The 49,257-nt window shown below is 68.4% G+C and carries 49 protein-coding genes (1 of these 49 only partly in view); 18 read left to right on the top strand and 31 right to left on the bottom strand.

What is annotated here, in order from left to right; translation table 11 throughout:
• Positions 1–130 precede the first annotated feature (130 nt).
• Entirely contained in the window at positions 131–925 is a 795-nt protein-coding gene (locus KLK06_RS36565; RefSeq protein ID WP_214640181.1) for a serine hydrolase, read from the top strand.
• Between the two features lie 9 nt (positions 926–934).
• Here KLK06_RS36565 and KLK06_RS36560 read toward each other — a convergent pair whose 3' ends face one another.
• The 5 genes from KLK06_RS36560 to pstS are packed head-to-tail and all read right to left on the bottom strand — an operon-like array spanning position 935 to position 5,418.
• Entirely contained in the window at positions 935–1,657 is a 723-nt protein-coding gene (locus tag KLK06_RS36560; RefSeq protein ID WP_214640180.1) for a response regulator transcription factor, read from the bottom strand.
• Positions 1,657–2,433 carry a phosphate ABC transporter ATP-binding protein PstB gene (pstB, locus tag KLK06_RS36555; RefSeq protein WP_214640179.1) on the bottom strand — a complete coding sequence of 259 codons (777 nt, stop codon included), beginning with the start codon at positions 2,431–2,433 and terminating at the stop codon, positions 1,657–1,659. Before pstB ends, KLK06_RS36560 begins: the two co-directional genes overlap by 1 nt.
• A 13-nt stretch (positions 2,434–2,446) precedes the next feature.
• Positions 2,447–3,322 carry a phosphate ABC transporter permease PstA gene (gene pstA, locus KLK06_RS36550; RefSeq protein ID WP_214640178.1) on the bottom strand — a complete coding sequence of 292 codons (876 nt, stop codon included), beginning with the start codon at positions 3,320–3,322 and terminating at the stop codon, positions 2,447–2,449.
• The gene (gene pstC, locus KLK06_RS36545; RefSeq protein WP_214640177.1) at positions 3,319–4,299 is read right to left on the bottom strand and encodes a phosphate ABC transporter permease subunit PstC; all 981 of its coding nucleotides are present in this window, start codon (positions 4,297–4,299) and stop codon (positions 3,319–3,321) included. The genes pstA and pstC overlap by 4 nt, the downstream gene beginning before the upstream one ends.
• Positions 4,300–4,305: 6 nt before the next feature.
• On the bottom strand, positions 4,306–5,418 hold the full coding sequence (pstS, locus tag KLK06_RS36540; protein ID WP_214640176.1) for a phosphate ABC transporter substrate-binding protein PstS: 1,113 nt from the start codon (positions 5,416–5,418) through the stop codon (positions 4,306–4,308).
• A 120-nt stretch (positions 5,419–5,538) separates the two neighbouring features.
• Here pstS and KLK06_RS36535 point away from each other — a divergent pair, with 120 nt between their 5' ends.
• Together KLK06_RS36535 and KLK06_RS36530 are read left to right on the top strand one after the other, a co-directional pair.
• Complete coding sequence (locus KLK06_RS36535) at positions 5,539–6,012, top strand: low molecular weight protein-tyrosine-phosphatase (RefSeq protein WP_250906548.1); 474 nt, start codon at positions 5,539–5,541, stop codon at positions 6,010–6,012.
• Positions 5,999–6,784 (top strand): fructosamine kinase family protein, encoded by a 786-nt coding sequence (locus tag KLK06_RS36530; protein ID WP_214640175.1) that lies wholly within the window; start codon positions 5,999–6,001, stop codon positions 6,782–6,784. The genes KLK06_RS36535 and KLK06_RS36530 overlap by 14 nt, the downstream gene beginning before the upstream one ends.
• Before the next feature lie 26 nt (positions 6,785–6,810).
• On the opposite strand, the gene hisN is transcribed toward KLK06_RS36530, so the two are convergent.
• From hisN to aroA, 3 genes are all read right to left on the bottom strand, one after another.
• Positions 6,811–7,596, bottom strand: a complete 786-nt coding sequence (gene hisN / locus KLK06_RS36525; RefSeq protein ID WP_214640174.1) for a histidinol-phosphatase — start codon at positions 7,594–7,596, stop codon at positions 6,811–6,813.
• Between the two features lie 263 nt (positions 7,597–7,859).
• Complete coding sequence (gene rsgA, locus KLK06_RS36520; RefSeq protein WP_214640211.1) at positions 7,860–8,900, bottom strand: ribosome small subunit-dependent GTPase A; 1,041 nt, start codon at positions 8,898–8,900, stop codon at positions 7,860–7,862.
• Between the two features lie 187 nt (positions 8,901–9,087).
• On the bottom strand, positions 9,088–10,389 hold the full coding sequence (gene aroA / locus KLK06_RS36515; RefSeq protein ID WP_214640173.1) for a 3-phosphoshikimate 1-carboxyvinyltransferase: 1,302 nt from the start codon (positions 10,387–10,389) through the stop codon (positions 9,088–9,090).
• Between the two features lie 93 nt (positions 10,390–10,482).
• Here aroA and KLK06_RS36510 point away from each other — a divergent pair, with 93 nt between their 5' ends.
• Together KLK06_RS36510 and KLK06_RS36505 are read left to right on the top strand one after the other, a co-directional pair.
• The gene (locus tag KLK06_RS36510; protein WP_214640172.1) at positions 10,483–11,229 is read left to right on the top strand and encodes an SOS response-associated peptidase; all 747 of its coding nucleotides are present in this window, start codon (positions 10,483–10,485) and stop codon (positions 11,227–11,229) included.
• Between the two features lie 154 nt (positions 11,230–11,383).
• Positions 11,384–11,716, top strand: a complete 333-nt coding sequence (locus KLK06_RS36505) for a TraR/DksA C4-type zinc finger protein (RefSeq protein WP_214640171.1) — start codon at positions 11,384–11,386, stop codon at positions 11,714–11,716.
• Between the two features lie 11 nt (positions 11,717–11,727).
• Here KLK06_RS36505 and KLK06_RS36500 read toward each other — a convergent pair whose 3' ends face one another.
• Positions 11,728–12,504 (bottom strand): class I SAM-dependent methyltransferase, encoded by a 777-nt coding sequence (locus KLK06_RS36500; protein WP_214640170.1) that lies wholly within the window; start codon positions 12,502–12,504, stop codon positions 11,728–11,730.
• 233 nt (positions 12,505–12,737) lie between these two features.
• Between KLK06_RS36500 and KLK06_RS36495 the strand changes: the two genes are divergently transcribed.
• The 7 genes from KLK06_RS36495 to KLK06_RS36465 all read left to right on the top strand — a co-directional run bounded on the left by KLK06_RS36495 (position 12,738) and on the right by KLK06_RS36465 (position 19,311).
• The gene (locus KLK06_RS36495; protein ID WP_214640210.1) at positions 12,738–13,343 is read left to right on the top strand and encodes a sigma-70 family RNA polymerase sigma factor; all 606 of its coding nucleotides are present in this window, start codon (positions 12,738–12,740) and stop codon (positions 13,341–13,343) included.
• Positions 13,340–13,606 (top strand): mycothiol system anti-sigma-R factor, encoded by a 267-nt coding sequence (gene rsrA, locus KLK06_RS36490; RefSeq protein ID WP_214640169.1) that lies wholly within the window; start codon positions 13,340–13,342, stop codon positions 13,604–13,606. The genes KLK06_RS36495 and rsrA overlap by 4 nt, the downstream gene beginning before the upstream one ends.
• Before the next feature lie 9 nt (positions 13,607–13,615).
• Positions 13,616–14,554 carry an NAD-dependent epimerase/dehydratase family protein gene (locus KLK06_RS36485; protein ID WP_214640168.1) on the top strand — a complete coding sequence of 313 codons (939 nt, stop codon included), beginning with the start codon at positions 13,616–13,618 and terminating at the stop codon, positions 14,552–14,554.
• A gap of 243 nt (positions 14,555–14,797) precedes the next feature.
• Entirely contained in the window at positions 14,798–16,153 is a 1,356-nt protein-coding gene (locus KLK06_RS36480) for an HD-GYP domain-containing protein (protein WP_214640167.1), read from the top strand.
• Positions 16,150–17,412 carry an HD-GYP domain-containing protein gene (locus KLK06_RS36475; protein ID WP_214640166.1) on the top strand — a complete coding sequence of 421 codons (1,263 nt, stop codon included), beginning with the start codon at positions 16,150–16,152 and terminating at the stop codon, positions 17,410–17,412. Before KLK06_RS36480 ends, KLK06_RS36475 begins: the two co-directional genes overlap by 4 nt.
• 286 nt (positions 17,413–17,698) lie before the next feature.
• Positions 17,699–19,057, top strand: a complete 1,359-nt coding sequence (locus KLK06_RS36470) for an acetyl/propionyl/methylcrotonyl-CoA carboxylase subunit alpha (protein WP_214640165.1) — start codon at positions 17,699–17,701, stop codon at positions 19,055–19,057.
• A 41-nt stretch (positions 19,058–19,098) separates the two neighbouring features.
• A complete protein-coding gene (locus KLK06_RS36465; RefSeq protein ID WP_214640164.1) occupies positions 19,099–19,311 on the top strand; it encodes a biotin/lipoyl-binding carrier protein in 213 nt (70 codons plus the stop codon).
• 18 nt (positions 19,312–19,329) lie between these two features.
• Here KLK06_RS36465 and KLK06_RS36460 read toward each other — a convergent pair whose 3' ends face one another.
• A complete protein-coding gene (locus KLK06_RS36460; RefSeq protein WP_250906547.1) occupies positions 19,330–19,710 on the bottom strand; it encodes a thioesterase family protein in 381 nt (126 codons plus the stop codon).
• A 254-nt stretch (positions 19,711–19,964) separates the two neighbouring features.
• Between KLK06_RS36460 and KLK06_RS36455 the strand changes: the two genes are divergently transcribed.
• Positions 19,965–21,647, top strand: a complete 1,683-nt coding sequence (locus KLK06_RS36455) for a serine/threonine protein kinase (protein ID WP_214640163.1) — start codon at positions 19,965–19,967, stop codon at positions 21,645–21,647.
• Here KLK06_RS36455 and KLK06_RS36450 read toward each other — a convergent pair whose 3' ends face one another.
• The 9 genes from KLK06_RS36450 to KLK06_RS36410 all read right to left on the bottom strand — a co-directional run bounded on the left by KLK06_RS36450 (position 21,648) and on the right by KLK06_RS36410 (position 32,846).
• On the bottom strand, positions 21,648–23,294 hold the full coding sequence (locus KLK06_RS36450) for an acetolactate synthase (protein ID WP_214640162.1): 1,647 nt from the start codon (positions 23,292–23,294) through the stop codon (positions 21,648–21,650).
• A 74-nt stretch (positions 23,295–23,368) separates the two neighbouring features.
• A complete protein-coding gene (locus KLK06_RS36445; RefSeq protein ID WP_214640161.1) occupies positions 23,369–24,142 on the bottom strand; it encodes a DUF4097 family beta strand repeat-containing protein in 774 nt (257 codons plus the stop codon).
• Positions 24,139–24,792, bottom strand: coding sequence for a response regulator transcription factor (locus KLK06_RS36440; protein WP_214640160.1), 654 nt, complete (start codon positions 24,790–24,792; stop codon positions 24,139–24,141). Before KLK06_RS36440 ends, KLK06_RS36445 begins: the two co-directional genes overlap by 4 nt.
• Positions 24,783–25,943, bottom strand: coding sequence for a sensor histidine kinase (locus tag KLK06_RS36435; protein WP_214640159.1), 1,161 nt, complete (start codon positions 25,941–25,943; stop codon positions 24,783–24,785). Before KLK06_RS36435 ends, KLK06_RS36440 begins: the two co-directional genes overlap by 10 nt.
• An 80-nt stretch (positions 25,944–26,023) precedes the next feature.
• Positions 26,024–26,992, bottom strand: a complete 969-nt coding sequence (locus KLK06_RS36430) for a hypothetical protein (protein WP_214640158.1) — start codon at positions 26,990–26,992, stop codon at positions 26,024–26,026.
• 145 nt (positions 26,993–27,137) lie between these two features.
• Positions 27,138–28,283 carry an MFS transporter gene (locus KLK06_RS36425; protein ID WP_214640157.1) on the bottom strand — a complete coding sequence of 382 codons (1,146 nt, stop codon included), beginning with the start codon at positions 28,281–28,283 and terminating at the stop codon, positions 27,138–27,140.
• A gap of 381 nt (positions 28,284–28,664) precedes the next feature.
• Positions 28,665–31,472, bottom strand: coding sequence for a BTAD domain-containing putative transcriptional regulator (locus tag KLK06_RS36420; protein ID WP_214640156.1), 2,808 nt, complete (start codon positions 31,470–31,472; stop codon positions 28,665–28,667).
• Between the two features lie 190 nt (positions 31,473–31,662).
• Positions 31,663–32,382, bottom strand: a complete 720-nt coding sequence (locus KLK06_RS36415; RefSeq protein ID WP_214640155.1) for a GntR family transcriptional regulator — start codon at positions 32,380–32,382, stop codon at positions 31,663–31,665.
• The gene (locus KLK06_RS36410; protein ID WP_214640154.1) at positions 32,379–32,846 is read right to left on the bottom strand and encodes a hypothetical protein; all 468 of its coding nucleotides are present in this window, start codon (positions 32,844–32,846) and stop codon (positions 32,379–32,381) included. Before KLK06_RS36410 ends, KLK06_RS36415 begins: the two co-directional genes overlap by 4 nt.
• Positions 32,847–32,855: 9 nt before the next feature.
• Here KLK06_RS36410 and KLK06_RS36405 point away from each other — a divergent pair, with 9 nt between their 5' ends.
• Positions 32,856–34,328 (top strand): PAS domain-containing sensor histidine kinase, encoded by a 1,473-nt coding sequence (locus KLK06_RS36405; RefSeq protein ID WP_214640153.1) that lies wholly within the window; start codon positions 32,856–32,858, stop codon positions 34,326–34,328.
• A gap of 145 nt (positions 34,329–34,473) precedes the next feature.
• Here the strand turns inward: KLK06_RS36405 and KLK06_RS36400 are convergent, their stop codons facing one another.
• Both KLK06_RS36400 and KLK06_RS36395 read right to left on the bottom strand, forming a co-directional pair.
• Entirely contained in the window at positions 34,474–34,728 is a 255-nt protein-coding gene (locus tag KLK06_RS36400) for a WhiB family transcriptional regulator (protein WP_214640152.1), read from the bottom strand.
• 277 nt (positions 34,729–35,005) lie between these two features.
• Positions 35,006–35,971: a diacylglycerol kinase family protein gene (locus KLK06_RS36395; RefSeq protein ID WP_214640151.1), complete on the bottom strand. Its 966-nt coding sequence runs from the start codon at positions 35,969–35,971 to the stop codon at positions 35,006–35,008.
• 90 nt (positions 35,972–36,061) lie between these two features.
• Here KLK06_RS36395 and KLK06_RS36390 point away from each other — a divergent pair, with 90 nt between their 5' ends.
• Positions 36,062–36,454, top strand: coding sequence for a hypothetical protein (locus KLK06_RS36390; protein WP_214640150.1), 393 nt, complete (start codon positions 36,062–36,064; stop codon positions 36,452–36,454).
• Positions 36,455–36,465: 11 nt separating this feature from the next.
• Here KLK06_RS36390 and KLK06_RS36385 read toward each other — a convergent pair whose 3' ends face one another.
• The 3 genes from KLK06_RS36385 to sodN form a co-directional block, all read right to left on the bottom strand.
• Positions 36,466–37,245 carry an RNA polymerase sigma factor SigF gene (locus KLK06_RS36385; protein WP_214640149.1) on the bottom strand — a complete coding sequence of 260 codons (780 nt, stop codon included), beginning with the start codon at positions 37,243–37,245 and terminating at the stop codon, positions 36,466–36,468.
• Positions 37,246–37,262: 17 nt separating this feature from the next.
• Complete coding sequence (locus KLK06_RS36380; protein WP_214640148.1) at positions 37,263–37,688, bottom strand: anti-sigma factor; 426 nt, start codon at positions 37,686–37,688, stop codon at positions 37,263–37,265.
• A gap of 126 nt (positions 37,689–37,814) precedes the next feature.
• Positions 37,815–38,216, bottom strand: coding sequence for a superoxide dismutase, Ni (gene sodN, locus KLK06_RS36375; protein WP_214640147.1), 402 nt, complete (start codon positions 38,214–38,216; stop codon positions 37,815–37,817).
• A 90-nt stretch (positions 38,217–38,306) separates the two neighbouring features.
• Between sodN and KLK06_RS36370 the strand changes: the two genes are divergently transcribed.
• Positions 38,307–38,603 (top strand): S24 family peptidase, encoded by a 297-nt coding sequence (locus tag KLK06_RS36370; RefSeq protein ID WP_214640146.1) that lies wholly within the window; start codon positions 38,307–38,309, stop codon positions 38,601–38,603.
• Here KLK06_RS36370 and KLK06_RS36365 read toward each other — a convergent pair.
• The 4 genes from KLK06_RS36365 to KLK06_RS36350 form a co-directional block, all read right to left on the bottom strand.
• Positions 38,573–39,016 (bottom strand): CGNR zinc finger domain-containing protein, encoded by a 444-nt coding sequence (locus KLK06_RS36365; RefSeq protein WP_214640145.1) that lies wholly within the window; start codon positions 39,014–39,016, stop codon positions 38,573–38,575. The two genes, KLK06_RS36370 and KLK06_RS36365, sit on opposite strands and share 31 nt — an antisense overlap.
• Positions 39,017–39,125: 109 nt before the next feature.
• Positions 39,126–39,869 carry an amino acid ABC transporter ATP-binding protein gene (locus KLK06_RS36360; protein WP_214640144.1) on the bottom strand — a complete coding sequence of 248 codons (744 nt, stop codon included), beginning with the start codon at positions 39,867–39,869 and terminating at the stop codon, positions 39,126–39,128.
• The gene (locus tag KLK06_RS36355) at positions 39,866–40,744 is read right to left on the bottom strand and encodes an amino acid ABC transporter permease (RefSeq protein WP_308168604.1); all 879 of its coding nucleotides are present in this window, start codon (positions 40,742–40,744) and stop codon (positions 39,866–39,868) included. The genes KLK06_RS36360 and KLK06_RS36355 overlap by 4 nt, the downstream gene beginning before the upstream one ends.
• Positions 40,699–41,568, bottom strand: coding sequence for an ABC transporter substrate-binding protein (locus tag KLK06_RS36350; protein WP_214640143.1), 870 nt, complete (start codon positions 41,566–41,568; stop codon positions 40,699–40,701). Before KLK06_RS36350 ends, KLK06_RS36355 begins: the two co-directional genes overlap by 46 nt.
• Before the next feature lie 262 nt (positions 41,569–41,830).
• On the opposite strand from KLK06_RS36350, the gene KLK06_RS36345 reads away from it, so the two are divergent.
• On the top strand, positions 41,831–43,033 hold the full coding sequence (locus tag KLK06_RS36345; protein ID WP_214640142.1) for an NADP-dependent malic enzyme: 1,203 nt from the start codon (positions 41,831–41,833) through the stop codon (positions 43,031–43,033).
• Positions 43,034–43,135: 102 nt separating this feature from the next.
• Positions 43,136–44,482 carry a hypothetical protein gene (locus tag KLK06_RS36340; RefSeq protein WP_214640141.1) on the top strand — a complete coding sequence of 449 codons (1,347 nt, stop codon included), beginning with the start codon at positions 43,136–43,138 and terminating at the stop codon, positions 44,480–44,482.
• Positions 44,483–44,548: 66 nt separating this feature from the next.
• Here KLK06_RS36340 and KLK06_RS36335 read toward each other — a convergent pair whose 3' ends face one another.
• From KLK06_RS36335 to KLK06_RS36325, 3 genes are all read right to left on the bottom strand, one after another.
• Positions 44,549–46,033: a hypothetical protein gene (locus KLK06_RS36335; RefSeq protein ID WP_214640140.1), complete on the bottom strand. Its 1,485-nt coding sequence runs from the start codon at positions 46,031–46,033 to the stop codon at positions 44,549–44,551.
• Between the two features lie 207 nt (positions 46,034–46,240).
• On the bottom strand, positions 46,241–47,806 hold the full coding sequence (locus tag KLK06_RS36330) for a serine protease (protein WP_214640139.1): 1,566 nt from the start codon (positions 47,804–47,806) through the stop codon (positions 46,241–46,243).
• A gap of 448 nt (positions 47,807–48,254) precedes the next feature.
• Positions 48,255–49,257, bottom strand: partial view of a serine protease gene (locus KLK06_RS36325; RefSeq protein ID WP_214640138.1) — the 3' portion only. 500 nt of this gene lie beyond the right edge of the window; only the last 1,003 of its 1,503 coding nucleotides appear in the window; its start codon lies beyond the right edge, outside the window; the stop codon is at positions 48,255–48,257.

The raw sequence follows: 49,257 nt of genomic DNA, 5'->3' as shown, positions 1-49,257 counted from the left end.
CGTCATCAAGACCACCGCCCGCGACGCCTACGGCTTCCGCAACCCAGGAAACCAGCGACTACGCACCCGATGCGCCACCACCCGAAAAGGCCGCGGACACCTCAACCCCGCTTAACTTCGAAGAGCCGTCATGGTCGAAGTCCCGGCGCCGGTGAAGTCGCCCAAGAAGTCCAAGCCGGATCCGCCGATCGAGGCCAAGAAGATCACCAAGCGTCTCGATCGCTACCTGGCCGGTCGTCCGGGTCCCGTCACGGCCATGGTCAAAGATCTCACCACCGGCCGCCTCTACCGCTATCACCGCAACGAACGCCTGATCACCGCGAGCACCGCCAAAGTGCAGATCCTCATGGCGCTCCTCCTCAAGACCCCCTGGCACAAGCTCTCGAAGGCCACCAGGCGCGACGCCGACCTCATGATCCGCTACAGCGACAACCACGCCGCCGACCGGCTCTGGCTGCGCATCGGCGGGGCCGCCGGGTTCACGAAGGCGGGCAAGAAGTACGGCCTACGGCACACTCAGGGCGTTCCGGGCAACTGCGTCGACCTGTACTGCTGGGGCATCACCAGGACTTCGGCCGAAGACCAGGTGCGCCTGATGAAGGCGCTCGTGTCGGCCAAGAGCCCGCTCCGGGCCAAGGACCGTGCTCAGGTGCTCAAGCTGATGGGCAAGGTGGTCGACGGCCAGGACTGGGGCGTGAGCGCCGCCAGGTGCAAGGGTGACCGGGTCGCGCTGAAGAACGGCTGGCTGAAGCGCGTATCCACCAAGCGCTGGGCCATCGTCAGCGTCGGCCTCATCCGTGGCCACGGCCACGACTACGCGTTGGCCGTACTGACCGAGAACAACGCCGACACCGGCCAGGGCATCGCGACCGTCGAGGGCGTGACCGAGCGGATCATGAAATCGTTCCGGTCGTGCCGTACCTGACCGAACAGGTCACACGGGGCCGGAGGTGCCGGGTGTGACCAGTCGGTAGCCCACGCCGCGTACCGTCTGGATCAGCATGTCCTCGTCGTCGCCCAGCCGGGCCCGCAGCCGTTTGACGTGCACCGCGATCGTGTTCGTCGAGGTGCTGGACCCCGAGTGCCACACGTGCCGCATGATCTGCTCGCGCGTGACCGTACGGTTCGCGTTGCTCATCAGGTACTGCAGCAGCTCGAACTCGCGCAGCGGCAGGTGCACGATCCGCCCCTCCACACGTACCTGGTAGGCCTGCGCGTCGAGCTCGACGCCGCCCACGACCAGCACCTTGTGCCCGTCTGGGGAGGCCGCGTGGATGAACGGCAGTAATTCCGGCACCCGGTACGGTCTGGCCACGCAGGCCACGGCGCCGGCGGCGAGTGCCTGTACGGCTTGCTCGGCGTGCCCCTCGCCAACGCCGAGCAGGACGGGCACGGTCCGCGAGAGCCGTACCGCGCGGACGAAGTCGACGGCGCCGATGACCGGCAGCGTGGCCGACACGAGGACCACGTCAGGCTGCAGCGCCCCGGCCTGGATCAGCCCCTGGGCTCCGTCGGGGACGCCGGTGACCGACACGCCCTCCCGTTCGAGGGCGGTGGCCACGTCCTCCACGACCCCTTCGTCAGGGTCTGCGATGAGCAGGATGGGCTTCGTTCTCGTGTCCCCGTTCACAGTTGATGCCGCCTGCTGGTGGATCATCAGCCGAAGCGCCCGGTGATGTAGTCCTCGGTTGCCTTCTCGGTGGGATTGGTGAACATGCGGGAGGTCTCGTCCATCTCGACGACCTTGCCGGGCTTGCCTTGCGCGGTGAGGTTGAAGAAGGCGGTCCGGTCGCTGACCCGGGCGGCCTGCTGCATGTTGTGGGTGACGATCACGATCGTGTAGTCGTCCTTGAGCTTGGCCATCAGGTCCTCGATGGCCAGCGTGGAGATCGGGTCGAGCGCGGAACAGGGCTCGTCCATCAGCAGTACCTGGGGCTGGACCGCGATGGCCCGGGCGATGCAGAGCCGCTGCTGCTGGCCGCCCGACAGGCCCGCGCCGGGCTTGTTGAGGCGGTCCTTGACCTCGTTCCAGAGGTTGGCGCCCTTCAGCGACGTCTCGACGACGCCGTCCATCTCCGACTTGGCCACGCGGCCGTTGAGCCGGAGCCCGGCGGCCACGTTCTCGTAGATCGACATCGTGGGGAACGGGTTGGGGCGCTGGAAGACCATGCCGATCATCCGGCGCACGGAGACCGGCTCGACGTTGGCGGCGTACAGGTCCTCGCCGTCGAGCAGGACCTTGCCCTCGACGCGTGCGCCGGGGATGACCTCGTGCATGCGGTTGAGCGTGCGCAGGAACGTCGACTTGCCGCACCCCGAGGGGCCGATGAACGCCGTGATCGAACGCGGCTCGATGGTCATCGAGACGTCCTCGATGGCCTTGTGCCCGCCGTAGTAGGCGTCTAGGCCGGAGACCTGGATCTGCTTGGACATGTGGCTTTACCCCTTATCGGCCTTTGGCGGGTGAGCGCCACCGGGCGATCAGGCGCGCCACCAGGTTGAGCAGCATGACGATCAGGATGAGCGTGAGGGCTCCGGTCCAGGCTCGATCCACGGCGGTGGCGTTGGGCCGGCCCGCCTGGTCGAAGACGAAGAGGGGGAGCCCCATCTGCGGCCCGCTGAACGGGTCGTTGTTGATGGAGTCGGTGAAGAACACGGTGAGCAGCAACGGCGCGGTCTCGCCGGCGACTCTGGCCACGGCCAGCATGACACCGGTGATGATGCCGGTCAGCGCGGTCGGCAGGACGACCTTCATGATCGTGCGCCACTTGGCCACGCCCAGCGCGTACGAGGCTTCGCGCAGGTCGTTCGGGACCAGGCGGAGCATCTCCTCGGCCGATCTGACCACGGTCGGCATCATCAGGATCGACAGTGACAGCGCCCCGGCGAACCCGGAGAACGGCTGGCCCAGGAACAGGACCCAGAACGCCAGGATGAACAGGCCCGCGACGACGGAGGGGACGCCGGTCATGACGTCCACGAAGAAGCTGATGGCCCGGCTCAACCGGCCGCCGTTGCCGTACTCGACCAGGTAGATCGCGGTCAGCAACCCGATGGGGACGGAGATGAGCGAGGCGATCAGGACCTGTTCCAGCGTGCCGATGATCGCGTGGTAGGCGCCGCCGCCCACGTCGCGGGCGCCGATGTTGCGCATCGAGTGGGTGAGGAAGTCCAGGTCGAACCGCGCCGCGCCGTTCTTGATCACCAGCCAGAGCACGGACACGAGCGGCACCACGGCAAGCGCGAACGCCAGGTAGACCAGCCCCTGGACCACGCGGTCCTTGATGCGGCGGCTGGTCGAGATGTGTTGGATCGTGGTCATGCGCCGGCCCTCGCGTACTCCTTGCGGCGGTTGATGATCATGCGGGCGGCTATGTTGACGAGCAGGGTGATGATGAACAGCACCAGTCCGGAGGCGATCAACGCGCCCCTGCCGATCGGAGTGGCCTCACCGAAGCCGTTGGCGATGTTCGCCGCGATGCTGTTGGCGTGCGGGGTGAGGATCTCGAAGGTGATGTCGAAGGTGGCGGGGAAGATCAGCGCGACCGCGATGGTCTCGCCCATCGCCCGGCCGAGGCCGAGCATCGCGGCGCTGATGACGCCGGGGCGACCGAACGGCAGCACGGCCATCCTGATCATTTCCCAGCGGGTGGCGCCGAGCGCGAGCGCCGCCTCCTCGTTCATCTTGGGGGCCTGGAGGAACACCTCGCGGGAGATGGCCGCGATGATCGGCAGGATCATGATCGCCAGGACGATGGAACCAGCGATCATGGTCTTGCCGCCGATCGCGCCCTCGCCGGCGAACAGCGGGAACCAGCCCAGGTTCTCGTTCAGCCACTGCGACGGCGTCTTGAGCAGCGGCACCAGGAAGGCCACGCCCCACAGGCCGTACACCACGCTGGGGACGGCGGCGAGCAGGTCGATCAGGTAGCCGAGCGGCCCGGCCAGGCGGCGGGGCGCGTAGTGGGAGATGAAGAGCGCCACGCCGACCGCGATGGGAGTCGCGATGACGAGCGCGAGGGCCGAGCTGAGCACGGTGCCGAACGCCAGGGCGGCGATGCCGAAGACCTGGCTGCCGTTCGGGTCCCAGACCAGCTCGGAGAAGAAGTGCCCCTTGTTCGCCTGCAGGGCGGGGATCGCCTCGCTGATGAGAAAGACGGCGATGGCCGCCATGATCCCCAGCAGGATGATGCCCGCGCCGGTGGCGGCGTAGCGAAAGGGCCCTTCACCATGGCTGCGCCGCGAGGCGGGCCGGCTCGTGGCCGGTCCGCCATCACGGGTACTGACTTTGGTCGTCATCGGTTGTTAGGAGATCGCCTCGACGGCGGTGCGGACCTTGGTGAGCAGCTCGCCCGCGAGCGGGGCGTAGCCCAGGTCCTTCAGCGCGGCCTGGCCCTCGTCGCTGGCGGTGTAGGTGAGGAAGGCCTTGACCAGCTTCACCTGGTCGGCGGGCAGACCCTTCTCGCACGTGATCTCGTAGGTCACCAGGACGATCGGGTAGGCGCCCGCGGTCTTGGTGGCGTAGTCGATGCCGAGCTTGAGGTCGTTGCCGGTGCCCTTGACCTCCGCGGTCTCGATCGTCTTGGCCGCGCTGTCGCTGTTCAGCTCGACGAACTCGCCCGCGCCGTTAGCCACCTTGGCCTTCTGGAGCTGGGAGTTGTCGGCGAACGACATCTCGACATAGCTGATCGCGCCCTCAGCGCCCTTCACCGAGGAGGCGATGCCGTCGGAGCCCTTCGCGCCCTGGCCCTTGGCCTCGGCGGGCCACGCCTTGGCCGGCTCGTACGGCCACTCGGCCGTTGCCTTGAGGAACTTGGTGAAGTTGTCGCTGGTGCCCGACTCGTCAGCCCGGTGGAATGCCTGGATCGGCGTCGAAGGCAGCTTGGCCTGCGGGTTGTCGGCCTTGATGGCCGCGTCGTCCCACTTGGTGATCTTGCTGCTGAAGATGCCGCCGAGCGTCTTGGGCGAGAGCTGCAGACCGTCCACGCCGGGCAGGTTGTAGACGACCGCGATCGGGCCGGTCACCATCGGGATGTTGATGGCCTTGCCGGTCTTGCACCGGGCGTCGGCCTGGGCGGGCTCGCCCTTGTCGTCCTTGAGGGCCGAGTCGGAACCCGCGAAGGCGACCGTGCCCTGGATGAACGACTGGACACCAGCACCGGAACCGCTGGGCTGGTAGTTCAGGCTGGCCCCGGGGTTCTTGCTCTGGAAGTCCTTCTTCCACTGGTCGATCGCGTTGGCCTGGGCCGAGGATCCGGCGGCGTTGATCGTGCCGCTCAGACCGTTGTCGTTACCCGCAGCGCTGCTGGCGCCGGCGGACGCGGTGGCGTCGCCGGCACTGTTGTTGTCTGTGCCGCACGCAGCGAGCGAGAGCGCGCCGACGACGGCGACGGCGGCGAGCCGGCCTGCATACTTCACGGTTGGGTTCCTCCCACTTGGTCCTTAGTCGCCACGAAGCTATGCAGCCAAAGTGACTCAATCCCCCTATCAAGGGTGAACGGACGGTGAACGGCCCTGGTCACCCTCATGATGGGAGCTATGACCTATCGCGTATGCCTGGTGTGCATGGGGAACATCTGCCGCTCGCCGATGGCCGAGACGGTGCTCAGGCGGACACTGGCCGAGCACGGACTCGATGAACGAGTGGCCGTCGACAGCGCGGGCACCGGCGGCTGGCACGTCGGGGATCCCATGGACGAGCGGGCTCTGCGGACGCTGACCGAGCACGGTTACGACGGCTCTGCCCACCGGGCCAGACAGTTCACCTCCGACTGGTTCGACCGCTACGACCTGGTGCTGGCCATGGACCGGGACAACCTGTCGTTCCTGCGGCGGATCGCGCCCGGTGATGTGGAGGTGCGGCTGTTCCGCTCGTTCGACCCCGCCGCGCGGGACGGGGCCGAGGTGCCCGATCCCTACTACGGCGGGCCCGAGGGCTTCGAAGAGGTGCTGCGCCTGGTCGAGGCCGCTTCCGAAGGCGTCGCGAAGCACATCGCCGATGAGATCGACTGAGGACCTCGGGGCGTCCCACGGCTGGCGGCTGCAGCGGGGCGTGCTCGACGACGGGCGTGTGGTGTTCGCGAAGACCGGAACCGTTTCTCCGGTGTTCACTTCCGAGGCGGAAGGGCTGCGGTGGCTGGGCGAGGTCATCGCCGTGCCGGAGGTGATCGAGGTCTCCCAGGATCGGCTCGTACTGTCGTGGGTGGACACCTCGTCGCCGACCGCGGCGGCCGCCGAGCGGTTCGGGCGCGACCTCGCGCGACTGCACCGCGCCGGCGCGCCCGCCTTCGGCGCCCCCTGGCCGGGTTTCATCGCCGACCTGCCGATGGACAACTCGCCCGCCGACGACTGGCCGGCCTTCTACGCCACCCGCCGGGTGCTTCCCTTCGTACGACAGGCGCGGCTGCCCGCGCGGGACGTGGCTCTCATCGAGCGGGCGGTGGCGCGGTTCGGCGAGGTGGCGGGCCCGCTGGAGCCGCCGGCGCGCATCCACGGCGACCTGTGGAACGGGAACGTGCTCTGGTCGGATGGTCGCGGGGTGCTCATCGACCCGGCCGCGCACGGCGGGCATCGGGAGACGGACCTGGCGATGCTGGCGTTGTTCGGGGCGCCCTATCTCGATCGGATCCTGGGGGCCTATCAGGAGGAGACGCCGCTCGCGGACGGGTGGCGGGGGCGGGTGCCGCTGCACCAACTGCACCCGCTGCTCGTCCATGTGGTGCTCTTCGGGGGGACATATCGCGACAGTCTGCTGGCCGCCGTCGCCCGGGTGCTGGCTCTATGAGGTGTACAGGCGCCTGAGGGGCCTCTCTACGAGCCGTTCAGGCGTCTGAGGACCTCGTCGTGCAGGATGCCGTTGGTGCAGACCAGGCTGCCACCCTCGAGGCCGGGCACGCCCGCGAGGTCCGTCCACTTGCCGCCCGCCTCCTCGACGATCACGGTGAGCGCGGCCATGTCCCATGGCGACAACTCCGGCTCGGCCGACAGCTCCACCGAACCCTCCGCGACCATCATGTGCGACCAGAAATCGCCATAGGCCCGAGTGCGCCAGCAGGCTCGCCCGAGGTCGAGGAAGTTGTCGAGCCGGCCCATCTTCTCCCAGCCGCCGAAGCTGGAGTAGGAGAACGACGCGTCCTCCAGATCGGCCACCGACGAGACGCGCATCCGGGTCGCCTTGGTCAGGCTCTTGCCGGTCCAGGCGCCGCCCTCGGTGGCCGCCCACCAGCGCTTGCCCAGGGCCGGGGCGGACACCAGGCCCACCTTGACCTGGCCGTACTCCATCAGCGCGATCAGTGTCGCCCACACGGGGACGCCGCGCACGTAGTTCTTGGTGCCGTCGATCGGGTCGATGATCCACGACCTGGCACCCCAGCCCGTCTTGCCGAACTCCTCGCCCACGACCGCGTCCCGCGGCCTGGCTCGCCGGAGGGTGCCGCGAATGGCCTCCTCGACGGCACGGTCGGCATCGCTGACCGGCGTGAGGTCCGGCTTGGTGTCGACCTTGAGATCGACCGCCTTGAACCTCCGCATGGTCAGGTCGTCGGCGTGGTCCGCCATGACGTGCGCCAGACGTAGATCATCGTTATAACCCTGCACGAAGAGCCACGCTACCGTGACTTACCTCCCGAACATCAGTCAAGCAGCCCTGCATTTCTGGTAAGTCCCGTCCACTGCCGGATGACTGTTTTTTCTGATAAGTCGGGGCAGGCCGACTTATCGGCCGCGGGGCCGACCACGGACATGGCCAAGAGGGCGCACGTCACGGCGCTCAGCCCCGTATCACCGGAGGAGCGTGCCCCTGGACAGGGCCCAGCCCTGGTCGGCGGGTGGGGCCCACCGGGCTGGCCGTAAAAGAAAACTTAAAGACTGTCGGGAGAGTCGCCTTCTCGGCTGGAGAGGAGGCGGCGGAGAGACTCCAGGCGGGCTGGTTCGGCGTGGCCCGCCGTCACCCACGCGTCCAGCGCGCAGTCGGCGTCCAGGTGTGTACACCCCTTCGGGCAGGTGATCGTGCCTTCGATGAGGTCGGGGAAGGAGGCCAGGACCGTCTCGACCGACACGTGGGCCAGGCCGAAGCTGCGTACGCCGGGAGTGTCGATGATCCAGCCGCCCTCCGGGAGCTCGAGGGCCACGGCTGAGGTCGAGGTGTGGCGGCCGCGGCCGGTGACGGCGTTGACCTGGGAGACCGCGCGGTTGGCGGCCGGCACGAGGGCGTTGACCAGGGTCGACTTGCCGACGCCCGAGTGGCCGACCATGACGCTGAGGCGGCCGGTGAGGTGGTCGCGAAGTTCGTCCAGCGAGCCGCCCTTGTGCACGACGACGTGCGACACCCCGAGCGGCTCGTACATCGCCACCAGGTCGTCAGGTCGCCCGAGGTCCGACTTGGTGAGGCAGAGGAGCGCGTCGATCTCGGCGTCGAAGGCGGCCACCAGGATCCGGTCGATCATGCGCGGCCGGGGTGGCGGGTCGGCGAGCGCGGTCACGATGACCAGTTGGTCGGCGTTGGCCACCACGGGGCGTTCGATGCCGTCGGTGTCCTCGACGTCGTCGGCCGAACGGCGCAGCATCGACGTGCGCGGCTCGACCCGTACGACCCTGGCCAGGGCGTCGGGGCGGCCCGAGACGTCGCCCACCAGGGCCACCCGGTCGCCGACGACGATGCCCTTGCGGCCGAGCTCGCGCGCCTTCATCGCGGTGACTATGGTGCGCTCGGGCTGCTTGCGCTTCTGGGCCGATCCCTTGGCGCGCTCCGGCTCGACCAGCGTGGTGTAGCGGCCCCGGTCCACGGCGACCACGAACCCCTCTACGGCGTCCTCATGCGCAGGCCGAATACGGGTCCGCGGCCGTGAGCCCTTGCTCGGCCTGATCCGTACGTCATCCTCGTCGTACTCCCGCTTTCTCAGCGGTCTACCCCCATGCGATCGATCGTGCTGTGCGCGGCCCACCCACCGTGGCGGTCAGTGGCGCCGTCCTGTCCGTACGCTGCTCCACCGCGTCGGCCTACGGGGCGGTTGTGCCCACACATCCACCCCACCATGCCGACCGCCGCGCTTCTGCCCGGACGCTCAGCCCGTTGTACCAGGACAGTGGTCATTGTTCGCCCAGCATGTTCGTCCACATCTGGACGAACTCCGGGAGGGTCTTGGCCGTCGTCGCGATGTTCTCCACCTCGACGTCCGGAACCGCCAGCCCGATGACCGCCCCGGCCGTGGCCATGCGGTGGTCGTCGTAGCTGTGGAAGACGCCGCCGTGCAGGGGGCGGGGGCGGATGATCAGGCCGTCGTCGGTCTCCTCCGCGTCGCCGCCCAGCCGGGTGATCTCGGTGACCAGGGCGGCCAGGCGATCGGTCTCGTGACCGCGCAGGTGTGCGACGCCCCGGATCCGGGACGGTGAGCTCGCCAGCACGGCCAGCGCGGCGATCGTCGGCGTCAGCTCGCCCACCGCGCGCAGGTCGGCGTCGATGCCCTCGATCCGGCCGGTGCCGGTCACGGTCAGGGAACCGGCGTCGCCGGTCGCCTCGTGCGGCGCGGGGGTCAGCTGGACCGTGGCGCCCATCGAGGTGAGCAGGTCGCGGAGGGCGTCGCCCGGTTGGGTGGTCTCGTACGGCCAGCCGGGGATGGTGACCGTGCCGCCCGTGACCAGAGCCGCGCCCAGGAACGGCGCCGCGTTGGACAGGTCGGGCTCGACGGACATGTCCATGGCCGCGATCGGTCCCGGCTCGACCCGCCAGATGTCGCGCTCGCCGTCGTCGACCGTGACCCCGGCCGCCCTGAGCATCTGGATCGTCATCTCGATGTGCGGCTGCGACGGCACGGGCGGGCCGACGTGGCGGATCGTGATGCCCTTCTCGAAGCGCGCGGCCGTGAGCAGCAGCCCCGAGACGAACTGCGACGACCCCGACGCGTCGAGCGTGACCTCGCCGCCCGCGAGGGGACCGTGGATGGTGAACGGCAGGGCGTCGTTGTCGACGCGGGCGCCCAGGGCGCGCAGGGCGTCGAGGATGGGACCCATGGGACGCTTGCGGGCGTGCGGGTCGCCGTCGAAGGAGACCGGGCCGTCGGCCAGGGCGGCCATCGGCGGCACGAAGCGCATGACGGTGCCCGCCAGGCCCGCGTCGATGCTGGCGCCGCCGTGGACCGGGCCGGGGGTCACCTGCCAGTCGACGGCGGCCGTGGTCTCGTTCGCCGGCGTCAGGGTGGCGCCCAGGGCGCGCAGCGCCGCCACCATCAGGTCCGCGTCGCGGCTGCGGAGTGCCTGGCGCACCACGCCGGGACCGTCGGCCAGAGCGGCGAGGAGCAGCGCGCGGTTGGTCACGGACTTGGAGCCGGGCAGGCGGATCGACGCGACCACGGGAGCGGTCGCGGTGGGTGCGGGCCAGTGCGGTGCGGGCATGGGTCAAAGCTTACTGGCGCTGGTGAATTTCACGGATGCCGACGCCGGACGGGCGGGCACGCGGTCGTAGGCCGTACATGGCAGTGTGGGGACATGTGCGGGAGATACGCGTCGGCGCGCAAGAAGCACGAGCTGCTGGAGGAGTTCCAGGTCGAGCTCGACGGTGACCCCGACAAGGAGCTCGGGCCCGACTACAACGTCGCGCCCACCAAGAACGTCTACGCCGTCCTCAGCCGGGTGCCCAAGGAGGCCGAGCGGGCCGTGCGGCAGTTGCGGATCGTCAAGTGGGGGCTGGTGCCGGCCTGGGCGAAGGACCCGTCGGTCGGGTCGCGGATGATCAACGCCAGGATCGAGACGGTGGCCGAGAAGCCGTCCTTCCGCCAGGCGTTCGCCAAGCGCAGGTGCCTGCTGCCGGCCGACGGCTACTTCGAGTGGATGCCGGTCGAGGGTGACAAGAAGAAGAAACAGCCGTACTTCATCCACCCGGAGGACGATGGGGTGCTGGCCATGGCGGGCCTGTACGAGTTCTGGAAGGACAAGTCGCGCGACGACGACGATCCACTCAAGTGGCTGGTGACCTGCACGGTCATCACCACCGACGCCGAGGACGAGCTGGGCCGCATCCATGACCGGATGCCGATGATGATCGAGCGGGAGCGCTGGACGGAGTGGCTCGACCCCAAGCTCACCGACCCCGAGCAGGCCTCGGGGCTGCTGGTGCCCGCCGACGCCGGGCGGCTGACGGCAGTGGCCGTTTCCACAGATGTCAACAATGTGCGGAACAACGGTCCGGACCTCATCAAACCCCTGCCACCAGGGGAGGAAACCGCTCTCCGCTAAAGGTGTAAGAGTCACGCTAAGTGGGCATCTGGTGAGGAAAGCGATGCATCCGTTCACCCGGAGTCACCGCCACACATGCCCCCTACGCGCCGGGTTGGACTTCCGGGGAGTCCCGCTGCGGCTTGCCCCCCTTCTTACCCGGAGGTGCGGATTCGTGGACGACACGACCGCTCGTGAGCGGCTGGAGAAGATTCTCGCGGACCTGGACCGATCGATCGGGGTGCTGCAGGGCGACCCCGTCGGGATCCGCGAGTATTCCGCGGCCGACGCGGGGTCCGACCTGAGCGACGCCGACCGCGCCCAGGCCATGCTGACCGTCGCCACCACACAGCGCAGGGCGGTGATCGACGCGCTCAAACGCCTGGACGAAGGCACGTACGGGATGTGCGTCGACTGCGCCCAGCCGGTGCCGGAGGGCCGGCTGGAGGCCCGCCCGGAGGCCGCGCGGTGCGTGCAGTGCCAGGGCAAGCGGGAACGCCGCCGATAGCGACACCCGGGTCACACCTTGCGGACGCTGGCCACGAGGTGGATGCCGACCGTGTCGTCGTCGTCAGGGTGCGCGTCGAGCTCGGTGCGCACCAGCCAGGCCAGCGCCCTGGCGTCGGAGCCCAGCACGTGGTCGACGGTGGAGGGCGACAGCACGGTCCGCGGTCGTACCCACTCCACCTCCAGCCCGGCGCCGGTCAGCAGCTCGCGTAGCTGCCCGCTGCTGAAGCAGCGGGTGATGCTGCCGTCGGGCCACGGCACCAGCATGACCTCGCCCGTCTGCCGCAGGTGCTGCCACTGCTCCTGCTCGGCCAGGATCGCCATGCCCAGCACCAGGGAGTCGACGCAGACCAGCGCCCGCCCGCCGGGCCGCAGCACCCGGGCCACGTCGTCCATCGCCGATTCGGCCATGAGCTCGATCGACATGGCGCGTTCCTCGGCGACCACCGCGTCCACGCTCTCGTCGGGCAGGAACGTCAGGTCGTCGGCGCGTACGTGGCGCACGCGCCCGGCGTCGCGCAGCCGCGCCTGCGGGTCGGCCGTCAGCGGAGCGGCCAAGGAGGAGGCCAGCGAGGCGGTGCGGCGGAAGTCGACCAGCTCGATCACCCGATGCCCGGCTCTGGCGGCCTGCCCGGACCAGCGCCCCCGGCCGCCGGACAGGTCGAGCACGACGGAGGGTTTGTCGGGGAGCCACCGGGTCAGCTGCTCGGCGACAACGGCGCGGTAGAAGGTCCAGTACGGCCCGAGCGTCCCTGAGCCGTTCAGTTCCTCGGCCGGAATGGGCAGCACACGCGACTCCTGGGTCCGGGAAAATGGCTACCAGCCGGTACGTATCGTTATCCCCGCACCGGGTTGTTCGTCACCTTCTATCTTGCGGGAACAGACGCGGGCGCGGGCGTGTTGCGACGTGCATGCTCACATTGCTCGAACCCCTCCCCAGTGACGGACCAGTCCGTGACGAGCGGGTATTCTCCCCTGAATACGGTGTACCGCCACAGTCGGCCACCGGTGATCTTAGGGGGGTGGGTCCGGTGCCCGCGACAGGCGCGGAGACTCTGGAACAGCGAAGTGAGCGGTTCGAGCGCGAAGCCATGCCTTACCTCGAGCAGCTCTACTCCGCGGCGCTCCGGATGACCCGGAACCCAGCGGACGCGGAGGACCTGCTACAGGAGACCTTCGCCAAGGCGTTCGCGTCGTTCCACCAGTTCCAGGAAGGTACGAACCTCAAGGCGTGGCTCTACCGGATCCTGACGAACACCTTCATCAACAGCTATCGCAAGAAACAGCGCGAGCCCAAGCAGTCGGGCACCGAGGAGATCGAGGACTGGCAGCTCGCCCGCGCTGAGTCGCATACGTCGAGCGGCCTGAAGTCGGCCGAGGTCGAGGCGCTCGAACACCTCCCCGACGGTGATATCAAGCAGGCCCTGGCGGTTCTGCCCGAGGAGTTCAGGATCGCGGTCTACCTGGCCGACGTCGAGGGCTTCCCGTATAAAGAGATCGCCGACATCATGGGGACCCCGATCGGTACCGTGATGTCCAGGCTGCACCGCGGTCGCAGGCAGCTCCGTGGACTTCTCGAAGACTATGCTCGCGAGCGTGGCCTGGTCCCGGCGGAGGGATCGAAATGAGCTGTGGCAACCCGCACGACACCGACTGTCGTGAAGTGCTGGACAAGGTCTACTCCTACCTCGACGGAGAGCTGACCGAGGGCGACGTGGTGGAGATCCGCGTGCACCTCGAGGAGTGCAGTCCCTGTCTGAAGGAGTACGACCTCGACAAGGCGATCAAGGCGCTCGTGGCCAAGCACTGCGGCTGTGACCCGGTGCCCGGCGACCTCCGCTCCAAGGTGCTGGCCCGCATCGCGCAGGTGCGGTCGGAGCTGTCCGACTAAGATTCCCCCATGCGCGTGCTTGTCACCGGGGGTGCCGGATTCATCGGGTCGAATCTCGTCGACCGTCTGCTGGCGGAAGGGCACGACGTCGCGGTCGTGGACGACTTCTCGTCCGGCCGCAGGGACAACCTGGCCGAGGCGGCCACACACGACCGCTTCCGCCTGCATGAGCTGGACGTCCGCGATCCGGCTGTGATCGCGCTGGCCGCCGAGCTGCGGCCCGAGGTCATCTGCCATCTCGCCGCGCAGATCAGCGTGCGCAAGAGCGTCGCCGACCCGGTCCACGACGCCAGTGTGAACGTCCAGGGCACCGCCTCGGTCCTGACCGCCGCGCGCGAGGGCAACGTCCGCAAGGTGGTGTTCGCCTCCTCCGTCGCCGTCTACGGCCGGCCCGCCACGATCCCGGTGCCCGGCGACGCCGCCACCGACCCGCGCTCGCCGTACGCGGCCTCCAAGCTGAGCGGCGAGACCTATCTCGCCACGTTCCGCGCGCTCTACGGCATCGAGTACACCACCCTCGTGCTGTCCAACGTCTACGGCCCGCGCCAGTCGCCCGAAGGCGAGGCCGGAGTGGTGGCTATCTTCACCGACGGCCTGCTCAGCGGCACGCCCACGGTGCTCTACGGCGACGGCACGCAGACCCGCGACTACATCTACGTCGAGGACGTGGTCGACGGCTTCGTCAAGGCCTGCGGGGCCGACGGCAACGGGCGCAGGTTCAACCTCGGCACCGGCATCCAGACCACCGACCGCAAGCTGCACTCGCTGATCGCCGACGCGGCCAACGCGCAGGACAAGCCAGGGTTCGCGCCGCCGCGCGTGGGTGACCTGCCGGCCATGGCGGTCGACCCGGTGCCGGCCTGCGACGGGCTCGGCTGGCAACCGCGCACCGACCTGGCGACCGGGCTGAAGAACACCGTCAAATGGGCCGTTCGTCGCCCCAGGTAGTGGATTGATTACGCTTTGCTTGCGATTCTCGACTCTGGCCCTGCGCTGACCGCGCCTTCTGTAGCGTGACCCACAGGAGTCGACGTAAGAAGTCGGCGTGGAGGCGGGAAGATGCTGAAGGCTATGATCGCCCGGCTGATCGCGGCCGCGGTGCTGATCACTCCTGTGATGACACTGTTGATGAGCGGGGGCGGGGCCCTGCCGACCGGGGTCTCCTGGACCTGAGCACCCTGGGGGGCCGCAATGCGTGATCTGCCGTGGCCTGCGAAGGTCTACCTCATCGCCGTCATCGGCGCGGCGACCATCCTCATCGGGCGTAGCGTGATCACTTCCGGGCGGCTGGTGGCGCCCGGCGATCTGGGCATCCTGCTGGTGCTCGCGCTGCTGTTCCTGGTCTGCGAGTCGATGCCGACGTTGCTGAACGTGGAGCAGTTCGCGGTGTCCGTGAGCTTCTCTGCGGCTCTGGCCGCTGTCGTCCTGATCGGTCCAGAAGGGGCCGCTCTGGTGGGGTTCACCGCGGTCTTCAGCGTGCGTCCTGGCCTGCCGTTGATCAAGCGGCTGTTCAACGGGGCGCAGTTCGCGATCTGCGGCTACGCGGCCGGCTGGGTCTACCAGGGGTTGGGCGGCGTCTCAGGGGTGCCGGGGGTCAACGTCTTCGACGACCTCATCGGCCCCTACGCGGCGGCCACGGGTGTGTTCGTGCCGCTCAACATCATGCTCACGCTGACCATGATCCGGCTGGCGACCCGGGTGCGGGCCATGGAGGTGCCGCTGCGGGGCATGGTCCAGTTCCTGCTGTCCTACCTGGGTTACGGCACGTTCGGGCTGCTGGTGGCGGGGCTCTGGGCGACCGTGCAGTCGATCTCGGCGGTGCTGGTGCTGCTGCCGCTGTTCGTCGCCCGCTGGGCGTTCGGCCAATATCACGCGCAGCAGCGCTCCTACGACGCCACGATCGCCGCGCTCTGCCAGGCGGTCGAGACGAAGGACTACTACACCCGGGGCCACTGCACCCGCGTCTCGCTCGCCTCCTCGATGATCGCCCAGGAGATCGGCATGGGCCTGGAGCGGCTGCGCGCCATCCGCTACGCGGGCATGCTGCACGACGTGGGCAAGCTCGGCGTGCCGACCAAGGTGCTGCAGAAGGAGGGGCCGCTGACCGAGGAGGAGTTCGCCGCGATCCAGCTCCATCCGATGCGCGGGCTGGAGATCGTCCGCGGCATCGACTTCCTCGACGAGGCGTACGCCGGGATCATGCACCACCACGAGCGCCACGACGGCAAGGGCTACCCGATGGGGCTCGCGGCCGACGAGATCCCCGAGTTCGCCCGGATCATCGCGGTGGCCGACGCGTTCGACTCGATGACCTCCGACCGCTCCTACCGCCACGCCCGCTCGGTCGAGGTGGCCGTCGACGAGCTGCGCAAGAACGCGGGCCGCCAGTTCGACCCGGTCATGGTGGCGGCCTTCGCCAGGGCGCTCGAACGCGACCCGTGGCAGCCGCCGCGCCGCGTCGAGCCGCCGCCACCCGAGGCGACCGAGACCCCGATCAAGGACCATGACGACCCGACCAGGCCGATCGAAGTGGTGAGCGGGCCTTGACGCGTGCCTTGCAGAGCCTCGACTCCGGGCAGCTACTGCTCATCTGCGGGGCGGGACTGGTGGCCGTGGCCGGCGTCGCGCACACGTCGGCCGTGGGGCTCGACCGGCCCGAGATCGCGATCGGGTTCGGCGCGCTGATCGCGGTCGGCGAGCTGGCCCGGCTCACCATGCCGGGCAACAGGGAGGTGGCGCCCATCGGCGCCGCAGCCGCGCTCGGCTACACGCTGCTGCTCGACCTCAGCGACAACCCGCTGCGCCACACCGCGCTCCAGGTGGTGGCCGTGATCGCGGTCGGCATGATCGCGGGCGCGCTGCCGCACCTGGCGGTCGGCCGCCCGCCACGCCTCGACGCCATGGCGCGCCGCCTGCTGACCGGGGCGCTGCTCGCCTTCGCCTTCCGTCCGCTCGCCGACCCTCTTTACCAGCTCACCCGGCAGGACCCGCCGACGTGGTGGCCCGCGCTCGGCGTCATGGTCACGCTCATCACGCTCACTCTGCTGATCGACGTGCTGATCGCGGCCCTGCTCAGGGCCGAACAGGTGCGCACCGCCTTCAGGGTGGCCGTGCGCGACGAGATCAACATGGCCTTTCCGCTCGGCGCCGCCGTGGCCGCGTCCGGCGTGCTGCTCGCGCTGGCCACCCACAGCATGGACCTGGTGGCGCTGCTGGTCTTCGCCGCGCCGTTGCTGGTCACGCAGGTGGCCTTCCGCAAGTACGCCGGGATCCGCGCCACCTACCTGCAGACCGTGCGAGCCCTGTCACGGGTCACGGAGGTCGGCGGCTACGTCGAGCCCGGCCACTCGCGCCGCGTGAGCCGCCTGGCCGTGGCGGTCGGCAGGGAGCTGGGCATGGCGGAGCCGGAGCTGCTGGAGCTCGAATACGCCGCGCTCATGCACGACATCGGCCAGCTGTCCTTGAGCGATCCCATCCCGGGTGGCGCGACCGTGCTCGCCGACCCCGCCCAGGCGCGCCGCATCGCCGAGCTGGGGGCCGAGGTGATCAAGCAGACGGGCGTGCTCGACCGGGTGGCCGAGCTGGTACGCCGTCAATGCGACCAGATCGCCGAGGACCCGCCGCTGTCCAGCCGGATCATCAAGGCGGCCAACGCCTACGACGACCTGGTCGGCGGCTCCGCTGACCGCGATCGCGGGGGTGCGGCACTCGAGCGGCTGCGGCTGGCCGCCGGCACCGCGTACGATCCCGACGCGATCGAGGCGATGACGCGCGTCGTCGATCGGCTCGGCGTCCACAAACTCTGAAAAGCCGTAAACGCCCATCCAGTACGGCAAGCCCGGCAAGACCCACCCGCCGACCGTGGCCGGGCGCCTCCAGGAACACGGCCGCTGACCCCGCACGTGGCCGGCCGCCGTGACGAGACGGTGAGACCGGCGCCGTGGGCAACCTTGCCTGTAGGTCCTACGCAGAGGGAGCCGGCCCTGACGCGTGTCCAGGGGCTGGCACTTGTAGGGTTTCCACAGAAGCGGCTCGCCGGATCCGTTGTTTAGCGGGAAAAGGTGCGGGGCCCCGCGGTCGTAGGGTGGGCGGGTGCTTATCGACACACTGGGTTCTGTTCTGGTCGCCAATCGAGGGGAGATCGCCCGGCGGATCATCCGGACGGTCAAGCGGCTGGGCCTACGGGCCATCGCCGTCTACTCCGAGGCCGATGCGGATCTCCCGTTCGTGCGCGAGGCCGACGAGGCCGTGTTGATCGGGCCGGCCAACCCTCAGTTGAGCTACCTGGATGCCGCGAAGGTGCTGGAGGCGGCTCGAGCCACCGGGGCGCGGGCGATTCATCCGGGTTATGGGTTTCTCGCGGAGAATGCGGCGTTCGCCCGAGCGGTGATCGATGCCGGGATGGTGTGGATCGGCCCGGCCCCCGAGGCCATCGATCAGATGGGCGACAAGATCAATGCCCGGAATCTGATGGAAGACGCGGGTGTGCCCGTGGCGACCGGCACCCGGGAGCCCGTCACCGATCTGGAGCTCGCGCTGCGGGCGGCGGCCCGGATCGGCTATCCGGTCATGGTCAAGACCGCCGGCGGTGGCGGTGGCATCGGGATGAGCGTCGCTCACGACGACGAGGGGCTGGCGAAGGCGTTCGAGCAGGCCGCCCGGGCGGCGGCGAGGTTCGCCTCGGGTGACGTCCTCGCCGGGCCCGCCATCCTGCTGGAGCGCTACATCGAGCGGGCCCGCCACGTCGAGGTGCAGATCCTCGGCCGGCCCGACGGCACCGTCGTGGCCCTGGGCGAGCGCGACTGCTCCGTGCAGCGCCGCCACCAGAAGGTCGTCGAGGAGTCGCCGTCGCCCGGCATCACGCCCGAGTTGCGCGAGCGCATGCTGGCCGCGGCCGTGCGGGCCGGCGAGGCCGTCGGCTACCTGGGCGCGGGCACCGTGGAGTGCCTGGTCGACGCCGACAAGCAGGACTTCGTGTTCCTGGAGATGAACACCAGGCTCCAGGTGGAGCACCCGGTCACCGAGCTGGTCACCGGGCTGGACCTGGTCGAGCTGCAGCTGCGGGTGGCGGCGGGCGAGAGTCCCGAGGTGCGGCCGGAGACCAGCGGCCACGCCATCGAGTTCCGCGTCTACGCCGAGGACCCGAAGAGGTTCTTCCCAGGGCCCGGCAAGATCTCCGCATGGCGAGAGCCGGTCGGCGAGGGCGTCCGGGTGGACTCCGGCTATGAGGAGGGCAACACGGTCACGCCGTTCTACGATCCCCTCATGGCCAAGCTCTGCGTCTTCGGCGCGAGCCGGGCCGAGGCGCTGCGGGCCGGTCGCGAGGCGGTCGCGGGTTTCGTCGTCGAAGGACCCAAGAACAACCTACCGTTCTGTGCCGAGCTGCTGGACGACGCGGAGTTCGTCAGCGGCGACTATGACACGGGCTTGGTCGGGCGGATGCGCGCCTAGCGCACATGGCATTGTTAGCTCATTGGAAGAGGGGAGTCGCGGTGGCTGAGGTACGCGCGGAGATGGTGGCCAACGTCTGGAAGGTCGTCGCCTCGGAGGGTCAGACGGTCGCCGAGGGCGACACGCTGGTCATCCTCGAGTCGATGAAGATGGAGATCCCGGTGCTGGCCGAGGATGACGGCGTGCTCGTGCAGCTCAAGGTCAGCGAGGGTGACGTGATCCAGGAAGGCGACCTGATCGCCGTCATCGAGTAGCCGCTCGTAAGGAAGACCTCAGCGGGTGGCCCGGTCGAGGAACTTGGCGCGATCGACCACCACGCGCTCGATCGTGCCCCGGCCGACGACGGTCCGCTTGTCGCGGGCCTCGAAGCCGAAGACCAGCCGCTTGCCGTCGACCTCGGTGAGCTCGGCGGTGATCTCCACGTGTGTGCCCAGCGGGCTGGCGGCCAGATGCGCCAGCTCGACGCGGGTGCCGACGGTCGTCTCGCCGGGAGTGAGATGCGGACCAACCGCCTGGAGCGTCGCCATCTCGGCGACCGCGAGGAGCCGCGGAGTGGCGAGCACTGGGACGTCACCGCTGCCGATCTCTTGCGCTGTGTCCGACACCTCGACCATGAGGACCAGCTGGGCGCGGAGCCCAGGAGCGAGCGTCATGCCGCCAGCCTACTGCGATCATCACAATGGGCCCCTGTCAAGAGCCCTGATCTCCCGGAAACGCGGACAAGTGAGGTCAGAAGGCCGCAGGATAGAGTTTGTAGGGCTTACGGCATTCAAGTGGCACGTGGGACTCGTGAGTCGTACACTCTCGAAGTTCCGTGACCTCTGTGTTACCTCACCGCGACACAACTTCGCTTTGTTGAACCTTGGGGTGGGAGAGGTTATAGAGGTAGGGGGGTAACGGGGGAGTCATGGTAGCCCAAGGGACGACGCTGGCGGGGCGGTATCGCCTGGACACCCGCATTGGCGCCGGTGGCATGGGCGAGGTGTGGCGGGGCGAGGACATCGTGCTGGCGCGCACTGTCGCCGTCAAGGTGCTGCTGCCCGGCCGCATGGACGATCCCGGGTTCGTCGCGCGCTTCCAGGCCGAGGCCAGGGCGATGGCGACGATCAACCATTCAGGGGTCGTCGATGTCTACGACTACGGCGTGAGCGGCGACACCGTCTATTTGGTGATGAAGTTCGTCGACGGGGAGCCGCTCGACAGGCTGCTGATGCGGCTGGGCCGGATCCCGCCGCAGCCGGCGATGGAGCTGATCGCACAGGCGGCCTCGGCGCTGCAGGCGGTGCACGAACAGGGGATCGTGCACCGTGATGTGAAGCCGGGCAACCTGCTGGTCCAGCGTGACGGCACGCTCGTGCTGACCGACTTCGGCATCGCCCGCTCGGACGTGGCCAACCGGCTCACCGACGCGGGCATGGTGCTCGGCACCGCCGCCTACTGCGCGCCGGAGCAGGCCGAGGGCGCGCCGGTGACGCCCGCGGTCGACATCTACGCGCTGGGCGTGGTGGCCTACGAGTGCCTGGTGGGGCAGCGGCCGTTCGACGGCGAGAGCGCGGTCACGATCGCGCTCAAGCACATCCGTGAGGCGCCTCCGCCGCTGCCCGTCGACATCCCCCGGTCCGTGCGCACGCTCGTCGAGCGGGCCCTGTCGAAGGATCCGCTCGCCCGCTACCCGACGGCCAGGGCGATGAGCGAGACGGCACGCAAGATCGCGGCCGGCGAGACGCCCGCTCCCGAGCCGGCGCCGGTGACGGGTGCCACCATGGCCGCGCCGATGGAGGCGTATCAGACAGGATCTCGCCAGTCCGGGCCCCACCAGACGGGATCCCGTCAGGCGGGTCCGCACCAGACGGGGTCTTATCAGGCTGGTCCGCACCAGACAGGGTCCCGTCAGGCGGGTCCGCATCAGACAGGGCCCTACCAGGCTGCGCGGCAGGAGGCGCAGACGATGGCCGGGCCGCGGCAGAGCGGCCGTCGTGGCGCCGCCAAGGCGCCCCGCAGGGGCGGTCTGATCGCCGGGATCGCGGCCGCGGTCGTACTCGGGGCGGGCGCCGGTGCCGTCGCGCTGACGGGCATCAAGAACGAGGCCGAACCCGGGCCGACCACCAGCACGACCGACATGGCCAACTCCCTTCCCACCACCGACACACCCAGCCCGGCGACGTCGCGCCCCAAGCGCACGCCGAAGCCGAGGCAGACCCCGCAGGCATCGATCCCCACCAAGAGGACCGTGGAGCCGACGGAGAAAGAGACGCCGACCCCGGACCCGACGGAGAAGAAGACGCCGACCAAGTCCCCCAGCGGCTCGCCGACGCCGACGGTCACGAAGGTCGCGAAGAAGCAGGTCCCCAGCGTGGTCGAGCTGCCGTACGCGGAAGCCGTCCAGCGGATCAAGGCTCTGGGCTTCGACATCAGGGAGATCAACCAGACCACTACCGAGCAGGGCACCGCCTGCGGCCGGATCGGTCAGACCTTCCCCAACGGCGGCACGTGGCTAGAGGTGAACAAACCGGTCAAGATCGTCGTCATCGACGGCGGCCCCTGCCCGTCGGGCACGCCGACGCCGACGCCGTCGCTCGGGGCCAGGTAGTCAGATCCCCGTCGTGGTCCTGGGGTAGGCGACCTGGGGGTCGGTGGCGATGTTCACCATGTACGGCACGCCGGAGTCGAACGCGCGACGCAGCGCGGGCCCGATCTCCGACGGCCGGGTGACCAGCTCGCCGCCGCCGCCCAGCGCCGTCACCACCTGGTCGTAACGGCACTGCGGCTGCAGCTCGGCGGCCACGTCGTAGCCGTAGAGCATCTGCATCGGGTGCTTCTCCAGGCCCCAGATGCCGTTGTTGCCGCAGATCATGACCACCGGCAGGCCGTGGCGGACCAGCGAGTCGACGTCCATGAGCGAGAACCCGGCCGCCCCGTCGCCCAGCAGCAGCACCACCTGCGAGGACGGCCGGGCCAGGCGGGCCGCGATGGAGTAGCCGAGGCCGGTGCCGAGACAGCCGTAGGGGCCCGGGTCCAGCCAGTTGCCGGGCTGCTTGGGCTCGACGTACTTGCCCGCGTAGGAGACGAAGTCGCCGCCGTCGCCGATCACCACGGCGTCGTCGGCGAGCACCTTGCCGAGCTCGCCGTAGATGCGCATGGGGTGGATCGGGTCGGAGTCGGCCTCGAGCAGGCCGGCGTCGCCGGCGATCGCCGCGGCGGCGGCCTCCGACAGCTTCGACACCCAGCCGGAGTAGGCCGTGGGCTTCAGGCCGGCGTCGCCGCAGGCCGTACCGAGGCTCCAGAAGACCACGGAGAGGTCGCCGGCGGCGGACGCGGCCGGTTGCGTGTGCGTGGCGAGCTGGGACGGCGCGTCGGCGATGTGCACGACCTTGGCCGGCGGCGTGCCCTCCTTGCCGCCGAACCAGCCGTAGCCGAGCCGGAAGTCGAGCGGGGTGCCGATCACGACGACCAGGTCGGCCTCGGCGAAGGCGAGGCCGCGGGCGCGGGTGACGAGTAGTTCGTGGCCGGCGGGCAGGATGCCGCGGCCCTGGCCGTTGGGGATGACCGGCAGCCGCCAGTTCTCGGCGAAGTCGCGCGCGGCCTCCTCGGCCCGGTCCATCCACACGTCGGACCCGTAGACCAGCACCGGGCGCTCGGCCTCGGTGAGCAGCCTGGCGATGGTGGCCAGGGACTCGGGGTCGGGTTCGAGGGGGGACGGGCTCTGCGTCTCGACCGGGTGCACGGGCGACGGCGCGAACAGGTCGTCCATGTAGAAGTCGAGGAAGACCGGCCCGCGGTGCGGTGCGACGGCCGTGCGGAAGGCCGACTCGACATCCTGGCCGACGGAGTCGGCTCCGCTCGCGGTGAACGCCAGTTTGGTGATCGGCGCGAGCAGGGGCGGGTGGTCCATCTCCTGCAGGGCGCCGCTGCCCCAGCGCGAGCGCGGCGCCCGCCCGCCCATGACGACCACCGGAGAGCCGTTGAAGTGCGCGGTCGCGACGCCGCTGATCCCATTGGTGATGCCGGGCCCCGCCGTCAGAGCGGCCAGCCCAGGGGTTCTGGTCAGCCGGGCAGTGGCCTCCGCGGCGAACACGGCGCTCTGCTCGTGGCGCACGTCGAGGATCCGCATGCCCTCGTGCACGGCGCCGTCGTAGAGCGGGAAGACGTGCCCTCCCGACAGAGTGAACATGGTCTCGACACCGTAGGCCTTGGACACGGCGACGGCGGCGTCACCGGCGTGCTTCGCAGACTCCATGCCCGGGAACCTACCAACGAGTCACCAGAGTAAACAGATGTCAACGCTCGGGTCCCCGGACAGCCACGGCAGCTTCACCCGCAGCAGGGCATCACAAGAGCGTTCTGCGCCTGTATGTTGATCTTCCTTGGCGAGGTGGGGTCCTTCTTGACGTCGATCTCGGCCCGCTTGGCGCTCGCTGTCACGTCGTAGCCCAGGTCGGGGACCACCATGGCGACGTCCCCTGTGGTCCTGACGACCGCGCGGACCTTTGTCGGAGCGGTTTCGAAGGACAGATCGATGTGACCCGAGCCGGTCTCCGCGTCGGCCTCGCCGCCGATCAGCCCGATTCCCCTGACATCGCCGGAACCACTCCTGGCCCAGACCGTGCCCGAGGTCCCGTACACCCGGAGATCACCCGACTCGGAGGTCATCCGGACGTCGCCGAAGATACCGTTGACATCGAGGCCGCCATTGGCCGACTGCGCCTCGACGTCGGTCTCCTCCGGCACGAACAGCGTGTAGTCGGCCTGACAGATCGGCGCGTCCGGCTGGTCCATGCCGGGGCAGGACGCGTCGAGCCGCAGTGTCCGCTGCTCGTCCCAGTCCTCCTTGACGGTCGGCTTCTGCTTCGACCAGCGCAGCGAGCGTTCGAGAAACAGCTCGCCGGCCTCGCCGGGATGAATGCTGACATTCACGTTTCCGCGCGCCACGATCACCGTCAACCGCGACAGCTTGAACGGGATGCTCCTGCTGGTGGTCACTATCGGTGGCCGGGCGCGGGCGAACGCTCCCCAGAGCACGCCGCCGGCGATCAGCAGCGCGAACACGGTCGCCACGGCGCCCGCGCTCAGCCACAAGGCCCTCATGGCATGCTCCTGATCTTGAGGAACTGCAGGACGGCGAGGACCCGCCGGTGGTCGCCCTCGGCCGGGGACAGGTCGAGCTTGGTGAAGATGTTGCCGATGTGCTTGCCTACCGCCCCCTCGCTGAGCACGAGCTCCTGGCCGATGCCGGCGTTGGAGCGGCCTTCCGCCATCAGCTTGAGCACCTCGCCCTCCCTGGGCGTGAGCCGGTCCAGCGGGTCGCTGTGGCCGCGCAGCAGCAACTGGGCGACGACCTCAGGGTCCAGCGCGGTGCCGCCCGCCGCCACCCTGCGCAGCGCGTCGATGAAGTCGGTCACGTCGGCCACCCTGTCCTTGAGCAGGTAACCGACGCCACCGCTCGCCGAGGCGAGCAGCCGGGCCGCGTAGCGTTCCTCCACGTACTGCGAGAGGACCAGCACGGACATGCCGGGGTGCTCGCGGCGCAGCACGAGGGCCGCCCGCAGGCCCTCATCCGTGTGGGTGGGCGGCATACGCACGTCCGTGACCACCAGGTCGGGCAGGTGCTCCTCGGCGGCGCGTAGCAGGCTCTCAGCGTCGTCCACGGCCGCCACCACCCGCATGCCGGCCGCGTCGAGCAGCCGGACGAGCCCCTCGCGCAGGAGTACGGAGTCTTCCGCCAGCACTACTCGCACGGCAGGTCCACCTCGATCGTGGTCGGCCCGCCGAGCGGGCTGGACAGGCGGAGCGTCCCGTCGACCGAGTGGACCCGCTGGACCAGGCCGCGCAGCCCGGTGCCGCCGTCGAGCGTGGCGCCGCCGCAGCCGTCGTCGAAGATGAGCAGCGACAGCCGGTCGCGCTCGCGCAGCACGCTCACCTGGGCTCTGGTGGCCGCCGCGTGCTTGGCGATGTTGGTGAGTGCCTCTGACACGATGAAGAACGCCACCGCCTCGATGGTAGGAGAAGTGCGCAGGCCGATGTCGACGCGGAGCCGCACCGGGATGGGGGCGCGCGCAGCGATGCCGGAGAGCGCCGCGTCGAGCCCTTGGTCGTTGAGCACGGCCGGGTGCAGGCCGCGGACGAAGTCGCGCAGCTCTTTGAGCGCCTGTTTGGACTCCTCGTGCGCCCGCTCGATCGCCTCACGGGCGGGCTCGGGCAGGTCGGTCAGCGTGGCGCGGGCCAGCCCGAGGTTCATGGCCAGGGAGACCAGCCGCTGCTGGGCACCGTCGTGCAGGTCCCGCTCGATGCGCCGTCGTTCGGCGTCGGCCGCGTCGATCACCCCGGCGCGGCTCTCGGTCAGCGTCTCGATCCGCTGTCCCAGCTCATGGCGGCTGGGGCCGAGCAGCGTGCGCGCCACCGACAGGTCGAGGTGCGCCATCGCCCGGGCCAGGGTCGGGGCCACCAGCAGCAGGACGAACCCGAAGGCCATGTAGCCGGAGACCACGGCCGGATTCCGCAGGTTGAACCGGAACACCAGCGGCGGGTTCTGCAGCATCGGCTGCAGGAACGCCGTCAGCCCCACCACGGCCGCCCCCCACGCGAACGCGACCAGGACGGCCCCGGCCAGCCCCACCAACGGTGAGAGCACGTGGTAGCCGATCTGCCGCCAGGTGATGCGGTTGCGGTAGCTGATCGGTGAGCGCACCGGCGGGATCCGCACCCCGAGGAACGCCTCGAACCGGGAGCGCTGCACCCGGGTGAAATGCGGCAGGCCGCGGCGCATCAGGGGCGGCGCCGCGGCGCACACGATGGTCAGCCCGGCGAGGACCACGCCGACGGGCAGCCCGATCACGACGTGCGCCGTGTCGAGCCAGGCGCGTGCCGACCACGGGCGGGGGACTTTCATGCCACCAACGGTATTGACCTTTGGGGATGCGCGACATGGGCTTGGTGTGCGCCTGGGGGGTGGGGCTAACCCCACCCTCCTCACAGCGGCGGGACGGACCAGCCCTTCTCGCCGAACAGCGGGGCGTGCTCGGCGTTGATGAACAGCCGGTCCTCGGGGTTGGGGATGCGGAAGTAGCTCTGCGGATGCAGCAACTCCCTGGCGTTGTCCGACAGGTCGAGCACGTAGCGGTCAGGGGCCCGGCGCTGGGCCAGGAAGCGCAGCTCGAACGGCAGCACGGCGAGCGGGTTCGCGTGGTCCCAGAGGCCCAGCCCCGCCTCGCGGGCCCGCCGTACGGCCTGCCTGGCCCTGCCCAGCGCGCCGGCTTCGGCGACAGTCCTGGCGCTGCCCGGGGACGGCACGGCGTCGGCCAGCCGGCCTTCCTGGCGGACGAAGGGGTCGACGTTGGGCCAGATGAAGTACGGGATCACGTGCCCGGCCGCGAGCAGCCGCTCGTTGTAGGGGTCGGGGCGGGGCTTCTCGCGCTGGTCGCGGTTGACGTAGCAGAGGAGCCTGCCGTACCTGTCGAGGATCTCGTGCGCGAAGGCCAGCCTGATCTTGAACGTCTCGTCCGTGAGGGCCTGCTCGGTGATGTCGAGCTGGATCATGGTCTTGAGCGCCTGGGTGGCCGGGGCCGCGTGGGCGGCGTGGTTGGGCGCGGCCGACGGGCCCAGCCTGGCCAGCAGGTTGCTGTGCAGGGCCGTGCGGAGCGTGAGCTCCTGGTAGCCCTTCTCGAACGGGTCGGTGAGGAAGGTCGTCCAGGCGGGCTTGTCGATGGGGACGAAGCCCTTGGGGAAATCGGGGAAGTTCGGATTGCGGGGTAACTCGAAGCTGACCTCGGGAGCGTCGACACCGAGCAGGCGCACGCCGAAGTTGCCGTCGGCCGCGATGTTGATCGTGTCGCCGTCATGCACGATCTTGTCCACCGGCTGGGCCGCGCCCTTGGAGCGGGCGAGGAGAGCGTGGCCGACCGTGATGCCGGGAACGGGTTGTTCGATCGCCTTCACCATCAGCTCCAAACAACACCAATAGGTGATGAATTACCCGATTTGTACTATCACCTGCGACGGTCGCACCGCCGCTCCCATATGGCAAGCCTGGTTTTACGAGTGGCATGGCGGTTTCGCGCAGGAACTCACGCGATCGTCCTTGCGGTTAATGCGATGCGCCTGCGCCACTCGTGATCGGGCGGAATGTGACGAGGAGCATCAGGAGGGTCCCGGCGCTACACCATGCTCCGATGACGATCGAGGTGGGGAAGCGTTCGCTGAGGGCGCCGGTGATCAGGATGGCGGCGCCTTGGGCGATCTGGATGCCGCTGTTCATCGCGCCGAACGCCCGTGCCCGATATTCATGCGGAAGCACGCTGTTGAACAGCGCCTGAGCGGCGGGCAACAGTAGCGACATGACCACACCGGAGGCGGTGACCATGAGCAGCACGCCCACGAGCGGCGGGGCGAGCAGCGCGGGCACCAGGGTGAGAGGAGCCGCGAACGCCAGCGGACGTATCAGCCGGGTCCGGGTTCGCGAGCGCAACAGCCGTGTCAGGATCAGGCCGCCGATGACGACGCCGAGCGGATTCGCGGCCATGATGAGCCCCTGAGCCGAGCCGTCACCCCCGTCGAACTCGGCCGCCCAGGCCGCCGCCAGGCCCTCCGGAACGACGACGAAGGCGACTGTTCCGAAGCTGATGAATGCGATGATCCGCATCAGCGGGTCGCCGAAGACGACCCCGTATCCTTGCCAGGTCTCCCGCCACAGGCCGGTGCGGTGTGTGGCCGCGAGCGTCGCCGGCCGGGGTTTGACGTAACGGTGCAGCAGGAACGCCGACCCGACAAAGGTAGCGGCGTTCAGCAGCAGCGCGACATGCGGACTGTACCCGGCGACCGCCCCTCCGGCGGCGTACCCGGCGACCTGGGCCAGATTGAAGACGGTGTTGTTGAAGGCGACGCCGAGCGGGTACCGATCGCCGGTCAGGATCTGCGGGAGTTGCGCGGAACGGGCCGCCTCGAACGGCGGGGCGAACAACCCGCTGGCGAACAGCAGCAGCAGCAGGACCGCCACCGGCACACCGGGGATCGCGATCAGCCCGATGAGCGCCGCCCGCGCCAGATCGCAGAAGATCATCACCGTGCGCGAGGGATGCCGTTCGGCCACTGCCGCGAGCAAGGGCCCCGCGGTGAGCCACGGGAGATATCCCACGGCGAAGGCCGCCGCCGAGGCCAGTACTGATCCGGTGCGATCATATGCCAGCAGCGCCACCGCTGCCTTGCACAGATAGTCCCCGATCCAGGAAAGCACGCTCGCGGTGAATACCGCACGGTACTCCGCCAGAACGAAAAGATCCCGATAGCCCGCCGGCCGTCCCTCATCAGTCGCCGGACGACTCATCCATTCTCCGTGGTGTGCTCCATAAAAAGCGGCCGGCCCGAGGAGAGTCGCGGGCCGGCCGCTGTTTTCTCATCCGTGCTTAAGACCAGCTGCTGTCCTTGCGAGTCATCGGGCGCCTCCTTTCGGCACTACAGCATGCTGGCGGTCGGCGCCAACCGCTGTTTTTACGGACCTGCCCTTGCACGATTGACCGTGAAAGCGCACGAAACATTATTCACGGAGGCGCCACATACCCGCCATAATGGCGCTGAATAGACCGGCCCGTTTCCATGGGCGCATAGTCTCGAGACCTCAGTCTGAGGTGACGTGCCCGAATTCGGTGACCGTGGTATCGAGCCTTGTCCGTACGTGCTCTATTTCTGCGGTGCGGTTCTGGTCTTCATAGATCGCGAGCGCCCGGTTCCAGGCTCGGATGGCTTCGGCGGGCCGGCCGAGGGCGTGGTAGGCGTCGCCTACGCATAAGCAGGTCTCGGCCTCTTGGCGGGCATTGCCGTTCTCGCGCTGCAACATCAAGGCGTGGTGATAGAAGTCGAGAGCCTGGGCGTGATGACCGGTGTTGTGGGCGATATAGCCGAGGCTGTCGAGAGCCGCCGCCTCGCCTATCCGATCGCCATGCCGGCGGAGCAGGGCCAGGGCTCGCTCGCAATTCGCCCGGCCCTTGCCGAAATCGGTGAGCAGCGCTTGGTTCCAGCCCAGGGAATTGAGCGCGTTGGCTTCCGCCGCGTCGTCGTCGATGACCTTGTACAGTCGCAGCGCGTGTTCCAGATGGTGCAGCGCCTGTTCGTGATCATTTTGGTCGCACCAGGCTATCCCGAGTGAATGGCGTACATGCGCTTGGCTCGCGATGTCTCCGGATCGCTCGTACAAATCCAGGGCTTCGGCGAAGTGGGACAGAGATTCCGCGTGGCCCCCCGCCAGGGCGTGGGCGCGACCGAGCATCTGGTGGACCAAGGCGTGGACGGCCGAGTCTTGGAGTTGTTCGGCGGCGCTCGACGCCAGCCGCCATGTCGAGACGCAGTTCTGGAAGAGACTGTGCCGTAAGTGGAAGGTGTTGAGCGTCCAGGCCAGTTGCCATGCATGAGCGCGAAGATCATGCTTGATGGCCAGTTGCTGAGCGGCGAGCAGGCAGGGGTGCTCGGCTCTGAACCATGCCTGTGCCGACGCCGTGTCGGCCAAGGGAAGCGGGAGGTGACCTGGAGCCGGATCGAGCAGGTCGATGGCGCCGCGCCGGTGGGGGGCCAGCAGTCGGTCGGCCGCGTGCGAGGTCTGCAGGAAGAAGCCGACCAGGCGACGCACGGCGGCGTCACGGTCGTCCTCGCTCAGGTCGAGGACCGCTCGTTCCATGGCGTAGAGGCGGACGAGATCGTGCATCCGATAACGACCGGGGAGGTGTTGATGCAGCAGATGGGCGGTTTCCAGGGTGCGGAGCACAGCGCGGGTGTGCGGAACGGACCGGCCGATGAGGTTGGCGGCGGCCGGCAGGCTGATGTCCGGGCCGGTTGCCAGCCCCAGATGGGCGAAGGTCTCGGCTGCCTGAGGTGCCAGCACGTGATAGGAGGAGCCGAAAGCTTCCCGGAGGTCGGTGCTGAGCTCTTCGGTCTGTAGAGCGTCCAGTCGGGTGGTCTCCTCTTGGAGCTCTTCGGCCACAGCTGCGAGGGGAAGGTCGGCGTTGAAGATGGCTCGTGCGGCGACGATGCCCAGGGCGAGCGGCAGCCCGGCACATATCCTGATGATGTCGTCGACCGCCTCGGGCTCGGCCGCTATCCGCTCTTGACCCAGGCGGCGGTTCAGCAGCTCACCGGCCTGGGCGTCGGAGAGCGGCGCCAACCGCAGCAGATGGGCACCGTCCGCCGCGATGAGACCGGTGAGGGCGGTTCTGCCGGTCACCAGGGTGAGGCTCTCTGAGGGTGGGGGCAGCAGGGAGCGGACCTGATCCGGCTCTCGGGCGTTGTCCAGGAGGACGAGCACCCGCTTACCGGCCAGCAAGTTCCGATAGAGAGCGATCTGCTCTTCGAAGGTGGTGGGTATCGGGCTGTGTGGCGCCTGGAGGAATCCCAGCAGGATCCTCACCGCCTGGTCCGGTGGCATGGGCGTGGTGGCGGGACTGAACCCCTGGAGATCCACGTAAAGCTGACCATCGGGAAAGCGGTCGCGTACATTGTGGGCCCAGCGCACGGCGAGTGAGGTCTTTCCGACCCCACCTGTGCCGCTGATCACGCACGTCGTGGCCGTGTGCGGCTTTTCGCCGGCGAAGGAAACAAGCCCGTCCAGCGTGGCCAGCTCGGCTTCCCGGCCACTGAAGTATTCGACGTCCGAAGGAAGTTGGAACAGACGCTTCCACGGTGCGGGCTCGGTCGCAGGCATGGTGTCAGACAGGATAGCGGCCTGGAGCTGTCGCAGTTTCTCGCCGGGTTCGACGCCCAACTCCTCGACGAGCACCGACCGGGCATGCCGGAAGGCCTCGAGTGCTTTGTCACGCTGCCCCGCTCGTGAATGCGCGAGCATGAGCAACTGCCAGGCGCGCTCGCGCAGCGGCTGCTCGGCAACGAAAAGACGGAGGTCTTCTACCACCTCCGTCGGCAGGCCCAGGGCGAGCTTCGCCTCGGCCCAGTCCAGTCGCACTGCGGCCAGCCGCTCTTCCAACTCGGTCACGCGGGCGAGCATGGGGCCGGCGAGCTCCGTGTCTTCGGCTGGTTTTCCCTGCCACATCGACAGAGCTCTCTCGTACTGGCGGACGGCAGTGCGGAGGTGGCCCTCCCCAGCCTCGTCCCGCGCCAGCCGTACAGCCTGCTCGAACGTCAGGAGATCCACCTCTTCGGTGCGTGCCTCGAAGAGGTATCCCGCTTCCTTGGTGACAAGCCACGTGCCGGGCGGCAGCGCCTTTCGGAGTTGCGCGATATGGGTCTGAAGGTTGGCGACAGCCGAGAGAGGAGGGGTCTCCCACAGCGCCGCCACCAACCGTTCCCGGGAAACCAGCGTGTTGACGTTGAGAAGCAGGCTGGCGAGCACGGCTCGCTGCTTACCGCTCAGATGAGCCTGCCGACCGTCTGACCAGGACACCTGCACCGGGCCCAAGATTTTGAAAGTCGCATCAGCCAAGCCCTGCTCCTCGCTGGTGGCGCTCGTGGCGTATCCGTAGAGATCTGGGGCTGATTGTTCCCGGACATGATGTTGCTTGAGCCACGTTTGGGCATCTTCCCCGGCCTGGCGCAACGGCTGGCAGCAAGGCGCCGATCCACGATGACGGCAAAGCTCTGCGACTCGCCGGAAGCCGCCTGCTAGGAAGGGGTCACGGGCGGCGGAGGCGGGTGACGAACTTGTAGCGATCACCGCGATAGAGCGACTGCGCCCACTCGACCGGGTTCCCGTCGGCGTCGAAGGCGTGCCGGGTCAGGAGCAGCATCGGCAGGCCCACGTCCACGCCCAGGGCCTTGGCGTCGTACGGGGTGGCCAGGACGGTCTCGATGATCTCCTCGGCGTCGGTGAGCCGCACGTTGTAGGCGTTGTGCAGCGTTTCGTACAGCGACGCGTGCACCTCCAGCTCGCGCCGCAGCCGGGGGAAGCGGCGGGCCGACAGGTGGGTGGTGTCTATCGAGACCGGCTCTCCGTTGGCCAGGCGCAGGCGGTGGATGCGCAGGACGCGCCCGCCGGGGTTGATGGCCAGCCGCCGGGCGAGCGGCTCGTCGGCGGTGATGTAGCCGATCTCCAGGATCTTGGTGTCGGGCTCCAGGCCGGCCGTGCGCAGATCGCCGATGTACGACGTCAACTGCAGCACCTGCGCCACCTTCGGCTGGGCGACGAACGTGCCCTTGCCCTGGATGCGCAGCAGCCGCCCCTCGACGACCAGCTCGGTCAGCGCCTGACGGACCGTGGTGCGCGAGGTCTCGAAGCGTACGGCCAGCGTCCGCTCAGGAGGCAGCGCCGTACCGGCGGACAGGCTCTTGGTGAGCTCGAGCAGGCTCCGTTTCACGTCGTAGTACTTCGGTACGCGAGGGCCGTCGTCCGTCACGCTCTCACCTTCACTTCTGCCACGGCGGTGAGGGCGTGTCTGATCACCGCGAGATCATCGGAACTCAGATTGGCCCGAGCGGTCAACCACCGGCACGACACGGGTACGGGCTCGCTCGTCGTCAGACCGGGCTCGCCCGCCGTGATACATGCCGGTTCGGGCAGCTCAGGTTGATTGTGAAGGATATACACAGCGGCAGGCGTGGCCGCAACCGAGGCCGCAACCGAGGTCGGCCCAAAGATGAGCAACGTGTCGATCACCTCCGCAGCGCTCAGCACGGTCCCGCCCTGCGGGTCGGGTGAGCGGGACGGTGTGACGGTTATCACCATGTGAGATTCCCGAAAATCGCCGGTTGATCGCACGATGACACGCCCGTGTTCATCGGCGTTCGAGGTCCGCCGGGTAAGCCGGCGGCCGGCGCGGGGCGGGGCGCCGGTTTGGTTGTTCCGCGGGAAACCACGCATGATGCACTCGTGCCGACTCTCAGCGACCTCGTCGTCCGCCACACCGCTCTCGACGCGGCGGACCTCGACTGGCTGCACTCGCTGGTCTCCGACTGGCAGTTGCTGGCCGACCTGTCGTTCGCCGACCTCATCCTGTGGGCGCCGCTCCAGGGCGAGGGCGGCGGCTGGATCGCGATCGCGCAGATGCGCCCGACCACCGGGCCCACCGTCTACCACGACGACATTGTCGGCACCGTCGCGGCCAAGGGCGAGCGCTACCTGATCGACACAGCGTGGAACGAGCGGCGCATCTGCCGCGAGGGCGACCCCGACTGGTCGACGGGCGTGCCCGTCCGCGAGGAGACCATCCCCGTACGGCGGGCGGTCCCGGTCGGTGAGGCCCGCTTCCTCGCGGTGATCCAGCGCTCCACGAACCTGTCCTCGGCACGCACCCCCTCGCGCCTGGAGCTGACCTACCTGCAGAGCGCCTCCGACCTGGCCCAGATGGTGGCAGAGGGGCGCTTCCCGTTCTCCGGCGAGGAGCCGATCCTGGTGCGTTCCCCGCGGGTCGGTGACGGCCTGCTGCGGCTCGACCGGGCGGGCCGCGTCACGTACGCGTCGCCGAACGCCCTGTCGGCCTACCGGCGGCTCGGGCTGCACGCGGATCTGGTCGGGGCCGAGCTGGGCCGGGTGACCGCCACGCTCTGCTACTCCGACGAACCGATCAACGAGGACCTGATGATCGTGGCCAGCGGGCGGGCGGCCAAGGAGACCGAGGTCGAGTCCGGCGGGACGATCGTGCAGCTCCGGGCGATCCCGCTGATCGTCGGCGGTGGCCGCATCGGGGCGCTGGTGCTCATCCGCGACGTCACCGAGCTGCGCCGCCGCGAACGCGAGCTGATGACCAAGGACGCGACGATCCGCGAGATCCACCACCGGGTCAAGAACAACCTGCAGACGGTGGCGGCCCTGCTCCGGCTCCAGGCGCGGCGCCTGCGCGTGCCCGAAGGGCGGGAGGCGCTGGAGGAGGCGGTTCGGCGGGTCGGCTCGATCGCGATCGTGCACGAGACGCTCTCTCACGCGCCGGAGGAGTTCGTCGACTTCGACGACATCGCCGACCGCGTGATCGCGATGGCGGGCGAGGTGTCGGCGGCGGAGGCGGAGGTCACCCCGCGACGGATAGGCAGCTTCGGAACCCTCCCGTCGCTCATCGCCACCCCTCTGGCGATGGCCCTCACCGAGCTCCTGCAGAACGCCTTGCAACACGGCCGCCCCAAACACCTGCAAGTGGTTGTGGAACCGACTCCGGACAGGCTGCACGTGACCGTCTGGGACGACGGCCAGGGCCTGCCCGACGGCTTCGACCTGGACAACTCCACGAGCCTGGGCCTGCAGATCGTCCGCACGCTCGTGGTGGGCGAACTCTCGGGCAAGCTCGCGATCGCCCCTCGTCTGGAGGGCGGCACGGAAGTGACGCTCTCCATCCCGCTACCGGCCGCCTGACGGCGTGCCCTTGCCACGGGGCGCGCGTGTCGGCGGCCCGTCACGTGCGGGTTCCGCGGGCATATCCCTGGAGACCCCCAGCCGCGTACGGCGTGTGGGGCCGGCCTATGCCCGCCGTACGAGATCGGGTCGTCAGGCGGTTTCGTCAGGCGGAGGCGCGAGCGCGGGCACGGGCGCTGCGGCGCTTCAGGGCCCTGCGCTCGTCCTCGCTCAGGCCGCCCCAGACGCCGGCGTCCTGGCCGGACTCCAGAGCCCACTTCAGGCACAGATCGACCGCCGAACACGAGCGGCAGACCTGCTTGGCCTCGTCGATCTGCGAGAGAGCCGGGCCGGTGTTGCCGATCGGGAAGAACAGCTCGGGGTCGACGTCACGGCAGGCAGCTCTGTGGCGCCAGTCCATGCGTTCACTCCTTAGTAGATGGAACCTCAGGTTGGCTCCGTGCGGCTACTACTTTGTGAAGAGTTTCACTAACTCGCGCGAGCAACGACCCGGATCCTGTACGGGACCGGGATTGCTCACCGTACGCCGGAGCGGACCGGTAAAGCTTGTTAAAGGTCCTACGTTCCGACGTCAAAGTTGAGCCTGTCAGCCACGGAGAGTGCACGCAAGGGGGTTGGTGGGAAGTTTTGGCTGGGATGGATGTCGGATGCGTCACACAATGACCGAATGTAACCAGCTAGACCAGAACTTGTAACGCGTTCGGGATAGATCGGAATGTTACCGATTCCCGTTCTCCCAGGTAGTCGCCGTCCAGTTGGAAGGCCACCGGGCGGTCCGCGGTGAGCGTGAACTCGGACTCGTCGTGCAGTTGGACGAGGTGCCGGCCCGACGGAAGGGTGTCACGCTCCGTGAGGATCTGCCGGATGATGGGGAGCATCGAGATCAGGCTCATCCGCTGGAGCCCCAGCAGGTCGAGCCCGGTTTCGAAGCCGGCCCAAGGCGTGGGGCTGACCGGCCGGGTGCCGATGTAGGTCCACGGCGAGGTGTTGGAGATGATCGCCATATAGACGCCTCTGGCGGTGGGGATGCCGGGGCCGGTCAGCGTCATCGCCGGGTGGTGCTTGTCGGTGGCGAGGTAGTGGCGCAACGCGGTGTTCACATAACGCGTCGGCGTCGCCTTCCTGCCCGAGCCGCGGAGCCCCTCGACCGCCCGGACGACTTCGGCGTCGTACCCCATCCCCGAGCAGAAGGTGAAATATCGGCTCTCGTCGTCCCACAGGGCCTGCCCCAACCCCACGGTCCTGCGGCGGCCGTCGCGCAGCGCCTCCAGCACCGCGCCCGTGGCCTCGACCGGGTCGTTCGGCAGGCCCAGGGCGCGGGCGAACACGTTCGCGCTGCCCCCCGGAATGACGAGGAGCGCGGGCCGCCCGGCGCTGGGATCGTCCAGGTGCGCGGGGTCGTCGCCGTTGACGGCGTTGAGCAGGCCGTTCACTGCCTCGTTGATCGTCCCGTCGCCGCCGAGCACCGCCACCACGTCGTAGCCCTTGGCGCGGGCGGTGCCGGCCAGCGTCGCCGCGTGCCCCCGGTATCGGGTCTGCTCCACGGTCAGCTCGACGGTGGCGCCGAGCGCGCGGATCAGCACGTCGCGCCGGCGGGCATTCGTGGTCGTGGCCTTGGGGTTGACCAGGAGCATCGCGCGCATGTCGTTCAGCGTAGCCGGTGTCCGATATCTGGCTTATCGGCTATTAGTCGGAATCTGGGGGCGGCGCGGGGCCCCGATAGGGTTTGGGGCGTGAACCGACCTTGGACGCTTCTCGTCGCCGCGCTTGTCGTCGCCCTGGAGGGCCTGGTGGCGCTCGGTCTCGGCCTCTATGTCGGGGTGGAGACGCTGACCGGCTCGGCGGAGGACCTCACCAGCGCGCTGGCCGAGGCGGTGTTCGGGGTGCTGATCGGCGCCGGACTGCTCTGGGTGGCCTGGGGCGGCCTGTTCAAGATGGAGCGATGGGGGAGATCGCCCAGCGTGCTGGCCCAGATCTTCGTGCTCCCTGTCGCGATCACGCTCGTCCAGTCGGACGAGCCGCTCTATGGGATCCCGTTGATCGTGGTGGCCGTCGCCGGCCTCGGCACGTTGCTCGCGCCCCCCACCACCCACGCCCTGTACGGCGAGGACTCTCAGCAGGGTTGATCGTCCAGAGGTCAGTCGTCCGCAGTCAGGCCCTCGCGTAGTTGGGCCAGCGTGCGGGCGAGCAGCCGTGACACGTGCATCTGCGAGATGCCCAGCTCGGTGGCGATCTGCGACTGGGTCATGTTGCCGAAGAACCGCAGCAGCAGGATGCGCTTCTCACGGGGCGGCAGCCGTTCGAGCAGTGGCTTGAGCGACTCGCGGTATTCGACGCCTTCGAGCGACTCGTCCACGATGCCCAGCGAGTCGGACACGGCGGGCGCGTCGTCGTCGCCGGAGTCCGGCGCGTCGAGGGACACGGTGGAGTAGGCGTTGGCCGACTCCAGGCCCTCGAGCACCTCCTCCTCGGTCATCTTCAAGTAGGCGGCCAGCTCCGCGACGGTCGGCGCCCGGCCCTCGCGCTGCGACAGCTCGCTGATCGCCTTGGTCAGCGACAGCTTGAGCTCCTGCAGGCGGCGCGGCACGCGCACCGCCCAGCCCTTGTCACGGAAGTGGCGCTTGATCTCGCCGACGATCGTGGGCGTGGCGTAGGTGGAGAACTCCACGCCGCGGTTGAGGTCGAAGCGGTCGATCGACTTGATCAGCCCGATGGTGGCGACCTGCGTGAGGTCGTCGAGCCACTCGCCGCGGTTGCGGAAGCGGCGGGCCAGGTATTCGACCAGAGGAAGGTGAAGCTCGACCAGCTCGTCCCTGATGCGCTGCCGACGCGGCTCATCGGGACCCAGCTCGGCCAGCTCGGCGAAGAGGATGCGGGCGCGCACCCTGTCGGGCACGGCGTGGTCGCTGGTGGCCATGGCTCCAGTCCTTTCCGTCACGCCGGCCTCGCCGTGCCTCGGCGCTTACGCAGGACGATCGCCATGCGATCGGGAGAGTCGATCACCGCTTCCACATCGTCTGCCAGGGCGGTCAGTACCATCCAGGCGAAGTCGTCCCTCTTGGGCGCGGAGCTGCCGACCGTCGCCACTTCGACTCTGACCTGCATCTCCTGTCCGGTCAGCTCGAATTCGGCGGTCAAGTCGGTCCCGGGCACGGCCTCGCTCAGCAGCATCGCGCACGCTTCGTCGACCGCGATCCGCAGATCCTCGATCTCGTCCAGCGTGAAGTCGAGCCGTGCAGCCAGCCCGGCGGTGGCCGTACGCAGCACGGACAGGTAGGCACTCGCGGCGGGGAGCCTGATGCTCACCACGTCACGGATGCCGGCCACGCCCTCAGCCCGCGTCTCGGTTTCCTCGGTCACGTTCCTCCTCGCGTTATGACGCTGACTGCAACTTACCGCCCCTGAGAGGTGCTTGGCGGATTCAGACTCGCCATGGACGGAAAAGGCTCTGCGCGGAAGGTCGCCGCACAGAGCCTTTGCACCGATTTAGGCGGCCTTGGTCTCCCAGAAGATCTTCGAGATCTCGTCAATCTTGCCGAGCAGGTCCTCGGCCTTGGTCACCTCGACCGTGCCCTTGCCACCCGCCGCGCCGGCCAGCTTCGTGGCCTCCCAGAAGAGCTGGTGGAGCTGCGGGTACTGCTCGAGGTGCGGGGGCTTGAAGTAGTCGGTCCAGAGCACCCAGAGGTGGTGCTTGACGAGCTCGGCCCGCTCCTCCTTGATGGAGAGCGCGCGGGCGCGGAAGATCGGGTCCTCGTTGGCCGCGTACTTCTCCATGATCGCCTTGACCGACTCCGCCTCGATCCGGGCCTGAGCGGGGTCGTACACCCCACAGGGCAGGTCGCAGTGCGCGGAAGCGACATGCTTGGGTCGTAGCAGTCGTGCGAGCATCAGAAAGTCCTTCCTTGATGCTGAATCAGCTTGGTCCACCTACCGACCTTACTCGGGTCCAAACACCCGCGGAGGAGAGGGTCACAGCCCATGAGAGTGCGTGTCGAAGGCGATTCGATGCGTCCCGCTCTGGTCGATGGAGACTGGCTTCTCGTACGCCGAGGCGCCGCGGTCCATCCCGGCGACCTCGTCGTGGCGCGGCTCCCCGGCGAGCCCGATCGGCTGATCGTCAAGCGGGCCCAATGGCATGGCGATGGGGGCTGGTGGCTGGAGAGCGACAACCAGCGGGCCAGTGGGCGCCGCGACAGCTGGGACTTCGGCCCGGTGAACGAGATCGTGGGCCGGGTGGTGCTGCGCTACTGGCCGCTCCTGCGGCGGGCGCGGTAGGCAGCCACGTTGGCCCTGCTGGCGCACCGGGCGGAGCAGTAGCGGCGCGAGCGGTTGGAGGAGGTGTCGAGGAAGGCCCGCAGGCACCGCGGCTCCTGGCACCGGCCGAGCCGATCGGCGCCCAGCTCGGCGACGACCGCGGCCAGGCCCATGACGGCGCCGGCGGCGGCGTCATCGGCGCCGTCGGCGCTCACAGCTAAATGGAGGTGCCAGCGCTGCCCGTCGTGGCCCGACAGCTGCGGGCGCACCGGATGGTGGACGAGCAGCGCGTTCAGCCGCGCCACGACGGCTTCCTCGCCGCCGGTCCCGTCGAAGACGGCCGCCAGCTCGTCGCGCAGCCCTATGAGCTCGGGTGGCGGGTGCGGATCGTTGACCAACCGGACCGCCCACTCGGCGTAAGAGGTGAGGTCCATGCCGGAGTATTACACGAGCGGCGGGGCGCCCGGAGACCGAACACCCCGCCGTGCTCGACGCTCCCGCGCCGGGCGACCCTCCCGCGCTTGTCCGCCTCGCGGTGGGTGGTCAGCCTTCGGGGTGCAGGACGCGCCTGAGGAAGGAGCGGGTGCGCTCCTGCTGTGGGTCGCCGACCACCTGGGCCGCCGTCCCGTCCTCGACGATCACCCCGCCGTCCATGAACACCACACGGTCGGCCACCTCGCGGGCGAAGCCCATCTCGTGGGTGACCACCAGCATGGTCATGCCCTCCTCCGCCAGCTTGCGCATGACGGCGAGCACGTCGCCGACGAGTTCGGGGTCGAGCGCCGAGGTGGGTTCGTCGAAGAGCATCAGGGCCGGGTTCATGGCCAGGGCCCGGGCGATGGCCACCCGCTGCTGCTGACCGCCGGAGAGCTTGCCGGGATATTCGTGGCACTTGTCGGCGACGCCGACCTTGTCCAGGTTCTCCCTGGCGATGATCTCGGCCTCCTTCTTGCTCCGGTTCAGCACGCGCTGCTGGGCGATCATCACGTTCTGCAGCGCGGTCAGGTGCGGGAAGAGGTTGAACTGCTGGAACACCATGCCGACCTGCCGCCGGCTGGCATCGATGTCGGCGTCGGGATGGGTCAGCTCGAAGCCGTTGACGAACACCTTGCCTTTGGTGGGCGTCTCCAGCAGGTTCACGCAGCGCAGCAGCGTCGACTTGCCCGACCCCGACGGGCCGATGACGCAGACCACCTGGCCGGGTTCGACGGTGAAGTCGATGCCCTTGAGCACCTCGTTGGTGCCGAAGTGCTTGTGCAGGTCCCTGATCTCTACGGCGTGCGTCACCGTTTCCTCCCCTGGCGCGCTTCGAGGCGGCGTACGACGAACCCGAGCGGGATCGTGATCAGCAGGTAGGTGGCCCCGGCCACGATCAGCGGCGTGCTGTTGGCCTGGTCGATCGTGGTGTCGGAGCCGAACTTGGTCAGCTCGGTGGTCGCCGCCGTCACGCCCAGCGTGAAGACCAGCGAGGAGTCCTTGAACAGCAGGATCAGCTCGTTGGTCAGCGGGGGGATCACGATCCTGATGGCCTGGGGCAGGATGATCGAGAGCATCGCCCGGCCCGGCTTCATGCCGAGCGACCTGGCCGCCTCCATCTGGCCCTTGGGCACCGCCTGGATGCCCGCGCGGAACGACTCGGCCATGTAGGCGGCGGCCACCAGGCCCAGCGCGAGCGCCACCGTGCCGTAGACGTCGCCGGGGAGCTTGAACCCGGGGAACGCGATCGGCAGGCCGAACCCGAGCAGCAGGAAGATGATCAGAGCGGGCAGGCCGCGGAAGATCTCGATGTAGACGAGGGCGACCACCCGGTACGGCGCTACGGAGGACAACCGCATCAGCGCCAGCACGAGACCGAGCACGAAGCCGATCACATAGCCGGCCACGGTGAAGATCAGCGTGTTCTTCAGCGCGACCGTGAACAGCGTGGGGAACATCCCCGCGGCGACTTTGCCGTTCAGGAAGTTCTCGAAGATCCTCGGCCAGTCCGCGAGCAGGCCCACCGCGACGAGGACGAGGACGAAGACGGCGTACTGGATACCGAGGCTGATCCGGCGGCGCTGGCGGGGGCTGAGCCCGGTGCGGGCGGGCTCAGCGGCGGTCGGCGTGGTCGTCATGATCAGGAGGTGGGCGTCGGGGTCGTGACGGGCGCGGCGCCCATCCACTCCTGGTACTCCTTGGTCCAGGTGCCGTCCTTGATGGCCTCGGCCAGTGAGTCGTTGATGACCTTGAGCAGCGCGGTGTTGCCCTTCTTGACGGCGAAGCCGTACTGCGCGTGGGTCGGCACCTGGCCGGACAGCTCGTAGGCCGAGGAGACGTTCGGCTTCTTCATCCACTCGACGACGACCGGCAGGTCCTGGATGACCATGTCGACCTGGCCGGACTGCAGCGCGAGCAGCAGCTTGCCGGAGTCCTTGAACTCCTTGGCCTCGATGCCCTTCTGCTTGGCCAGCGTGAGGCTGGTCGTGCCGGCCTGCACGCCGACGCTCAGGTTCTTGGCCTTGGCGTCCTCGAGCGTGGGCACGCCCGCGCCCTTCTTGGTCACCAGGCCGAGTACCTCGTCGAAGTAGGGATTGGAGAAGTCGAGATGCTGCTTGCGGTCTTCGGTGATCGTCATACCGGCCGCGGCGACGTCGCACTTGGCGGCGCTGAGCGCGGCACCACCCTTGATCGAGTCGAAGTCGATGTCCACGATGTCCTGCGTCACGCCCAGCTTCTTGGCGGCCAGGTCGATCATGTCCACGTCGAACCCGACGACCTTGCCGCTGGCGTCCTTGGACTGGAACGGCGGGTACGGCAGGTTGGTGCAGGTGGTCAGCTTGCCGGGGGAGACCAGCGTGACCCCGCCCGCCGCCGTGGCCGGTGCGGAGGACGAGGCACCGGTGGTGCCCGTCTCGGTGGAGCTGCCGCAGGCGGACAGTGCCAAAGCGGCGGTCAGGGCGAGCGCGCCGGTGGTATAGCCACGGCGCGTTCTGGGCCAGAGAGCCATGTGCGGGCCTCCTCAAGTGATATGTAAGGAAAGTTGAGTTTTGTGCAGTTTATGTGGGCTTTTGCGGCAGACCGTCATCCGACAATTAACAATGCGTCAACGGAACGGAGTCAGTCTCGAGACAGACCTCATCTCAGCATGTGGCACTATGGGGGCCACGGGTGACCCCCGTAACCCCTCGCACGAGACGATCGAAGAGGGGATCCTGGCGGCTACCGAAGCCAGGCCTCTCGCGCCGTCTGCCGAAGGTCTCATCCGTCCGATGACTACTGGGGTCGCTGTGACTACCACACCCACTTCCGTCGAATCCCTCGATCTCGATCCCGCCTTCGCGCTGCACCGCGGAGGCAAACTAGAGGTCCGATCCACCATTCCGGTCCGTAACGCCGACGACCTTTCCCTTGCCTACACCCCCGGGGTCGCCCGCGTCTGCACCGCGATCGCCGACACGCCGTCACTGGTCAACGACTACACCTGGGTGGCCAACGTGGTCGCCGTCGTCTCCGACGGCACGGCTGTGCTCGGCCTCGGCGACATCGGCCCGGCCGCGGCCATGCCCGTGATGGAGGGCAAGGCGCTGCTGTTCAAGGAGTTCGGGGGCGTCGACGCGGTCCCGATCTGCCTCGACTGCACCGACGTCGACGCCCTGGTCGAGACCGTCGTGCGGCTGGCGCCCTCGTTCGGCGGCATCAACCTGGAGGACATCAGCGCGCCCCGCTGCTTCGAGGTCGAAGACCGGCTGCGGGCCCTGCTCGACATCCCCGTCTTCCACGACGACCAGCACGGCACCGCGATCGTGGTCCTCGCCGCACTGACCAACGCGGCCCGGCTGACCGGCCGCTCCCTGGGCGATCTGCGTGCCGTGGTGGCCGGCGCCGGCGCGTCCGGGGTCGCGGTCACCAGGATCCTCCTGGAGGCCGGCATCGGTGACATCGCGGTCGCCGACTCCAAGGGCATGCTCTACAGCGGCAGGGAAGGGCTCAACCCGGTCAAGGACGCCCTGGCCCGCGACACCAACAAGGCGGGTCACAAGGGCTCGACCGAGGAGGCCCTGGCGGGCGCCGACGTCTTCCTCGGCCTGTCCGGTTCGACCGTGTCGGAGGCGGCCATCGCCTCGATGGCCGCGGACTCGATCGTGTTCGCCCTGTCCAACCCCACCCCCGAAGTGCATCCCGAGGTGGCCGCGAAGTACGCCAGGGTGGTCGCGACCGGCCGCTCCGACTTCCCCAACCAGATCAACAACGTACTGGCCTTCCCCGGCGTCTTCCGCGGCGCGCTCGACGTCCGGGCCACCACGATCACCGAGAACATGAAGGTCGCGGCGGCCGTCGCGCTCGCCGGGGTGGTCGGCGACGACGTCACGGCCGAGTACGTCATCCCCAGCCCGTTCGACAAGCGGGTGGCGCCCGCCGTGACCGCCGCCGTGGCCGCCCAGGCCCGCGCCGACGGGGTCGCCCGCCTGTAGTCCCTCGGCCCCCTTGGGAAATCGCCAATCTTTCTTTACTCTCCGTGCTATAAAGAGGGCTCTCTGTAAGGATGCGGGCTTCCTGTTGCCGCGAGGAGAGCGATGGAACGCGAGCCCAATCGACTGCTACAGCAGCTGATCGCGGAGGCGGGCTTCTCCCACAAGGGGCTGGCCAGGCGCCTCAACGACCTGGGAGCCGCGCGCGGCGCCCCCGGCCTGAAGTACGACCACAGCTCCGTGCTGCGCTGGATAGGCGGTCAGCGGCCTCGGGACCCTGTGCCGTGCCTCCTTACCGAGATTTTCGCGCTACGGCTCGGCAGGCCCTTCTCCCCCGTGGAGGTGGGCATGCCGGCCATCGTCTCGCCCCTTGATCTCGGGCAGGAGTTCACGCACACGTGGAAGGAAGGGGTCGCGACCGTGACGGCGCTGTGGCGGGCCGATGTGGAGAGGCGGCGATTCCTGATCGATTCGACTTTCGCGATAGGTGCGGGCTCGGTAGGGGCCGTTCGCTGGCTGACGTCCCCGCCGGAGGAACACCCCGGCGGCGCCGGCTCGCGCCGTGTCGGCCGGGCCGACATCACCGCGATCCATGAGGTCACCCGCTCGTTCGGTGAGCTCGACAACCGGTTCGGCAGCGGACGCGTCCGCGCGTCCGTCATCAACTACCTCGACACCGCGGTCTCGCCGCTGCTCAAAGAGGGCACGTACGGCGAGGCCACCGGCAGGCAGCTGGCCGCGGCCGCCGCGGAGCTGACCCGCCTGGCCGGGTGGATGGCCTACGACCTGGAGCAGCACGGCCTGGCCCAGCGTTACCTGATCCAGGCGCTGCGCCTGGCCAGAGGGGCCGACGACCACGCGCTGGGCGGCGAGATCCTGGCCGGCATGGCGCACCAGGCCATTTACATGGGTCAGCACGCCCACGCGCTCGACCTGGCCAGGGCCGCCCAGCTCTCGGCCCGCCGAGCGGGCGTCCATACCCTCCTGTGCTCGAGCCTGGTGCAGGAGGCGCACGCCCACGCGGGCCTCGGCGACCCCCGCTCCTGCGGCAAGGCGCTGCACGCCGCCGAGGTCGCCTTCGACTCGCGGGCCCCCGGCGACGAGCCGGCCTGGCTGAGCTACTTCGACCAGGCGTACCTGTCGGCCAAGTTCGCCCACTGCTTCCGCGACCTGGGGGAGGGGGAGCGGGTCGTCCGGCAGGCGCGTCGCTCGCTCGACATGGACGGTCGCTACGTGCGGGGGCGGATGTTCAACCTGTCGCTCCTGGCGGCCGGGCTGCTGCAGTGCGGTGAGCTCGAGGAGGCGTGCGAGGTGGCGGGGACCGCGCTCAAGCTGGCCGGTGAGCTCCAGTCGGCCCGCTCCCGCTCGTACGCGGCCGATCTGCGCAGGAGGCTGGAGCCGTACAAGAGCGAGCCCGCGGTGCGGGCGCTGCGCGAGCTGTCGGCCGTATAAGCCTTCACAGAACGAGCCCGCCTCCGGATCGGTACGGAGACGGGCTCGCGGGCGTTGTCCTTATTACTACTGCATCATCTCGCCGCCCGGGCCGACGATCGACTTGGTCGCCACGTACTGGGCCTTGTTGTAGACGTCAGCGGTCTCGCCGTCGAAGTAGGCGGAGCTGATGAAGTCGATCCGGCCGTTGCCGTCCTGGTCGTGGAACATGCTCGTCACGCCGTTGACGTAGCCGGTGCGCTTGTTGTTGTCGTACTTCATCAGCCAGGGGCCGCCGTCGGCGCCGGGGGTCATCGAGCACTTCAGCACCTGGTGCGTCTCGACCTTGAACGTGTTGACCTGGTAGGTCTTCGTGCCGGTCTTGCCGCTGCACCACTTGGGCGTCACACCGGTGAAGGCCTTGTCGCCGTCGGGGTGCGGGGCGCTGGGGTAGCCGAAGGCGGTGACGTTCTGGCCCATGGGCTGGTTCCAGGCGACGCCCTGGCCGCCGACGGCGTCACCGAGCCGGCCCAGGTCCTTGGCGATGCCGATGACATACTCGGCCATGTAGTACTTGCGCGACGTGCCGGGCTTGACCCACTTTTGTGTGTAGTAGTGGGTGATGAGGTAGTTGCCGGACTTGTCGATGGTCTTCTTGCCGGGACCCTTGTAGGCGGTGTACTCCGGCAGGGTGACGGGCACGGTCTCGGGCTCGCCGAACTTGAAGCCGCTGCCCTTACCGGTCTTGGCGTCCGCGTACTCCTTCTCGCCCACCTCGGCCCTCTCCAGGACCGCGCCGGGGAAGTCGGGACCCACCTTGTCGGCCGGGGTGTCGGCGCCCTCGGACCAGCAGTGGCCAAGGCTCAGGACGCACTTGGTGTACTCGGCCGGGCTGATCTCAACCGGCTTGACCCACTTGTCGCCCCGCCACTCCTGGAACTCCTTGAACGACACCTTCTTGTCGTTGGGGAGCGCGAAGCCGTTGTGCACGGCCACGAACGCGAAGTCGCCGTCGTAGTCGTCGTAGGTGTCGAGGTCGTAGCTGGTGAACGCGTAGGCGCCCGCGTACACGCCGAACGGCGCCTTGCCCTGGTAGTAGCCGGGGACGAACACCCACTTGGCGAAGACGTCCTTGCCGCGCTCGTAGACGCAGTGGCCCGCGGTGGCGATCAGGTTGCGGTTCCTGGACTGGATGGACGTCGCCGAGCACCAGCGGTAGTTGCCGGCGCTGTCGAGGAAGAAGACCTTGCCGATGGTCTTGGGCAGGTTCACGGCCTTGGTCTTGGTCGCGGCGGGCGTCGTGCCGGTGGGGGAGGCCGAGCCCGGCTTGCCGTCGGGCGCCTTGGCCTGGGTGGAGACCAGCTTCTGGACGTCCTTGGCATCGACGTTGTACTGCGTGGCCTTCTTGAGCGCGGCACCGTTGGCGTCGAGCCAGAAGTAGGCGTTGCTGTAGGCCTCGGCCGCCTTGGGGGCGAGCGGATCCTGGACCCAGTCGGGGGCGGCATTGGCGGGGAGGGTGAGGGCGGCGGCGCTCAGGCTGGCGGCGGTCAGGGGGACGAGCAGGCGCTTCACTGAAGATCTCCACAAAGTTAACAAGCGAGGTGTAAAGACCCTATCGACCCTCTGGTCACTCTGGTAACAGATTGTGCGGGAATGTTACGGAAAAGGCTGGAGGTCCCGGTCGGGCCCCGGAAAGGCCGAAGGGCCCGGCAGGATGCCGGGCCCTTCGGTGAAGCTGTTGAACGACGACCTAAGGCCTTCGTTCGATCCCGCAGCTAACTACTTGACGAGCTTGCCGGACCACGAGGCCGCAGCGGCCTTGTAGATCGCGGCGGTCTCGCCATCGAAGATGGCAGAGGTGATCGTGTCGTAGCGCTTGTTGCCATCGAGGTCCACGATGAGGCTGGTGACCCCGGTGACGTAGCCGAGACGCTTGGCGTTGCTGTAGTTCGCCAGCCACGGGCCACCATCGTAACCGGCGGTGACGGCGCACTTCAGCGACTGCTGCTCCTCGACCTTGCGGGCCGGGATCTTGAGGACCTTGGTAGCGGTCTTGCCGTAGCACCACTTCGGCGTAACACCGGTGTAGGGCTTGGAACCGTCAGGGTTGGGGCCGTAGGGGTACCCGAAGGTACGAACGACCTTGCCCGCAGCCTGGTTCCACGCGACACCCTGGCCACCGACGTTGTCGCCGAGGCGACCGACGTCCTTCAGCGCAGAGGCAGAGGTGTAGAAGTCGGTACGGAAGTACTGACGGCCCGTGCCCGGCTTGAACCACTGCTGAACGAAGTAGTGGGTCAGGGTGGTGTTGGTGCGCCTGTCGCCCCCGAGGGAAGCGGGAGCCTCGTCAGTCGGAACCGGGAGGGACTTCGAGGTCTCCGGGTCCCACTTCGGGTCCTGCTTCTTGCCGTAGGCGATCCAGGCGTTGTAGGTAACGTTCTCGACGACGGGCTCGCCGAACTTGTTACCGTTGCCAGGGCCGGTACGGGCAGCCTGGTACTTCGCACCCGTGACCTCAACCTTGGTCACTTCGGCGCCGGGGAAGTCCGGACCAGTCGCCTCGTCCTTGGTGCCACGCTTGCGGGAGTAGTAGTCGGCGGTCTTCGGGTCGAGACGACCCTTCCGGTACTCCTCCTGCGTGACCGGGACTTCCTTGGTGAACTTCTCACCGGTGTAAGCCTTGTAGGTCGCGATGTCCACCTTGGAGGCGCTGTTCAGCGAGCCACCGATGCCGTTGTACACGGTCGCGAACGCGTAGTCGCGGTCGAAGTCCTCGTACACGTCGAAGTCGTAGTGGGTGAAGGCCTGCTTGCCCACGTACACACCGTAAGGCGTCTTGCCCTGGTAGTAGCCCGGGACGAAGACCCAGCGCGAAACGACCTCGTCGTTGCCGGCGATGTCGTAGACGCAGTGACCGGCCGTGGCCACCAGGTTACGGTACTGCGACTGGACCGAGGTGCCCGAGCAGTAGTACAGCTTGCCGTCGCGGCCCTCGAAGAACACCTTGCCGATGGTCTTCGGCAGGTTGACGTTCTGGGACTTGACGGCGACCTTCTTCTCCTCGCCGATCGGCAGGGAGGAGCCGGGCTTGGTGTCGGCGCTATAACCGCCACCGCGGGAGATCTTTTCAACCTCGAGCGAGTCGGGGTTGAAGGCCACGGCCTGCGTGAGGGCGGCGTTGTTGGACTTGGTCCAGAAGTTCAGGGTCTCTTCGGCCTGAGCCTGAGTCTTCGCCAACGCGTCGCTCGCGACGTCGCCACTGGCCTGAGCGGTGCCGGCGAGGCCGGCAGCCAGCAGACCGGTGGCCAGAATGGCGCCACCGGCGGGGAGGAGGATGCGCTTCAAGGTAACTCCTTGGTCTGTCGTGGAGCGCTTATTGCGCCCCATGCGTCAGGAAAGGGATAGCCAGAACTTACAGTGTGGATCTTGAAGTTCGGTAGCTGGTTTGGAGGGAAAAACGATGCTAAGTCGGGCGTGATCGTTCCGTGATGTTTAAACGGCGATAGAGGATGACTTGCCGGAAGTGCCGGATGACATCGTTTCCGCAGATCAACATAAGGAAGTTGTCAGTGTTGCTGCGGTGGCGAGAGTGCCGCCGTCCCGGCGGCCATTCGGCTGATGTGACGCAGATCACATCGACTTGATGGCACCGTCTGGGCGCGCCATGCGTCCAAACGCCCTTCAGATTTGCCCGGGGAACGCCGAAGGGCCCGGCGATGCCGGGCCCTTCGCGAGTTACCGCTGTGCGCACCGTCCTGAAACGGTCGCGGTGCGTTACTTAGAGGATCTCAACTCAAAGGATCTTGCCGGACCACACGTTCGCCGCGGACTTGTACACCGCAGCGGTCTCACCGTCGAAGTACGGCGAGGAGATGTAGTCGACCCGCTTGTTGCCGTCCTGGTCGTTGAAGGTGCTGGTGACACCGTTCACGTAGCCGAGACGCTTGCTGTTGCTGTAGTTGAGCAGCCAAGGGCCACCGTCGGCGCCCTCGGTCATGGCGCACTTGAGCGCGACGTGCTCTTCGATCTTCTTGGCGGCCGAGCCGACGACCTTCTTGCTGGTCTTGCCGTAGCACCACTTGGGCGTGATGCCCGTGTAGTTCTTGTGGCCGTCGGGGTGCGGAGCGGCCGGGTAGCCGAACACGCGGACGTACTTGCCCGTGGGCTGGTTCCAGGACACGCCCTGGCCGCCGACGACGTCACCGAGGCGACCGACGTCCTTGGCGGCACCTTCGATGATGAAGAACTCGGTCTTGTAGAACTTCGTCGCCGTGCCGGGCTTGGACCACTGCTGCGTGTAGTAGTGGGTGATGGTGTAGTTGCCGCGAGCGTCCTGCACCTTGGTGCCCGGGCCCGTGTAGGCGTCGTACACAGCCTTGGTCACGTTCTCGGTGACGGGCTCGCCGAACTTGAAACCGTTGCCCTTGCCCACCTTGGCGGCCTGGTAGACCTCCTTGGCGACCTCGGTCTTCGTGACCTCGGCGCCGGGGAAGTCCGGGCCGGCGGGCTCGGCCTTGCTGCCGCGCTTGGCCCAGCACGCCTCGATCGAGGTCGGGTCGAGCTTGCACTTGCGGAACTCGTCCCGCGAGATCTCGACGTCCTTGGCGTCCTTGATGCCCTGGTACTTCTCGAAGTCGGACTTGGAGACCTTCTTCGCGGTACCGCCACCGAGCTGGATGCCGTTGTACACGGTCACGAACGCGTAGTCGCGGTCGTAGTCCTCGTACACGTCGAAGTCGTAGTGGGTGAAGGCCTGCTTGCCCACGTAGATCCCGAACGGCGTCTTGCCCTGGTAG

This window comes from Nonomuraea sp. NEAU-A123 (assembly GCF_018603905.1).
Taxonomy (GTDB): Bacteria; Actinomycetota; Actinomycetes; order Streptosporangiales; family Streptosporangiaceae; genus Nonomuraea.
Note: the sequence above shows the minus strand (reverse complement) of the source record. Positions and strands in the feature narration are given on the sequence as shown.

Bases quoted from the DNA above. Each gene is read 5' to 3' on its own strand.
- KLK06_RS36565 (WP_214640181.1), top strand. From the start codon at position 131: ATGGTCGAAGTCCCGGCGCCGGTGAAGTCGCCCAAGAAGTCCAAGCCG.
- KLK06_RS36560 (WP_214640180.1), bottom strand. From the start codon at position 1,657: ATGATCCACCAGCAGGCGGCATCAACTGTGAACGGGGACACGAGAACG.
- pstB (WP_214640179.1), bottom strand. From the start codon at position 2,433: ATGTCCAAGCAGATCCAGGTCTCCGGCCTAGACGCCTACTACGGCGGG.
- pstA (WP_214640178.1), bottom strand. From the start codon at position 3,322: ATGACCACGATCCAACACATCTCGACCAGCCGCCGCATCAAGGACCGC.
- pstC (WP_214640177.1), bottom strand. From the start codon at position 4,299: ATGACGACCAAAGTCAGTACCCGTGATGGCGGACCGGCCACGAGCCGG.
- KLK06_RS36535 (WP_250906548.1), top strand. From the start codon at position 5,539: ATGACCTATCGCGTATGCCTGGTGTGCATGGGGAACATCTGCCGCTCG.
- KLK06_RS36530 (WP_214640175.1), top strand. From the start codon at position 5,999: ATGAGATCGACTGAGGACCTCGGGGCGTCCCACGGCTGGCGGCTGCAG.
- aroA (WP_214640173.1), bottom strand. From the start codon at position 10,389: ATGCCCGCACCGCACTGGCCCGCACCCACCGCGACCGCTCCCGTGGTC.
- KLK06_RS36510 (WP_214640172.1), top strand. From the start codon at position 10,483: ATGTGCGGGAGATACGCGTCGGCGCGCAAGAAGCACGAGCTGCTGGAG.
- rsrA (WP_214640169.1), top strand. From the start codon at position 13,340: ATGAGCTGTGGCAACCCGCACGACACCGACTGTCGTGAAGTGCTGGAC.
- KLK06_RS36485 (WP_214640168.1), top strand. From the start codon at position 13,616: ATGCGCGTGCTTGTCACCGGGGGTGCCGGATTCATCGGGTCGAATCTC.
- KLK06_RS36480 (WP_214640167.1), top strand. From the start codon at position 14,798: ATGCGTGATCTGCCGTGGCCTGCGAAGGTCTACCTCATCGCCGTCATC.
- KLK06_RS36460 (WP_250906547.1), bottom strand. From the start codon at position 19,710: ATGACGCTCGCTCCTGGGCTCCGCGCCCAGCTGGTCCTCATGGTCGAG.
- KLK06_RS36455 (WP_214640163.1), top strand. From the start codon at position 19,965: ATGGTAGCCCAAGGGACGACGCTGGCGGGGCGGTATCGCCTGGACACC.
- KLK06_RS36450 (WP_214640162.1), bottom strand. From the start codon at position 23,294: ATGGAGTCTGCGAAGCACGCCGGTGACGCCGCCGTCGCCGTGTCCAAG.
- KLK06_RS36445 (WP_214640161.1), bottom strand. From the start codon at position 24,142: ATGAGGGCCTTGTGGCTGAGCGCGGGCGCCGTGGCGACCGTGTTCGCG.
- KLK06_RS36435 (WP_214640159.1), bottom strand. From the start codon at position 25,943: ATGAAAGTCCCCCGCCCGTGGTCGGCACGCGCCTGGCTCGACACGGCG.
- KLK06_RS36430 (WP_214640158.1), bottom strand. From the start codon at position 26,992: ATGGTGAAGGCGATCGAACAACCCGTTCCCGGCATCACGGTCGGCCAC.
- KLK06_RS36410 (WP_214640154.1), bottom strand. From the start codon at position 32,846: ATGCGTGGTTTCCCGCGGAACAACCAAACCGGCGCCCCGCCCCGCGCC.
- KLK06_RS36400 (WP_214640152.1), bottom strand. From the start codon at position 34,728: ATGGACTGGCGCCACAGAGCTGCCTGCCGTGACGTCGACCCCGAGCTG.
- KLK06_RS36395 (WP_214640151.1), bottom strand. From the start codon at position 35,971: ATGCGCGCGATGCTCCTGGTCAACCCCAAGGCCACGACCACGAATGCC.
- KLK06_RS36385 (WP_214640149.1), bottom strand. From the start codon at position 37,245: ATGGCCACCAGCGACCACGCCGTGCCCGACAGGGTGCGCGCCCGCATC.
- sodN (WP_214640147.1), bottom strand. From the start codon at position 38,216: ATGCTCGCACGACTGCTACGACCCAAGCATGTCGCTTCCGCGCACTGC.
- KLK06_RS36370 (WP_214640146.1), top strand. From the start codon at position 38,307: ATGAGAGTGCGTGTCGAAGGCGATTCGATGCGTCCCGCTCTGGTCGAT.
- KLK06_RS36365 (WP_214640145.1), bottom strand. From the start codon at position 39,016: ATGGACCTCACCTCTTACGCCGAGTGGGCGGTCCGGTTGGTCAACGAT.
- KLK06_RS36350 (WP_214640143.1), bottom strand. From the start codon at position 41,568: ATGGCTCTCTGGCCCAGAACGCGCCGTGGCTATACCACCGGCGCGCTC.
- KLK06_RS36345 (WP_214640142.1), top strand. From the start codon at position 41,831: ATGACTACTGGGGTCGCTGTGACTACCACACCCACTTCCGTCGAATCC.
- KLK06_RS36340 (WP_214640141.1), top strand. From the start codon at position 43,136: ATGGAACGCGAGCCCAATCGACTGCTACAGCAGCTGATCGCGGAGGCG.